Source organism: Mongoliitalea sp., assembly GCF_054166905.1.
This window is the reverse complement of the sequence record NZ_JBSZCK010000027.1, coordinates 115,344-173,014: the sequence shown is the minus strand read 5'-3', so window position 1 is coordinate 173,014 and position 57,671 is coordinate 115,344. Positions and strand designations below refer to the sequence as shown.

Below are 57,671 nucleotides of genomic sequence, written 5' to 3'. Positions count from 1 at the left end.
AGGAAGACAAGGTCCTGGTGCCCGTACGCTGTTGGCAAGTCCCTTGACAGTTGCAGCAGTAGCAGTTACGGGAGTAATTGCCGATCCACGTGAAGTATTTTAAACACCTAAAGACAAAAACATGCCTTACGATAAATTTAATACCTTGACCAGTACGGTAGTTCCTTTACCTGCTGAAAATGTAGATACGGATCAAATCATCCCCGCCCGCTTTCTGAAAGCGACAGAACGGGAAGGTTTTGGAGATAACTTATTCCGTGATTGGAGATACGATGTGGAAGGTAACCCCAAGTCAGACTTTGTTCTCAATAACTCCACCTACTCGGGAAAAATCCTACTAGCGGGCAAAAACTTCGGTTCGGGTTCTAGCCGCGAACATGCGGTATGGGCACTGTATGATTATGGTTTCCGTTGCGTAGTTTCTTCCTTCTTTGCAGATATTTTCAAAAATAACTGCCTCAATATTGGTGTACTTCCTGTGACGATAAGTCCTGCTTTTGCTCAAACTTTATTTGATGCAGTAGAAGCAGACCCTACGGTAGAACTTACAGTCGACATAGACCAACAAACCATCACCTTAAACACCACTGGAGCTTCTGAGTCCTTTGACATCAATGTCTACAAAAAGGAAAACATGAAGAACGGATTTGATGATATCGACTATCTGTTGAATATGCAGGAAGAGATTAGGGAGTTTGAAGGGAAAGGATGAAGGAGGAGGGAGGAAGGATGAAAGGAGAAGCGAGATTCGAGAAGCGAGAAATTAGACTCAAGAAACAAGAACCAAGAAACAAGAGATAAGATTAGGGATGGGTAAATGACCTGCGTTTATCTTACTCATAACAGTCAGTCATTATTCCCCAATCACTCAACCAACTACTCACTAATCAACTAATCACTAAGATGTACCAAGTACCATGTACCAAGTACCAAGTAGGGATTCGGGTATTGATAAAAAGTATCGTAATTAACTACGAATAACTTAATTAACTAATCACTCAATCAACTAATCACTAAAATGTACCAAGTACCATGTACTAAGTACCAAGTAGGGATTCAGGTATTAATGATAAGTATCGTACTTCAACTACTAATAACTCAATCAACTAGTCACTAATCATCTAATCACTCAATCAACTACTCACTGTTCACTACTCACTGTCAACTACCAATGGGAAATCAACGAAAAATAGAAATCATGGACACCACCCTTCGGGATGGGGAACAGACCTCGGGGGTTTCCTTTTTACCCTCTGAAAAGCTACAGATTGCTAAACTTCTCCTGGAAGAGCTCAATGTGGATCGAATTGAGGTGGCTTCGGCAAAAGTGTCAGAAGGGGAGATGGAAGGAGTTAAAAAAATCACGCAATGGGCCAAGGATAAAGGATACTTGGACCGGGTGGAGGTATTGGGTTTTGTGGATACCCCCGCTTCAGTAGATTGGATAGAAGCTGCCGGTGGAAGGGTAATGAATTTGTTGACCAAAGGTTCCATGAATCATCTGGTGCATCAGCTGCGAAAAACTCCTGAGCAGCACTTTGAAGATATCTATCGCAGTGTGATGTATGCACGCTCCAAAGGGATAACGGTCAATGTGTATTTGGAAGATTGGTCTAACGGCATGCGCAACTCTATGGAGTACACCATGGATTTGATAGGAATGCTGGCTAAGTTGAACGTGCGAAGAGTGATGTTGCCAGACACCTTGGGATTGCTTTCACCGCGGGAAGTTTCACATTTCATTAAACTCATCACTTCCGAATTTCAGGATACCCACTTTGATTTCCATGCGCATAATGATTATGATTTATCCGTATCCAATGTTTTGGAGGCAATCTTCAGCGGAATTTCAGGAATTCATACTACGGTGAATGGTTTAGGTGAGCGTGCGGGAAATGCTCCGCTCGAGTCTGTGATAGCTGTTATCAAAGATTTTACAGATTTCAAATCCAATGTTCGGGAACATAAAATTTTTCGGGTAAGTAAATTGGTGGAACAGTTTTCTGGTCAACATATACCGGCAAATAAGCCAGTAGTAGGTGAGAATGTATTTACGCAAACAGCTGGGATTCATGCTGATGGGGATAATAAAAAGAATCTCTATTTCAATGACTTGATGCCGGAGCGGTTTGGTAGGCAGCGAAAGTATGCCTTAGGAAAGACTTCTGGCAAAGCCAATATTTTGAAGAATTTACAGGAATTGGGAATTTCTTTGGAACAGGAAGACTTGGCAAAAGTAACCCAACGAATCATTGAATTGGGGGACAAAAAAGAACGAGTTACAACAGAGGATTTGCCTTATATTATCTCAGATGTGTTGCAGCATACCTCTATTGCTCAGCATATTCATATAGCAAGTTACAATCTCAGCCATTCCAAAGGGTTAAGACCTTCTGCGCAAGTCAAATTGCAGGTATATGGAGAATCATACGAGGAATCAGCTTCAGGTGATGGTCAATTTGATGCCTTTATGAAAGCCATCAAGAAAATTTACAAGTCCCTCAATAAGGAATTACCCAAATTAGTCAACTATCAGGTGAGTATTCCTCCCGGTGGTAAAACAGATGCATTTGTGGAGACCATCATTACTTGGGAGATGGGTAGAATTTTTAAAACTAAAGGATTGGACCCTGATCAGACGGTAGCTGCGTTGAAAGCTACGGAGAAAATGCTCAATATTATCGAGCAATTGGCGCAGTCCAAGCCCTCAATTAAATCAACAGCACATAAAAACTTAGAAAATACAAGCGACTATGGAAATGAAAATCGCATTGCTGCCGGGTGACGGCATCGGACCCGAAGTCATTGCTCAGGCAGTAAAAGTAGTGGAGGCAGTAGCCAAAAAGTTTGGTCATCAGGTAAGTTTTGAAGAAGCGGCCGTTGGTGCTGCTGCTATTGACCTAGTAGGCGATCCTTATCCAGAGGCTACCCATGAGGTATGTCTGCGGGCAGACGCGGTCTTGTTTGGAGCTATCGGGGACCCCAAGTACGACAATGACCCGAAAGCCAAAGTGAGGCCAGAGCAGGGCTTACTTCGCATGCGACAAAAACTCGGATTGTTTGCCAATATTAGACCAACCTTTACATTTCCTTCCCTCATTCATAAGTCTCCTTTAAAACTGGAACGAGTAGAAGGAGTAGACTTTGTCTTTTTTAGAGAATTGACTGGAGGGATTTATTTTGGTGAGCCTAGGGGAAGAAATGAGCAGGGAACGAAGGCTTTTGATACCAATGTTTATACCAAGGATGAAATCGCAAGACTTGCCCGTATGGGTTTTGAGGCTGCTCAGAAGCGTAGAAAGCATTTGACATGTGTAGATAAAGCGAATGTATTAGCTACTTCCCGCTTGTGGAGGGAAACAGTGCAGGAGATAGCTCCTGAATACCCAGATGTAAAGGTTGAGTATGAATTTGTAGATGCTGTTGCCATGCGCTTGATTCAGTGGCCAAAAGCATACGATGTATTGATCACAGAAAATCTCTTTGGAGACATCTTAACGGATGAGGCTTCCGTGATTTCTGGGTCCATGGGTTTGATGCCCTCAGCATCTGTGGGAACGGAAAATAAATTGTTTGAACCCATTCATGGGTCCTATCCGCAAGCAGCCGGTAAAGACATCGCCAATCCATTAGCTACAGTGTTGTCTGCGGCAATGATGTTTGAATATGCATTTGGATTGAAGACAGAAGCGGATGCAATAGCCGCGGTGGTGAATGCTTCCCTAGAGGCCGGAGTAGTAACGGAAGATATTGCAGATGGAGGCAAAGCTTTCAAAACCTCAGAAGTGGGAGATTGGTTGGCGGCTAATCTCTAAAGGATGTGGATGACTTTTCCAAAGTTAAAAACTTTGGAAAAGTTTCCTCAATCCAACCATCCATTCCGACTTTTTCAAATTTGGAGCAAGGATTCAAATCTAGTACTTTTGATTGATCCGAATTTTCTTCCTTTATGCAAAACCGTCCCTTCATCTACCTCTTTTCCATTCAATATTTAGGACTTCGCTATTCAGGATGGGCCAAGCAAAACAATGCCAAAACTGTCCAAGGTACACTGGAGCGTAGTATTCGCTATGTATTAGGACATGAAAACTTTCGGACTTTGGGAGCGAGTAGGACAGATGCTGGAGTTTCAGCCAATCAGGCCTTTTTTTGTTTGTATGTTGAAGTGGAAATAGAGGATTTGGATTCTGTTCACCATGAATTTAACCGAAACCTGCCACCGGATATTCGAGTTGGAGAGGGGAAAAAAGTAGATACTTCTTTCAATATTATTCAGGATGTGGCCTTCAAAGAATATCACTATCACCTAGCCTATGGAGATAAGTTTCACCCGTTTTATGCAGGCACACTCAGCTTTTTTCCAGAGGAACTGTCTGTTGAAGACATGAAAGAGGCGGTCAACATTTTTCGTGGGAAGCATGATTTTAGGCGATTTTGTTCCGTGGACAAGGTTACTGATAATTATGAGCGAGAGATTTTGCATGCAGAAGTTTTGACTCATCCCAAGGCTGGAATTGGTGACTTTCCAGAAAAAGCCTTGGTCATCAAATTTTCTGGCCAAGGCTTTTTACGCTATCAAATCAGGATCATGGTACAAGCCTTGGTGGATTTGGGCGCGGGTAAAGTCAGTAAAGAAGGATTGGAGGAAGCCTTGAATAGTAAAGAAAAATCACCCATTGCTCTTACAGCGCCTGCGAATGGGTTGGTGTTGGAAAGTATAGCGTTTAAGGGTTAAAAAAAGAAAAAAGCCACCCTTTCGAGTAGCTTTTTCAATGTCTTAAATACTTACAGGCATCCGAACCCTGATCGTGTCCCAAGAAAGGGCAATTTCAACCTCTGATTCACCTGCCATCAAAATTTCGTAGGTTAGACGCTGCACTGGAGTAGCTAGTGTTTCAGGAGAAACTTTTACCCTTACCACATCCTCTGCTTCATCATATTCATCCGCCAAATGCTGATCGTAGACCTTGTTAAGGATCAAGGTCCACTCTTCTCTGCCTGGAATAGTAAAGAATCCATACATTCCAGCTGGAACTGTTACGCCATCAATGGTTACATCTTTGGAGAAGGTAACAGCGGTAGCCCAGTGCGAACCACTTACCCAAACCTGATCGTAAGAAACCAAGCCATTCCAAATCACACGACCGCGCATACCAGGTGAACCATAATTGATCGTGATATCGGTTCCTCCCATGCTAGCCTTTGCTTCCCTGCGGGCACTGCCTTTGAAGGTATCTTCAAGCAAACCTGCATTTACACTGTCTGCATAGGCTACACGCTCCAATAAGTGTTCTTTTTCAAGATTACTAAGCTCTTCTTCGACGATTGCCACTTCAACTTCTTTGCTTGTCTCTTGATTACCGCAAGCAAAAAGACCAGTTAAAGCGAGTGTTAAGGCTCCTACAACTACTTTTTTCATATTACAAGTCTTTAAATTGATCCATTAATTCTTCTGAAATCCCTGTGGTAGAATATCCTCCATCGTGGAAAAGATTCTGCATAGTCACATATTTTGTCAGATCGGAAAACATGGTGATGATGTAGTCTGCACAAGCTTCTGCGGATGCATTGCCAAGCGGAGACATTTTATCTGCAAAGTTGTAGAAGGTATCGAAACCTCCAATACCTGTTCCAGCAGTAGTTTTGGTAGGGGACTGAGAGATGGTATTCACACGGACTTTTTTCAACTTACCGTATCTGTATCCATATCCTCTTGCGATGCTTTCAAGCATGGCTTTGGCATCTGCCATATCGGTGTAAAAAGGATAGACCCGTTGAGCGGCGATGTAAGAAAGCCCCATGATAGAACCCCACTCATTCATCACATCCATTTTTTCAGACACTTGCATCATCTTATGGAAAGAGATAGCAGATACATCGTAAGATTTGATTGCCCAATCGTAGTTAAGGTCACCGTATGATCTGCCTTTTCGGATATTTGGGGACATCCCAATGGAGTGTAGTAAAAAGTCGAAGTTACCTCCCAAAAATTCTTTAGCTTCGGTATAAAGTTTTTCGATATCTTCCAAAGAAGTTGCATCTGCTGGAATCACGATGGTGTTACACTGTTCAGCTAATTCCTTGATAGCTCCCATTCTCATGGCAATGGGTGCATTGGTTAGTACAAATTTTGCTCCCTGTTCGTGGGCCTTGATAGCGGTTTTCCAAGCGATTGAATTCTCATCCAAGGCGCCTGTGATGATGCCTACTTTTCCTTTCAGTAAATTTTCAGCCATTGTATATGTATTTGGTTGGTTACGTAGATTAATCGGTAAAAATAGTCAAAAAATTTGGAAGCTAATCCATGTATGAAGGAGGCAATCCATCAATAGAATCACTTTGTGAATGTACTTGCCTAGTTTTTGAGAAGTTCACGGGCACTTTCAAAGGCTGATTCGGAAGGATTGGCACCAGCGATCATTTGTGCGATGGTGGCAATGCGTTCCTCTTTTTCAAGTAATTTCATTTTACTGATTGTTTTGGCAGCACTGTGATCTTTGTAGACAAAATAATGGTGTTCACCTTTCGCTGCCACTTGTGGTAAATGGGAAATGCAGATGACCTGATGCTTTTCTGCAATATTTTGCATCATCTTCACCATTTTGAGTGCCACTTCCCCCGAAACTCCTGTGTCAATTTCATCAAAAATCAGGGTAGGCAAGGCCATTTTATCGGCCATGATGTATTTGATGGCGAATATCAATCGGGAAAACTCTCCTCCGGAAGCTACTTGTTTCAAGGCCTGTGGTTTCACACCTTTATTAGCAGAGAATAAAATCTCCAATTGGTCTAAGCCAGTTTGGGCAGGAGTAATAGTAATAGCCTGAACTTGAATCACCGCATTTTCCATACCCAATTGATGAAGCAACTGTGTAAGTTCCTTCGCAAATGGATCAAATGCCTTGGCTCGTTTGTCAGAAAGTTTTTTACCCGCAGCTAACAATAGCTTTTCCTGCTCTTGAAGTTTCTTCTGAAGTTTTTCGAGGGATTCATCTAGATTTTCAACCTTGAATACTTTTTCAGAAAGGCTTTCTTCCAAAGCCATCAAGCCTTCAATGGAATCCAAACCATGCTTCTTCTGCAGGTGATAGATTTTACTTAATCTATCCCGTACTTGCTCTAGCTTATCAAAATCTATTTCAATCTTTTGATCTTCCGCTTCCAGACTAGCTGCAATATCTTTCAACTCTATCCAAACTGACTGTAAGCGTTCATGAAGAGGTTCAAATTTTGGCGTGAGCTTACTTAGATGTGAGAGTCCATTGGTTGCCACTGATAAGGTACGCACTGCTCCAAATTGTTCATCCTCCAGCTGATGCAGTACCTCCTGGATTTTACTTTTTATTTCCTCAGCATTTTCTAGGATTTCCTGCTCTTCTTCCAAACTTTCCTGTTCATCAACTTGCAATTGAAGGTTGGACAGTTCCTCCAACTGAAATCTATTAAAGTCTGCTTCCTTTTGTAAGTCTTGGGCTTCTTTCTGGAGGCTACGTAAGGCTTTTTTGGTTTGTTCAAAAGTTGCAAAAGCTTCCTGGTACTGTTGGAGCTCTACCTGAGTAGTAGCATAAGCATCGATCAGGGATAATTGATAGCTGCCATCGCCAAGCATGAGTGTATCGTGCTGGGAGTGTACATCCATCAGGAATTTCCCTAACTCTTTTAAGACATCTAGAATTACTGGTGTATCGTTGATAAAAGCTCTTGATTTACCTGCAGGGCTTATTTCTCTACGGATAATGCATTCTTTTTCGTAATCCAAATCATGATTTTCAAAGAAGCGTTGGAGTGCATAGGATCCGATTTCAAAGACGCCCTCTACTACGCATTTGCTTTCAGGGTCATGGAGTGTTTTGACATCTGCCCGATTGCCCAGCAATAGGCCCACAGCTCCAAGCATAATGGACTTACCAGCACCAGTCTCACCTGTAATCATATTAAGAGCAGGGCTTGGGGTCATTTCCAAGCTTTGAATCAATGCATAATTTTGAATACTGAGGGATGTGAGCATGTCAGAAACAGGGCTTTTGAAAAAACAAATCTAGTAAAATCGAGCCTAGCCTTTTAAGATATCGTTGTATCTTTTTGCATTGGTAGGATCAATTTTTAACAATAAGGCAACGGCTTCTGTTCGAACTTCCATAGGGGCTGTCCTCAAAATGTTGCTAATTTCTTCACTCTTTGCATCCATAAAAGCAATTGTCAGGATACTATTTGGCTGAATCTGATTGGCTTCGCCGATTAATTTCAGCGCAGCAATGATGTTTTTATATGCCTCATCTGGTTTGGTCAACAACAAATCCAGGCCTTTTCTATGATACAAATAGATAGATTCTCGGATAGGGGACATCACAGAGGAAGTGTATACATCAGTAATCAAAGCATGTCTGTTTCTCCTGTCATTATTGTTTGGTGTCCATCCTGGTCTATTAGAAGATTGGGCATTGTTCACAATGTTGTTAGCGATTTCAAAATATGGGTCTCCTCCTCTTAAGGAAAAACTGTCGTAATCAAAGCCTAGAGCAATGTAGGCGTAGTATGATAGCAAAGAACTGATATTATTCAAAAAAGAGAAACGATTGAATTCAATGGGTTGGGAAGCGATATATTCAAAAGACCAGTTTCGATCGATAAAGTTCAAAACCATGGTCTCATAATTGGTTCCAAAGACGGGCCGGATAGATTGAATTTGAACAGTCGCATTATAACTTCCAGCTTGAGTCATATCACCTATGGTTAGCAGCATATTGCCTTTGATACGCTCATTAGGACTGAATTGATCCGTGGTCCAAGATCTTCCATTCATGAATTGCTCAAAATTGGTCTTCATGTCTTGGAATACATTGGTTTCCATGGTTCTCGCGCGATCACTGTTGATGATTACAGTGAAATTGAGCTCCTGAGCATTGACAAGAGGCGACAATAAGAGGAGGGAAATGAAGATTCGTAGAAATTTCATGTTTTTCATTAGACTCATGAATTTAACGAAATTTTCTGAATCAAATTTCAATTGGTAGCTCTTTCACACATTTCACCAAAAGTTCTGCAACCTCTTTTTTGTGTAAAGTCTCGGTTGAGATACTTTTACCATCTTTAAAGAAAATGGAAACTTTATTGGTGTCATGCTGGAATCCTGCTCCCTGATCTCTCATGGAGTTTAACACGATCAAGTCAAAGTTTTTCTTGCTCAACTTGGCCTTGGCATGAAAGACCTCATTTTCAGTCTCCAATGCAAAGCCTACGTGAATTTGTCCAGCTGCTTTTTTTTCACCCAAAGCGTATGCGATATCGATATTTTTCTTCAAGGTGATTTGCATGTGATCATCTGATTTTTTGATTTTCTCAGATGCTACATCTTTTGGAGCATAGTCTGCTACTGCTGCTGCAAATACGCAGATATCTGCATGGCTGTGGATTGTTAAGGCCGCCTCATACATTTCTTGCGCACTTCTCACGGGGATAATGTCAATATTGGCATGATGTGGCTTTTTGGCTCCATGGCCCAATACTACATGTACTTCGGCGCCTCTACTGGCAAAAGCTTCAGCAATAGCAGCGCCCATTTTTCCAGAAGAGTGATTGGAGATAAAACGCACGGGATCTATTGCCTCTTGCGTAGGTCCCGAAGTAATGAGTACTTTTTTTCCTTTCAGGTCTTGCGAGCGTTCAAAAAAATGAATGACATGCTCCAAAATATGTTCTGGCTCCATCAATCTTCCTTGTCCATTTAATCCTGATGCCAGTTCACCGGACTCTGCCTCAAGAATGATATTTCCAAAAGAATCCAGTCTTTTGAGGTTTTCTTTCACGGAGGGATGCAGATACATGTCTAGGTCCATTGCAGGTGCCACCATGACAGGACACTTGGCGGATAAATAGGTTGCTGCTAATAAATTGTCACAGATGCCTTGGGCAAATTTTGCTAAAGTATTAGCAGAGATAGGTGCCACCAAAAATAAATCGGCCCACATCCCAAGTTCCACATGATTAGTCCAAACGCCCGTAGCAGTATCTGAAAACTGATGATGTACAGGTCCTTTGGATAGGGTGGCCAAGGTCAAAGGGGTAATAAAATCAAGAGCAGAAGTGCTCATAATGATCTGCACTTCTGCTCCTTCTTTGACTAGGAGTCTTGTAAGATGCGCTGCTTTGTAGGCTGCGATACTTCCTGTAACTCCCAATAAAATTTTCTTACCTTCTAATTGCATTAACCTTCAGTAGATTCTTCTGGCATACGGAAATGAATTTTATTCTCCAAGAACTCTTCCATCGCTAGGGTACTTGGCTTAGGCATTCTCTCATAGAAGCGAGAAATCTCGATTTGCTCCTTATTTTCAAACACCTCTTCCAAATTATCAACAGTAGAAGCAAACTCAGAAAGTTTGTTGTTCAATTCCTCTTTCATTGTAGAAGAAATTTGCTTTGCGCGCTGACCTATGATGTGGATAGATTCATAGATGTTGCCAGTTTGTCCAGCTAATTTATCCAGATCTCTGGTGATGATGGATGGATTGATTGCCATAGTATTCTTTTGTTAAAATTTTTCTAGTTATTGTTTATTGCAGGGCCGGAAGTGACGGTCTCAGGCTGGTTGGCTGCCTCTGCAGCAGCTGCTTCCGCCTTCGCTCTTCTTTCGTCAAAATCTTTCTTCAATTTTGCGTGAGCAATTAATTCCGCCTCGGATTTCTTTACGTGGTTGTCTACTACTGAAATATATTTGCTTTCAGGGTATTTTCTTTTAAACTGATCAGCAAATTTAGATACATCTTTCAAACGTTCCTCTTTTTTATCAAATGCAGAGTTTGTCCCGTATTTGTAAGCTACTTCTACCAATTTATAAGCAAGCTCCTCATTGTATTTACTGTCAGGGTAGTTTTTTGAAAAATTCTGAAAGCTGATGATGCAAGCTCTGAAGAAATCTCCCGGGAATAAGCCTTCTGTCATTCGAAGGTACAGCATGGACTCTTGGTAAGCTTTTTCCTCAAATCTAACCTGAAGGTCATTGATCATGGTCATCGCTCGTTCGTAAGAATCAGACTGTGGAAAACGGTTGATGAAAAGCTGAATAGCATTCACTGCATCCTTACTACTTTTTTGGTCCAAATTGTAATCTGGAGAATCCATGTACAAAGAATACGCGTTCATGAACAGGGCTTCTTCTGCTAATGGACTTCGATTGTACGTCTGATAGAAAGTGTTAAAGTATCCAGCAGCCTCAATGAATCGCTTGGTACGAAAATGGCTGTAAGCATAGTTGAAATCTGCTAACTCAGCTTTTTCACTCCCACGAATAACAGGCAATACCTTATCATACAAAATAATGGCTTTGTTGTACTCGCCTTCATTGTAATACTTATTGGCTGCTTCGTACAGTAGTTCCCAATCAGTGCTGCGTTCAAGTTTGTAAAACTTACCGCAAGAGCTGAATGCTAGAACACTGAACAAAAGGATACTATGGATGAGGTACTTATTCATAAATTTTGGAGGCGCAAATATAAGGCATTTTTATTTGGTATCAAACTGAAACTCTTGTAGTCAAGTCATCACTTCTTTACAACGAGTTTTTTGGTCACTATATTTTTGTTGTCAACAAAAAGTGTATAAAAATAGACACCAGGGTTAAGATTGGATACATTGATGGCTAATGACTTCTGCATTGGATCTAATTGATACTCCGCAACTGGGTTGCCAATGAAGCTGTTCAATACAATCTTTGCAGCAGCATTGGGGTTTTTAAACTCATAATCGATTTGTGCAATTCTATTGCTTGGATTAGGGTAAATCTCTCCAAGAGAAATGTCTTTGTGCATGGTGTCAGCAGGATTGGGAGCATACACATCATAAACGGCTTCTATGGTAAACATGTCACGACTGTTGGTTCCTTGAATGAACAGTAAGTCGAAGCTACCTTTTACCTCAGAGATTCCTAATTCTAATTCTAAATACAAATCAGTGTATATTTCACCCGGTCCCAAGTTAAATTTGATTTTGCCCGACTCTCTTTTTGGGTCAAAACATTTATCTCCCAAACAGACTTTTAGATTTTGAGAACTTCCTACATTGCCTTTTAATCCTCGAAGTGTATATTCTTTGGCTTGGGTGGATTCATTTTGAATGATAAGGGATTTTCTTTGGGTAGTACCGATTTTACCAGAAAAGTCAATATTTTCGGACAATACACGAACCTGACCCCAAGAATTCCAAGGTAGCATGAGCATGCAAGCTAATATCAGAAGGGTACGTTTCATGTAGAGTTGTTCTATAAGCGTAAGGAATTAAGTACTTTACTGGTTTAACGTTAAATTTAACAATAAGATTTGTACAAATAATAATTTGTGGGTTAATTTTTGTTAACCTTCGTGAAATATTTTTTCTGAATTGTCGTTCAAAAAATTGCCTCAAAAAACTGGCCAATTCTGATTATTTTTTCGAATTATAGATTCTTCTTTTCATCCAATGCATTTTGTATTTCATCATCAGATGGGAGCGGGATGTTTACATCCGGTCTATCAAATAAACTTGTGTTTTGTTGTTCTCTTCGCTTGGGTGTTCGCCAAATAAAAAACTCTTCCATGGATGGTTTTTCTTCCTCCCTCCATGTAAAGCCTTCCAAAAGTTTGTCTTCTTCTTTGATCATGTGTGGAGGTAGAAAAGATCCCTCAGGTTTTACCAACCAATTGATTTTTTGGATATTTCCATCGTCGAAAAACATCATGATGCTCGAACAAAGAATCTTGTTCATGCCTCTCAGGGTAGAATCTCCAACGAGGTCGAAATATAAAGATTCCCCATTGCCTTCAATATGAAAGCGGTTGATTTTCCCATCCATGAAATAGCCCGTCATTCTACGCCCCTTGATTTGATTGAAGTTTCCAATCGTGTCTTTGGTGATATTGAAAGCATTCCTTCTCAAAAACACCTTGTCAATGTCCTCATTTGCAATCAAAAAATGGATACTATCAGCGGTAATTTGAGATTTTTCATTCCAAAGGATAGGGTCACGATATAAATGCACTGTAGAGTCTGCGTAATTGTAAGAAAGGGAATCAGATTTGCCACGGAAGTCACCTTTGATCATTTGAACATTTCTAAATGCATTGAGGTAACGTTCTTCTGCCAATTCACTATCCTGAGAAATCAGGGTGTCTGCAATCATGTAAAGGGTATCTTTTTCAAAATAGCGCTGAACCATGGCATTGCCATACATGATGCTGTATTTGCGATCTTCCCAATACTTTCCCTCATCCCCAAAAATCTCTACATTTCGCTCTTTGTTTAGGACAGATACATTGTTGCGGCCCTCATAGTATTGTTGCACTTCATCATAATATAGGATATCCCCATACACTCTGCTTCGTTCATTTTCTACATCCCCTTCAAAGAACCTGAAAAGTTTATTTACAGTATCGTAAAAACTGCCCTTTTGTGCGTTTAAGCGGTCCCCTTCTTTGGATACAATATTGGTAATGCCTACTGTTTCCGTGGTTTTAGGGATGGTGCGATAAATCATGAAATTAGTCTTCAGGGTATAATCTGGATTGACTAGGACTACATCCTCTGTAAATGTGATTTTTTCTATAGTGGTCTCATAAGTGCCAAAGCGACTTGTTAATACATTGGTGCTGTCCACTACTTTGCCATCATTGAAATAGTTTGCGATACCTGTACTCCGGTCATAATCCAAAAATTCAGTATAGAGGGTAGTGCCTTCATTTTTCAATACTACGTTAGTCCGAAGTTTGGCAAGCTTGGTATTGCCATCATACTCTGCGTATCGACTCGTGGTAACTACTGGGTCTTTGGTGTCTACGATGCGGACATTTCCATAAAGCTTAGCCATGTTTTCTTCCCGGTAAAAATGGGCCGAATCACAGTAAATCAAGGAGTTTTGATGCTTCATGCGTACATTCAAAAGCAATCGTTCAAATCCATTGGCTCCCTGAAGCAACTCAGCCTGCTGAATTTCTAAGAGATTGTCGGATTGACTCCAGGAAACTTGGTAGCTGAGGAGAATCAAAAAGAAAAGGAGTAATCGGGAGAATTTTTGCATTTGATCTTGAATAGGGCGCAAAATTAACTAAAATTGGTATTTTTGGCTTATGCTTGAGGACTTTATCAGCCACATACGTTCAAAAAATCTTTTAGATTCCCAAAAAAGATACTTATTGGCCATTAGTGGTGGCGTAGACTCTGTTGCTTTGGGACATTTATTGCATCAGGCTGGCTATCATTTTGATCTAGCTACTGTTAATTTTAACCTGCGTGGAGAACATAGCAAGGCTGACTTCGCTTTTGTTGAAGCATTAGCCAAGGAGTGGAAAGTACAATTCCATGGAAAAACGATAGCTCCTGATCTATGGGAAAGCTTAACAGGTGAGAGCATCCAAATGAAAGCCCGATCGCTGAGGTATGAGTGGCTGGAGGAATTGAAGCTAGCACATGGATATGAGGGTATTTTGGTTGCGCATCATTTCGAGGACCAACTGGAGACTATTCTGTTGAATTTACTGAGAGGTTGTGGTATCGATGGAATTACCGGAATGGCAGAGAGAAGAGGAGTCATCATTCGTCCTTTGTTGAGTTTTAGGAAAGATGCATTGATTCAATTTATGAAAACCCAAGGATATCCTTGGAGAGAAGATATCAGCAACCAAAAAGATGTTTATCAGCGAAACTTTATTCGCCATCAGGTGCTATCAAAAATAGAGAATACTTTTCCAAGTGGTCTGGAAGTAATGGCAGAGAGTTTTGGTCGGATCAAGGATACTGGCAAAGCTTTTCATTACTTTTTTGAGCGATGGAAGGCCGATGCTGTAATTAGAGAAGGTGATTTTCAAATACTAAAAATCAATTCATTTCAATCAGTTCCCGGTAAACACAGTCTGTTATTTTATTGGTTGCGGGATTTTGGTTTTTCATCGGCAGTAGTGGAAGATATTCTTCAGGCGGTTGAGGATGCTCATGTGGGGAAGCTATTTCATTCATATAATCATACGCTTAATCTTGACAGGAATAGTTTGATTGTGGGGCCGAAGGAAAGGGAATTTTTAGCCAAAGAAGTAGTAGCAACCGATGTGGAACTCTATCTAGAAGACGAGATTTATGATATTTTGCGGATAGAAAAAGATAGCTTTGTAGACAAATCTCCCGAAAACGCTATGATGGATGCCTCCCGCTTACAATTTCCTCTAAAAGTCAGAAATTGGGAGTTAGGTGATAGGTTTATTCCTCTAGGGATGAACAAAGAGAAAAAGATTAGCGATTTTTTGGTAGATTTGAAGATACCCATGATTCAAAAGAGGCGTGTAAAAGTGATGCTCAGTGGAGAAAAAATCATTTGGGTTATTGGCTTTCGCATCAGCGATTCCGTTAAAATTCAAGAGCAAACGCAGGCAATAGTATATTTCAAGAAAAAATAGTCCTATGATCAATCCCTTTTCCCGTACCTTCTCCGTCTCCGAACTGGAAATCTTTGAATTCTTTTCGCAAGTGAATTTTTTTGAAAAATTGAAATATGTAGAAATGGCTAAGTTTCTTCCTGCTTTGCATTACCGATCTTACAATAAAGATGAAGTGGTTTTTTTTAGTGGAGATCCGAGTCAGGCTTTTTATATGGTGAGATCTGGGCTCATCAAACTTTCCATTGACATTAAGGAGAATTTTGAGACTATCCATGAAGTCAGAAAGTATGGAGCATTCGGAGAAAATGCACTGTTGGAAAACCAAAAAAGAATTTACACCGCAATTGTAGCTTCGGAACAGGCTGATTTATTAGTGATTCCTCATTTTGCACTGCAGGAGATTTTTGATAGCCATACCAAAATAAAAGCAAAGATGATGACCGCTTTGGCGGAATTTTATAACCAAAACAATCACAGGCTCTTCAAGTCTTACAAGAATTCCTTTGGCTTCTTCAACCTATCCGAAATGTTTACACCAAAGGAAAATCTATAGTATTTAGCAAATCCTTTTTTTTCTGAAACAAGTTAAAGTACCAAAAGCTTCCTAAAGTGTGCGCTCTTTGATAACTTTGGAACACTTTTGAAAATAAAATATTAACTTAAAATAAATCCATATATCATGACAAAAGTAACTGTAGTTGGAGCAGGTAACGTAGGTGCTACCTGTGCGGATGTTTTAGCTTACAGAGAAATAGCTGAAGAAATTGTTTTATTGGACATCAAAGAAGGTATGGCTGAGGGCAAAGCCCTTGACATCTGGCAAAAAGCTCCAATCAATCAGTATGACAGCAGAACTGTGGGTAGCACAAATGACTACTCTAAAACAGCAAATTCTGATGTAGTAGTCATCACTTCTGGTCTTCCAAGAAAGCCGGGGATGACCCGCGATGATTTGATCGAAACCAATGCTGGCATCGTGAAAACGGTTACAGAAAATGTGATTCAGCACTCTCCAAATGCGATCATCATTGTAGTTTCCAATCCTTTGGATGTAATGACCTATCAGGCCCACATCACTTCTCAATTACCAAGAACCAAGGTAATGGGTATGGCGGGTATTTTGGATACTGCCCGTTACAGAGCATTTTTGGCTGAAGAGCTAAATATTTCTGGTAAAGAAATCCAAGCAATCTTGATGGGTGGCCACGGTGATACCATGGTTCCACTTCCGCGTTACACTACTGTTGCGGGTATCCCTGTGACAGAAATGATTGCAAAAGATAAATTGGACGCAATTATCGAGCGTACAAAATTTGGTGGTGGTGAATTGGTGAAGTTGATGGGTACATCTGCTTGGTATGCACCAGGTTCTGCATCTGCTCAAATGGTGGAAGCTATCTTGAAAAATCAGCGTAGAGTATTCCCTGTATGTATCAAGTTGGATGGTGAGTACGGTATCGACGATTGCTACTTAGGTGTACCAGTAATTCTAGGTAGAAATGGTGTAGAAAAAGTGATCGAACTAGATCTAAATGATGAGGAAAAAGCCTTGTTGGAAGTGTCTAGAGGTCATGTGAAAGAAGTGATGAATGTATTGGATAACTTGTCTTCCAAGTAATCATTCTTCTATTATAGATAAGCAAGAATCCCGATAGTTATGTCGGGATTTTTGTTTTATTCGTATTTTTGAGCAGAAATCATCCATTTTCCCAATATTTATCGTTTACTGTTCTGTGAGAATATTAAAAGTCATTACCCTTAGTTTGTTTTTTGCCGGGCTCGGATATGGGCTCTATTATGTGTACCAAGAGATCATTGGTAAAAAGGGAATCGATGGGATGCATCTGATTTCTGCTGATGCCATTTTTGTATTGGAAACTTCGCAAGGCGATGAATTTTGGGAAAAACTAACAACACAGCCTTTTTGGTATACGCTTCAGGAAATTCCTTCTGTTAATGATGCTGATGTACAAGTGGCAGCATTTGCCTCGGTGCTGGAAGGTTATCAATCATTCTCAGGATTATTGAAAGGCAAAAAAGCCAGCATTTCCCTGCATCCGGTCGGAAGGGATGATTTTGATTTTTTGTTTACAATCCATTTGAAAAATGCAGACGAAAAAAGCTTTTTAAAATACTTGGAAGCCAACCTTCCCGAACTCTCCCAAATCAATGAGCGCATGTACTCAGGTGTAACCATTAAAGAGTTTCAATCATTAAATCTTGATAGAAACTTTTCTTTTACCTGGGTAGGGGATGTATTGGTTGGAAGTTTTACTTCTTTTTTGGTAGAAGAAGCTATTCGTCATTCTCAAAACACTTCCTTATCTAATTTCCGAGAAGTCAACAAAGCATTGTTTACAGCTTTACCAGAAAGCAGAGGGCTAGGGACTTTAAGAGTGTCTTCCAATGGCTTCGCTCGGCTGATAGAAGGAATTTCAAAAAGCCAAAGTCAAGCATTGGATCAGTTGTTCTCTAAAAATAAGCTGATAGGTAATTATGAGGTTGATTTTGAGGAAGGTGAGATCTTACTGAGAGGAACCACTATTTTCCCTGAAACATCCGTGAATCCAAAGGTAGGAATGGCGAATTTTGAGGTAGATGGATTTGTCACTAATCGGGTATCTTCTTGGGTAAGTTTTAATTTTGAAAATATTTCAGGAATCAACTTTTTTGAAAACGAGGCTTTCAATGAGAAAAGTACTGTAAAAGGAGATGTTGAGAAAAGACTTCTAGGAAATGGTTTTTTCGATCAGCTTGATGGACAAGTGCTACTATTGAATTTCGAAAAAGTAAGCAGCAATGCGCAGGATCGGGTATTAATTCTAAAGACGAAGGAACTACGAAGACAATTGGAGTTACTGAAAGCATTTAATCCAGCGACAACCCAACTTGATATGTCGAAGGGCAATGTGGATTTCTTTGGCACGAATGAAATCTTTGTGCTTTCTGTCGAGGAATTTCCCGCCCACATGTTTGGGGGTAAGTTTCTAGGTTTCCCAGATACTTACGTGACAGGATTGGATGGGCATTTGGTTTTTGCCAATAGCTCTAAGGCAATGAAGTTGTTTTTAGATGATTATGTTTCTAAAAGTTTCAGCAGACAGGTGTTTTACAAAAATCCAGAACAGCTTATGCAGTTTTACCTGGATATTCCACTTTCTTGGAGTACGCTTATGGATATCAGTTCTCCTTCATGGACATCTTTCTTCCAAAAGTATGCGCAGAACTTGCAGTCCTTTCAAAGCTTAAATGTGAGTTTACAGGATTTTTCAGCCAATAAGTTATCAACGACGATTAGATTGGGACATCAAGTTGCAGCTGTTAAGCCACAGGCTAGGCAGGATGTATTTTTGTCCGAAACCAAATCTATCCTTCTCCCCAACCAACTCCAGTATGGGCCAAAGAGAGTATTGAATTTCAATGACAAGAGTCCTGAATTTGTTGTGCAGGATGAAAGCAATGTCATGTATTTAATCACGAAAGACATGGAACAGGTTTTTTCAAGGATGTTGGAAGGACCCATTGTTTCTGATATTTTTCAGGTGGATTATTTGAAAAACGGTAAGTTGCAAATGCTCTTTGCTACCCCAAATCAAGTACATATCATCGATCGTTTGGGGAATTATATCCCAGGCTTTCCAGTGAGTCCAACACAGGAAGAGAGTATTACTCAACTCAATTTGGTTGATTACAACAATGATCGGGACTACCGGTATTTTTTGGGTACAGCGGATGGAAATTTATGGTTATTGGATCGTGCTGGAAAAACCTTGGATGGTTGGAATCCTAAAAATATCAGTGGAGAGCCTGTTGTCAAGCCAGCTCATCATCGTATAGCAGGGGTGGGCGATCGTATGGTAGCCCTATCAAAAAGGGGAGAATTGTACTTTTTTAACCGTCGGGGTGAACCTGAAGTAGGTAGTCCATTTAGATTGGGAGATGCTTTGGGGACGGATTACACCATCATAGAGAGAGGTAATGCCAAAGATACCCGTTTGGTAACTGTAACAGTGGGAGGGGAAATCGTGCAAGTGAATTTCAATGGAGAGCTTACTTACAGGAATCAGTTGGCGAAAGAAGATCGGGATACCCGTTTTGTCCTAGTCAAAGATCAAAAAGAAGACAGGTATCTAATAGCTACCCATAGTTACAATAAAGTAGGTTTTTACGATGAGACTTATCAGTTGATTTTCGAGAAGGAAGTAGTCTCAGAAAATTTGGATTTTCAGTTATATACTTTTGGAGGAGATAAAAATCTGATTGGTGTCTTAGATAGGGATCAGGAGTTTTTATACCTCTACGGATTAAGAGGTGAGTTGCTGAATGCGGTGCCGATTTCTTCCGCAGAAAAAATGGAATTAATCTATGCAGGAAGCCAAAATGAGTATTTAATTTATACCATTTCGGGTAATAAATTAGCGGAGTATCGATTGCCCTTTTGAGTAAGAAGAAGGGATGGGCAAAGCTGAAACAGTTTATTTTATTAATTTTGCGGCTTAATTACATGCATGGATGATGAAAAAATTGTTTTGGCTGATTGCTATTATTTCTCTGACTTGGGCTCCGGTAATGGGGCAAGTGATGGTTGACGGAAGTCCTGTTCCCGTAGATCCGGAAGATTATCACAATCTAAAATCACCTTATACTGCCTCCCTTACCTTCTTTCTTAATTTGAGGGAAGATAATTTTGATCCTGAGGCTGCTGCTTTGGCTTTGATGATAGATGACAAGGTAGAAGGAGCAGAGCCACGTGAGCTAGCAATTAAATTGAAGCAGATTTTTGATGGAAATGGGGTAGTCGTCAAGTTTGCAGAGATATCAAATGATCCCGATTACATCGATACACTGTATACCAATCAGTCCAAGTATTTTTTTGACAGTAAAGTGTTGCCACTGGTGTATCTTCAGCGATATGGGGATGAGTGGAAATTCAGTGCATTTACCATTAGTCAATTAGATGAATTGCATCGACAGACCTTCCCTTTTGGGACGGATAAGCTAATCAATCAGCTTCCCAAAATAGGAACTAATACCTACTTTGGGTTTCAGACTTGGCAGCTTGTCGGCCTTTTTGGTTTTATCCTGCTGCTTTTTTTAGCTCACAAACTATTCACTTTTATCTTTGATCGGGTCATTTTATACACTCTGAATCGCCTGGGCTACGGATATCTAGGAGAGCGGTATATTTTGCCAGTGGCCAAAGTGCTGAGCATCTACTTGATTGTATTGGTTTCTGCTTTAATTATCCGATTGCTTCAATTGCCGGTAGAAGTCGTTTCTTTCGTTTTAAAAATGTTGCATGCGGCCAAGCCGTTTGTATTGACCATCGTTTTTTACAAAATCGTAGACATCATTGCCTTGTATTTTGCAAAGCTGGCTGAGAAGACGGAATCGACTTTGGATGACCAATTGGTACCTCTCGTTCGCAAAACCTTAAAGTCTTTCGTCGTCGTCGTCGGTACGTTGTTTATTTTGAAGGAAGGCTTAGATGTTGATATTGTGCCTTTTTTGACGGGCTTATCAATCGGTGGTTTGGCCTTTGCTTTGGCTGCGCAGGATACCATCAAAAATTTCTTTGGCTCTGTGATGATCTTTATAGATAAGCCATTTCAGGTGGGGGATTGGATTACTTCCGGGGATGTGGATGGCACAGTGGAGGAAGTTGGCTTTCGTTCCACTCGAATTCGGACCTTCCGTAACTCCGTTACGTATATTCCTAATGGGAAAATTGCCGATGCCACCATTGATAATCACGGATTGAGGCAATATAGAAGGTTTTATACTACCTTGACTGTTACCTACGATACCCCACATGAGTTAATTGAGACCTTTGTGCAAGGACTTCGAAAGATTGTACTGAAGCATGCAGATACACGGAAAGATGCTTTCAATATTTACTTCAACAACCTCTCTTCCTATAGCAAGGATATTATGTTTTACATCTTTTTCGAAGTGCCAACCTGGCCCGAGGAATTACGATGTAGACATGAGGTACTGATTCAAATCGTCCAATTAGCAGAAGTCTTGGGCGTTCGCTTTGCATTCCCTACGCAGACACTACACATGGAAAGCTTTCCTGAGAAAAAGGACTTGATTCCAAGTTACCCATCCGATTCCTCGGTTTATAAGCAAAAATTAACACAATTTTTGAATCAGGAGCTTGGTAAAAAAGAATAAGGGTGGAAGTTTATGACAAAAAGCACAGTAATCAGGAACTTATAGCGTATTTTTGCACTTAATTAGCAAAAAATACGCTGATGAAGAAAAATTGGTGGAAAGTTCTCACGATTCTATTGCTCTTATACACTCTGACTGTTGGGTTAATCCAAGATGTGCCTCGTTTACCTATTTTAAATGAGACTATTCGAGCCTTGTACTTTCACGTGACTATGTGGTTTGGAATGATCATCTTGTTGGTAGTGGCGGTAGTGCAAAGTGTGAAGTATCTACGCACCAATGACCTCAAACATGATGATATGGCTGTTGAGTTTACCAACGCAGCCATCTTATTTGGCATATTAGGAATTGTGACGGGGATGTTGTGGGCTAAATATACATGGGGAGATTACTGGAGTGGAGATCCTAAGCAGAATGCAACTGCCATTGGACTTCTGATGTATTTTGCATATTCCATCTTGCGCAACTCACTTACGGACGTACATCAGCGCGCTCGCATAGGTGCTGTTTATAATATTTTTGCATTTGCTGCCTTTATTCCGTTGATTTTTGTTTTGCCAAGATTAACCGATAGTCTTCATCCTGGAAATGGTGGAAATCCAGGCTTCAATGCCTATGATCTCGATAGTAAATTGCGCATGGTGTTTTATCCAGCGATCATCGGATGGACACTTTTGGGAACTTGGATGAGCGTTGTACGTGTAAGGCTAAGAAGAGTAGAAAGAAAGTTAGAAGATAAATTGATCAACCAAGTTTCATGAAAAAGTACTTAATCATCCTTTTTCTGATGCTTACGCTTCAGGTGTCTGCTCAGGAAAAAATCGCAATCAATGAATCCGACTATCAAAATACCCGTGTAGAAATGGCGGATGTGATGCGCGCAGAAGGGAAAATTTATGTCTTGGTGGGCATTATAGTAATTGTCTTTGCAGGTATCGTTGTGTATACTATCAATACCGATAGAAAAGTGGCTCGTTTGGAGAAACTGTTAGAGGATCAGAAATTATAAAAAGTAACTATATGAAAAAGGGTCATTTGTTGGGTTTGGGGGTTATTGCAGTGGCAATCATCATCATCATTTCCATGATTGGTGACGCAAGTACCTATGAAAGTTTTTCGACTGCTAAGAAAATGATGCTTAGCGGCGATGAAAAGCCTATACATGTGGTAGGAGAGTTGAAGAAAGCAGATAACGGAAATGTAGAAGGTATTGAGGTGAATCCGAATAAAACATCCTTCTACTTTATGATGGTGGATAATGATGGGACAGAGCAAAAAGTTTTTTACAATGAACCAGTTCCGCCAGACTTTGCACGTGCAGAACAGGTTGTAGTCATCGGTTCTTACAAAACGGAGGATTTATTTGTCGCTGACAAAATCCTTATGAAGTGTCCATCTAAGTATCAGGAGAATGACCTTGCGCAAGCAGGTATGTAAGCTCCTTTAACAATCGAGAAAATGATTAATACCCTCATCGGTAATATCGGTCACTTTGCCGTCATCTTGGCATTTGTGACCTCTTTAATTACTGCATACGCATATTATCAGTACACCGTCGTTCCCGAATTGGAAAAGCCCAATTGGAGAAGATTTAGTCGGATAGCCTTTTATATCCACTCTATCGCCAGTTTTGCCATTGCTTTTGCGCTATTTGAAATTATTTATAATCATAGATTTGAATATTTCTATGCGTACTCGCATTCCTCCATGGCACTTCCTGTCCATTACATGATTTCCAGTTTCTGGGAAGGTCAGGAGGGATCTTTTATCCTTTGGATATTTTGGAATGTGGTACTTGGCTTAGTATTGATCCAGACAAATAAAAAGTGGGAAGGGCCAGTGATGGTTGTTTTCTCTTTGGTACAAGCTTTCCTCGTATCCATGATTTTGGGTGTAGTTATCGGTGAATTGAAAATAGGTAGTTCTCCATTTATCCTCTTAAGAGATGCAGTGAATGCTCCGATCTTCCAACTCAATCCTGATTTTATTCCGGAGGATGGTACGGGCTTGAATCCTTTGTTGCAGAATATTTGGATGGTGATTCACCCGCCTACTTTGTTCTTGGGATATGCTTCTACTTTGATTCCTTTTGCCTTCTTAATCGGTGGACTTGCGACTAGAAAATATACCGAGTGGGTAAGGCCTGCTTTGCCTTGGGCACAGTTTTCTGCCATGATCTTGGGAATGGGTATCATCATGGGGGCTTATTGGGCTTATGTGACGCTAAACTTTGGAGGTTATTGGAATTGGGACCCTGTTGAAAATGCTGTTTATGTGCCTTGGTTGATTCTGGTAGCGGGTATACATACCATGATTACCTTTAAGAAGAGTAGCACAGCTTTGAAATCCTCCATTGTATTGATTATAGCATCCTTCATCTTGGTGTTATATGCAACCTTCTTGGTACGTTCGGGGGTGTTGGGGGACTCTTCTGTACACTCTTTTACAGATTTAGGACTTTCTGGTCAGCTTTTGATTTATATGTTGTTTTTCCTTGCAGTAGCAATTTTCTTGGCAGCGAAGCATTGGAAACACATTCCTACATCCGAAAAAGAAGCAGATGTTTATTCCCGTGAATTTTGGATTTTCATAGGTGCCACGACCTTGGCATTGATGGCTTTTCAGGTGATTCTTCCAACTTCTATTCCTGTTTGGAATTCCATCGTGGAAAGTTTCGGCGGTATATCCAACATCGCTCCGCCTGTAGATCAGGTTGGCTTCTACACTAAATTCCAATTATGGTTTGCGGTCGTGGTAGCATTATTAACAGCTGTTGGACAGTATTTTTGGTGGAATAAGATGGATGCCAAAGCATTGAGAGAAGCTTTGGTATTGCCTTACATCATTTCTGTATTGGTTTCCGCCGTCATTATCATTGTTGGAAAAGTATTTGACATCACCTACATTATTGTTGTATTAGCTTCTGTATTCACCATTGTGGCGAATGCAACCATTCTGACACGCTTAATCAAGAGGGCTACATTCAAGCTTGCAGGAGGTTCCTTGGCACATATTGGTTTGGGCTTGATCTTGATAGGTACCATGTTCTCTTCCGGGTATTCTGAGGTGATTTCTCAAAATATGTCCGGGTTGGTCTATAGCAATTCTTGGGAAGATGAACTGAACAAGGAGCACGTATTGCTTTGGATCAATAAACCAACGCAGATTAAAGAATATACTGCGATTTACAGAGGGAGACAAAAGAAAGTAAGTGGTGTGCCTGAATTGGTTCCAGTAAAATACCTTCAAGAAACTGATCGCGTAAATGAGGCCATTGCCAAGGCGGATATTGTTGTGAGAGGAAAAACCTATTTCCAAAAAGGAGACATAGTGCCTATCGTTTTGGAAGAAAATGATTATTTCAGAATCGATTACTATAAAGAAGATGAGTTCCAGTTTTCACTAAATCCAATGTCTCAGTTTAATACGGCAATGGGACTGATCTCATCTCCTGACTCCAGAAGATTTGTCAACCGTGATTTGTATACCTTCGTTTCAGCCATCAATGACTTTGAAGATCCTGAGTGGAGGGATGATGAGGTGTATGAAATAGCTCCTGGTGACACTTTCTTTATTGCTGATTTTGTAACCAATTTTGAAGGTGGTGAGGTGTTGACCGAAGTAGAAGGAGTTCCTTTGTTTGATGGTGATGTCGCTGTCAAAGCTAAGCTTACAGTGCAGGATTATGATATAGAGAAACGTTTGGAGCCTATTTTCATTATCCGAGGCCAACAAGTTGGTAGAATACCTGTAGTGGACACGGAATTAGGAGTGAAAGTAGAATTGACAAATATCATCCCTGAGGAGAACAAATTTGTATTTACTGTCAATCGTTATCAAAAAGATTATGTGGTGTTGAAGGCAATCATTAAACCTCAGATCAACATCCTTTGGGCAGGCACCATCATTATGTTGATTGGTTTCTGCGTAGCGATTTATCGTAGATACGATGAGTTTAAGAAAATGAGAGATAAGGGATTAGAATATTAGGATGTCCTATAGAATAGCGATCATCGGGACGGGAAATGTGGCTTGGCATCTTGCAAGTGCTTTGGAAGATGCTGGCCATACCGTCACTGAAATTTATGGTCGGGATATTCAAAAAGCCACCAAACTCACAGCCAAACTTTACACGACTGAGCCAGTCGATTCCCTTGATTTTTCGGAATCTGAGGCAGAGATTTTTATTTTGGCAGTTTCTGATGATGCAGTAACAGAAGTAGCAGATGAGGTTATTCTTCCTGAAGAAAGCATATTGGTTCACACCTCCGGAACGCTTCCTATAGATGTCTTAGGGTATAGTTCTGCGACATATACCGGTATTTTTTATCCCTTACAGACCTTTACTAAGGGCAGGGAATTGGACTTTAGAGATGTTCCTATTCTTTTGGAAGCTGATGATGCAGTAGTCTTATCTAAATTAAAAAAATTAGCCAAAAGCTTGTCTGACCTTACTTATGTGATTAGGTCCAAAGATCGTAAAGCTCTTCATGTAGCAGCGGTTTTCGCTAGTAACTTTTCGAATCATATGCTGCGATTGTCCGAAGAAATTATGGCAAGGCAAGGCCTGGATTTCGAAATGTTGAAGCCGCTCATCATCGAAACCATCAGTAAAAGTCTAGAATTAGGCGCAAAAAAAGCTCAAACAGGTCCAGCGAAAAGAGAAGATTTTGATACGATGGAGGAGCACTACCGTTTTTTAAATTACAATGAACAAGTAGCAGAGATTTATCGCCTGATTTCTCAGGATATCATTGATTCGCACTAGCAATTAGATAAATCATTTGAGATTACTCTAATATCATGTACAATACGATTTTTTTTTAATTCTGACATGAACCTTTCATAATGGACCCTTTACGCTTAAAAATTATTTTTGGCGAAGATTAATATAGTTAATTGTAACTAAGTTTGCTGTGTATTATTATTGGGGGTTTATCCTTCGGTATTATAAATTTATCAACTATGAAATTTTGGACAATCGCTTTTTTATTCACTGCTCTAACCTTTGCTTGTTCTCAAAAAAAGCAAGTTGAGAAAAAGCTTGAAGCTTCGGGAGTCGTTATTTCTTTGGAAATTGACGAAAAAACTCCCAATGTAAGTCTAGGTTTTTCGGCTTTTGAAGGGTTGTTATTCAATATTATTTGGCAGCGAAATGAAATTCAAATTTATGATATTGCGAAGGGGGACTTAGTAAAAAACTTGAATTTTGAAATTGAAGGAGAGCAAGGAGTAGGAGATTTGTTTGGATTCCATGTCCACAACTTAGACAGTATATTTCTCTTTGGTCAAAGCGTTCGAATGATTTATTTGACAGATACTAGTGGTATTGTCAAACAGCGATTGAGCTATGTTGTACCCGATGGGTATTCATCAGCTTTTGTACATCCATCCTACTTTCTATCACCGCCTATAGTTTCTGGAGATGAATTACTAGTGAAAACACATGTCAATGGAAATTATCGAGAATTCACTAATGAACTTTTGAGTGCAAGTCATATGGTGTACTCCATTAATTTGACTAATGGAAATGTTAGATTTATCAATCACCTCTATCCCGGGGATTATTTAGTCGAAGGTTTGAAGCACTTTGAACCAAGTATGGCCAAGGGAAAAGATAAGATTGTCTATTCCTTATTTGGAGATCACAGGCTATTTTATGCATCTTCGTTTGAAGAAGACTTACAGTCAAAAGATGTTTCGAGTCAATATTTAGATGCCCGCTTAAAGCTATTTCCCTCAGGTGGTGAGCGATTGGAGACGATGCAATATATGAGCACCAGTTCCCGGTATGATAATTTGGTTTACGACCCCTACAGAAACCTTTATTATAGATTTGCTTATCCATCACTTGATATCTCGGATCTAAATGAAATCCAACGACTGAGAACTTCTCCAGGTCCTTTTGTAATCATGGTATTGGATGATGAATTAAACGTTCTTGGGGAAACTTACTTTGAGGCAGGTATATATTTGCCAAGCAATTTTTTTATCCATAAAGATGGCTTATATCTCTCAATTAATCATCCCGATAATCCCGAAAATGATGAGGATGCATTCAAGTTTGAGTTATTGACTATTACAGAAAAGCGATTTATCAAAAATTGACACTTTTATGCAACCAAAAACACCCCGAACAAACAGCTAAGGTTTATTTCGGGGTGTTCTGATTACAAAGGAAACCAATTATTCTAGGCAAGGGATTTTTAATCTTCCCAAGAGCCGAATTTACCTAACTGATAGTCTCTATAGGCTTCCATGATTTCTTGTTGTGTATTCATCACAAATGGGCCTTGGGCGACCATAGGCTCATTGAAAGGAACTGCATGGCCTAGGATAACCACTGCATCTTCCGATGCTTCAAACTTCAATAGTTCTCCATCATTGTTAAACTCCACGAGATTTCTGAAAGGGATTTGCTCTCCCAGCACACTTACTTTTCCCCTGACGATGTAGAAGAAGATATTTTCATTGCTTGGAATATTTTTTTCAACGACAGCTCCTTTGGAAAGATGAACCGTACTCAAAAAAATCGGTGTCAATGTTTCAAAAGAACCTTGCTGTCCATTCCAGTCTCCTGCAATTAATTGCACTTGTACTTTTCCATCGTTCAGTTCAAAATGCGTGATTTCATCTTTTTGGAGGCCAATGTAGCGTGGTTCTGTCATTTTATATTTGGCAGGGAGATTGAGCCATAGCTGTAAAATTTCCAAATCACCACCATTTTTTTTAAACTCACTAGAAGAAACCTCCGCATGAATCAAGCCTCTTCCTGCGGTCATCCATTGAATTCCCCCAGCCTGAATGACGGATTCATGACCTCCGGAGTCTTTGTGCATGATGTCTCCTTCCAAAATGAAGGTTACAGTTTCCATGCCTCTATGAGGGTGTGGACCAAATGGTAGTCCATTATTATTTTTTGGATAGGTTTGGAAACCATGGTGATTGAGGAAAATAAATGGATCAATCTGTCTCAGTCGAGGGGATGGCAAAGGGTTATAGGTGATAAGATCCGCTATAGGATGATAATCAGCTTGGTGTATATTTTTGATCGTTCTCATAAGCAAATATGTGTATATACATGTAATAAGCTTATTTCTGAAAAAATTGTTCCCCAAGTATAAAAAAAGCCCGGATTAACCGGGCTAGTGTACTTATTTCAACCAAGCGAGGGTGACTTCCTCTGGAGCTTTCATCCGGTCGGCTACTCGCATATATCTTTCGCTTAGGTTAGCGAGATAATCTTGAGCTTTTGCAGCCATCCCATTGAGCCCAGTAAGGTTTTCAATGTCCCATAGTTTGACCAAATGATCGATAATTCTAGCGTAATCCCATCCAGTGTAAACACCGATTTTCTGCGTGATGGCTGAAAATTGATCAAACAAGCTTGGATTGCTTCCTCCGGTTCCCATCAAAATAGCTGGCATCACAATTTGCTTCCGCATCATTTTTTCAAATGCAAGGATAGAACCATTGGGGTCAATTTCGAAAATTTGCGACATAAAGCTTTTGTAAGCTTTTTCATGTCTGGCTTCGTCTCCGGCGATTGTTTTACAAATTCTTGAAAGTACATCATCCCCTGCTTTATCAGCCAATTTCCCAGTATTGACATGAGAGATTTTGGTCGCTCTTTCTTGGAAAGAAGTGTAAATAATTGCCTGATATGGATCTCCCTCTGAGCGAGGATCAAATCCGTTATATATCAATCGGTGGATCGTTTGTTCCACCTTTTTCATATCGCATCTACCAGAGAGGTAGAGATATTTGTTGAGTAAGTCACCATGTCTATTTTCTTCGGCAGTCCAAGCCTTCGACCATCTAACCCAGCCTGAGTTACTCAAAAGGGAACCTTCTACATTGATGCCTTCGAGTAGATTGAAGTAGGTCTGGTAACTTGGCAATGCCTCCTCTGTAATCATGTTGCCTACGAGTGAGGTGATGATGGTATCTGGAATATTAGCAGAGCGCTCTTGGAGTTTTTTTAACTCATCAAAAGCATCTGGTTGAGACATATCTGGTAAAAAATCGGTAGGCTGCCAGCATTCATCTGGATCTACCAAGATGTTTTCCACTGCGTGAGTCACATAACCATCGAGCTGGGAAATCACTTCCAAGTTTTTTTCCAACTCATAATTAATTTTTTCTACTTTACTCATATTCTTTGGTTCGGCGTAACTTCTTGTAGTAGTATGACACAAGCCAATAGAGCCGATTTTTAATTATAATTTAAAATTAGCAACAATACTTGACATTGTGTACTAAAAAACCCGATTTGTATTTTGGGTTTCCATGAGTGCTTTAAATCGGATATGGTCGGTCCATCTAAATGACACTTTACCCATCAATCGAGCCGTTTATACAGAATGATAACGCAGAAATTCAGAATTTTATACTTTTAAACAAACTTATATGCTATGAAAAAATATTTACTTCCGATTCTCGGTTTGGTTTTTCTTTGGTCTTGCGAGTCCAAAGTTACCGAAGTTGATTATAGTACCCTTAGTGACGAGGAGCGCTTGGCAGCTGCCAAAGAACTTGCCTTAGAGACTATCATCGTGGATGGACATATGGATTTACCCTTCCGAATGTACAATTTGGGTAATCATATGAATGGTCCTGTCTATGATTTTATGACAAGAAGTACCGAAGGGAATATTGATTATCCTCGAGCCAAAGAGGGTGGAATGGATGCTCCTTTTATGGCCATTTATATCCCTGCTGCTTATCAAACCCGTGGTGGAGCAAAGGATTTAGCAGATACGCTCATCATGATGGTGGAGCGCATGGTTAATACCTGGCCTGATAAATTAGCACTCGCCCGTTCTCCTCAGGAAATTAAAGACAATTTCAGTAAGGGACTGATGTCTTTGCCCATGGGGATTGAGAATGCAGCTGCTATAGAAGATGATCTTTCCAATGTAGAGTACTTCTACAATAAGGGGATCCGTTATATGACTTTAACCCATGGTCGGGATAATTTGGTAGGAGACTCCTCTTACGATGATTCAGAAACCCATGGTGGACTGAGTGAATTTGGTAAAGACGTGGTGAAGGAAATGAATCGCCTAGGTATGATTATAGATGTTTCCCATATCACTGACAAAACTTTTTTAGATGTGGCTGAAGTGAGTGCAGCGCCCATAGTTGCAACGCATAGTTCTGCAAGACATTTTACACCAGGATTTGAGCGTAATGTATCGGATGAAATCATTCAAAAGATTGCCGAAAAGAATGGAATGGTGATGATTACCTTTGGTGGTAGTTTTATCGATCAAGCGTATTCTGAGAAAAATGCAGCTAACCGTACACATATTCAGGAGTGGTTAACTGAAAATAATCTTACAAGAAGAGATGAACAGGCGCAAGCTTACATAGCTTCTTATATGGAAGAAAATAAACCAATCGTGCATGTTTCCAAAGTGGTGGATCATATCGATCACGTGGTTAATTTGGTAGGGATAGATTATGTGGGCTTGGGGTCTGATTTTGACGGTGTGGGTGATACGCTTCCAGAGGGATTAAAAGATGCATCTATGTACCCCAATATCATTGCTGAACTGATGAAAAGAGGCTATAGTAAAAACGATATTATCAAAATCTGTCATGGTAACTTTTTCCGGGTTTGGGAAGAAGTCATGGCTGTGGCAGGCTAATTTAATTTAACTTCTCTCAGCTCAATTGATTCAATTCCTTGTCTATATTTTCTAAGATAAAATTGATTTCTTGGTTGAGAGAAGCTACTTTTTCAGTTGCCTCTTGTCCCAAATCAGTCACTTTTTCAACATTTGTGGCCAACAAAGTAAGATTTGGTAGGTCTAAATTTAAGCCCAAGCCTTTCAATGCATGACCTGTTTGTTTCAGAAGGTTCAAATCATTTTCTTTCAAATGTATGGATAAGTCACCCTGCAATTTGGTCAGATTTCCATAGCTAATTTCTAATAATTCTCTGAAAAACTCAGGATCTGCTTCTCTGAATTCTTCATAGCGTGAGAGTACTGGTTTGTCTTCGGTAGATTTCTTATCCGGTAGGCCTATGTATTTCTCAAGTACATTTTCTATATCGGCTACCAAAACAGGCTTGCTCAAATAAGCATCCATGCCAATTGCGAGACATTTTTCGTATTCACCCTTAACAGTACCTGCAGTAAGTGCGATAATCGGAACTCGCGAATCCTTGTTTTGTTCTATGTTTCTAATGACTGTTGTGGCTTCATACCCACTCATCTCTGGCATTTGGATGTCCATGAAAATCATGGAAGGATTATGAGCGTTGAATTGTTCTACTGCCTCTAATCCATTCTTTGCCTCTAGGATTTTAGCTTTGGGGATAATGTTTTTGACGATAGTTTTGGCAAGAAGCATATTTACTGGGTTATCGTCTACTAACAAAATCCGTAATTGATCGTCCGTGCTTGTTTTGGTAGTAGATTTTTTCTGAAGAGGCTTATTGGTCTCTGAGATTTTTTTCGGATCATTTGACTGCTGAGTATGTTCAAGTTCCAGTTCAAAAGAAAAAACGCTTCCCTTATTTAGCTCACTTTCAACAGAAAGTCCGCTTTCCATCAACTCAAGTAATTTATTACAGATGGTAAGACCTAAACCGGTGCCCCCATATTTCCGGGTGGTGGAGTTGTCTTCTTGAGCAAAAGCTTCAAAAATAATTTGCTTCTTTTCATCGGAAATCCCAATCCCTGTGTCTCTTACAGCAAATTCAATTCTACTTCTATTCGTTGACTTATTTTGTGACTTCAGATTGATTTTCAATTCAATTTCTCCCTGTGAGGTGAATTTTGCTGCGTTGCTCAATAGATTGATCAGGATTTGTTTGACACGCATCATATCAGCAATTACAAACTCTGGGACTTGGGGGTCAACAAATAAGATCAAGTTCAGATTTTTTTGATCAGCTGTTGGTGAAATGAGCTTTAAGCTTTCTTTAGCAATCTCATTAATATTGCATGGAGTTAAACTAAGTTCCAGTTTTCCAGCTTCTATTTTTGAGAAATCCAGGATGTCATTAATCAGGTTTAGGAGAAGCTTTCCTGATTGCATAATCGATCCTATATACTCTTTTTGTTCTTTTTTGAGATCCGTTTTGATGAGTAGGTCGGCAAATCCTATGACACCGTTGAGAGGAGTGCGGATTTCATGACTCATATTGGCTAAAAACTCAGATTTGGCAGTGGATGCTTCTCTAGCTTGTTCCATGGAAGTACGAAGACTTTCTTCCAGTTTTTTACGCTCCACAGCATTGGAAATGGAATCTGCGAAACTGATCAATAAAGCTGTTTCCGCTTCACTCCATTCTTTCTCCTCCGTGCAATCATCAAAGCCGACGAGTCCCCAAAATTCTTTTTCTACAAAAACCGGAATAAGTATAATGGTTTTAATGCCTTGAAATTGTAAGAACTCCCGAATAGTGTCTTCTTCAATTTTCTCTACTATGGAGTAGAAGTATTGGTTTTTGAGAAACTTGGTGAAAGCTTCTTCACCAAAAATGCCCAAAGGTATATTTTGTAAGTTAGGATTGTCAATCTCTGGCGGGACTCCATTGGCGCTCCATTCAAATCGTTGGGAAATGTAATAATCACCTTCCTCATCTTTACTCGCTTCGAATAAATAAGCTCTGTCAACACCGGCACCATCTCCCAATAAGGAGATCGCTTTTTGTGTAGCGAGTGTAAAGTTTGGGTTGGATAGCAATTCTTTTGTAGCAAAAGCGATAGAAGTGAGCATTTTCTCACTTCTTAACAAAGTTAAATTGATGTTTTGAAGCTTTTGCTCATTTCGCTTGATCCTGCTTTCTGCATTTTTTTGATCCGTGACATTTCTGATTGTCAAAAAGAAATAATTATTGGCAACTTTTTTATCGTCGTATATTTGGAATGATAATTCGAAATATTTTTCTCCCGAAGGATCGCTTATATAAATTGATTTTTCGGAACCATCTCTTAACTTATCTAACTCTTTGATGTACTTCCCAAGAGTAGAGAGGTCACCGAATTCTGTGATTTTTGTTGTTTGAAGAAATTTATCAGCTGACAAGTTATGCGCAACCATCTTTTGGGTTTGATCATAAATGATGACACCCTCATTGATGTTATTGAAAATCGTTTTGAATGCAATGGGTGCTGACTTGAAGAAGCCGTATTTATAAAGAGCCCAAAAGATAATCAATGCACTGAAAGCCAATGCAAATGGGATTAAATCTAGGTTATAAGGTGAATTTCCTGTGACAGCGATCCAGTGTGCTGACCATGGAACCAAGGTGCCTATGAGCATTACCCAAATCTGTTTTTGATAGATTTTAGGCGTCGATGAAAGCATCCTAATCAATATCACATTAGACATGATGATCAGTATGGAATTATAAATAGCATAAGCCCAGTGTAAAGGCCCATATTCCAGTTGAATAGCAAAGAATAAACCATTGTGTTTGCCCGAGATTTCTTTATAAAACAGGTGATGGATCTCATTGGTCCATATCATCATCAGAAAGAAAAAAGAGATGCCAAAAAAGAGCGTGGTGGACAGGGGATTTATGTATTTCGATTTATCTGAGTATTTTAATATAAAGAGAAGTAGGAAGGGGGCTATAAACACACCGGCCATGAATTCCAATTTGAAGAACAAAGTTAGTGTGTCTAGATTGACAGCAGATAATTCTAAACCATAGAGCAATCCATAAAAGAAACAGGTGATCATCAAAAACGAGAAGTATCGCTCGCCATGTTGATTTTCAGTCTTTACGGATAAAAAGTAAAGAATCAAAAACAATATGCCAGTTGCAAATACGGGTATTGATAGGGGGTTAAACGCTAGGGTTGGATTCATGGTTGGCTAAAACAAGCTATCAACTCGTAAATTATCAAATTCTTTAGTACAATCTAACAAAAAGTTGTAATTTTAATAGAACATTTGTTCGTGTAAGACGTTTCAATTAAATTTTCAAAAATATTTCAAATAAAAAGTCAAAATTTCAAAATAAAATGAGTGTAATAATGAAAAATATAGTTGTATTGTTTTTTTTACTAGTCATGTTTGTAGGTTCTGGTATCTCCGTGTATGCGCAGGAACTAAGCAAAGAAGAAATTGCTGAGCAAAAGCGAATGCAAAAGGAAGAAAAACAACGCTTAGCTCAGTTGAAAGCTGAGGAAAAAAAGCTTAAAGCTGAATTAAGACAGCAAGAAGCCATTCAAAAAGCAGAGCAAAAACGTATGGTGAATCTTGAAAAAGCTCAAAAAAATTACGATAAAGCATTGACAGCAAAAGGGAAGGCGGAGATCAAGCTCTCCAAGCAAACTTTAGCGCTAGAAAAAGCCATACAAAAAGGTAAAAAAACAGATGCAGACCTGGCAAAGATGGAGCTGAATATCAAAAAAACTGAAATTGCCATTCAGCAATCCGAAATGGAGATGCAGCGATACATGCGGGACGTCGAACGCCTAATGACAGAAGAAGAAAAGCAGCGCTTACGTCCAGCGAATGATAATTCAAATTAAGAATCTATAATTATTCGCAGTGATGCTAAAGTCAGCATGCTGTAAAATACTATTGCGGATAATCGATGATAGTCAATAGATGCTAAAAAACAAAATGAATCTATTCATTTGCATAGCTACTGGAGTGAAGACGGATTATCATATAAAATAAATGAAAAAACAGTCGTTTTACTGTCAAAACGACTGTTTTTTCATTTATTAAGGCTCAAATCAAGACATTATTTCCGATTTTTTCTGTTTTTATCTATTGGAGGATTTTTTGCGTGGGTGCTTTCATCAGGTAAGTAACTACAACCATTATGGATTTCAAAGAATATACAATCAAGTCTCAGGAGGCTATCCAAAAGGCAGCTGAACTTGCTATGGCAGCACAGCAACAAGCCATAGAGCCAGCACATATCTTAAAAGGAATTTTGGCAGATGATGAGCATGTGGTGGATTTTCTTTTTAAAAAATCCTCCATTAACAAGTCATTGTTGAACCAAAAGTTGGATGCTCTTTTGGCGAGTTTGCCAAAAGTAAGTGGACAGCAACCCTATCTATCTCATGCCTCTCAGCAAGTATTAACCAAATCAAAAGAACAGTTGAAAGGATTTGGAGATGAGTTTGTCGCAATCGAACATTTGCTTTTGGGGATTTTGGCTGGCTCGGATAAAGCAGCCCAGCTCTTAAAAGATCTTGGGCTGAATGAAAAAAGCCTAAAAGAATCAATCAAGGAACTAAGACAAGGAAATAAAGTGACAGATCAAAATGCAGAATCCAAGTACAGGGCTTTGGAGAAATATTCCAAAAATCTGAACGATTTAGCCAAGAAAGGGAAAATTGACCCCGTGATTGGCAGGGATGAAGAAATCAGGAGGGTATTGCAAATTTTGGCCCGTAGGACCAAAAACAACCCAATACTTTTGGGTGAACCAGGAGTAGGTAAAACTGCTATCGTAGAAGGCCTCGCTCAGCGAATCATCAGTGGTGACGTACCTGAAAACCTCAAATCTAAAACCATCATCTCCTTAGATATGGGCTTGTTGGTGGCAGGTGCCAAGTACAAAGGGGAGTTTGAGGAGCGTCTTAAAGCAGTTATCAAAGAAGTAACTGACTCCGATGGAGAGATTATCCTGTTTATTGACGAAATCCACACGCTCATCGGTGCAGGTGGTGGAGGGGAAGGAGCAATGGATGCAGCTAACCTATTGAAACCAGCTTTGGCAAGAGGTGAATTGCATGCGATTGGTGCCACAACCCTGAAGGAATATCAGAAATACATCGAGAAAGACAAAGCATTGGAGCGAAGATTCCAAGCAGTAATGGTAGATGAACCGGATGCTGCGGATGCTATTTCCATTTTGAGAGGTATTAAAGACAAGTATGAGCTCCACCACGGGGTGCGAATTAAGGATGATGCCGTAATTGCGGCGGTAGAATTATCTCAACGATACATCTCAGATCGATTCCTGCCAGATAAAGCCATTGACTTGATGGATGAGGCTGCGGCCAAATTGCGTATGGAAATCGACTCTCTTCCTCAGGAATTAGATGAGTTGAATCGACGAATCATGCAATTGGAAATTGAGCGAGAAGCTATCCGAAGAGAAAATAATAAAGACAAGGAAGCTGTGCTTAGTAAAGAAATTGCTGACTTGACCGAGAAGAGGCAAGCAGTAAAGGCTAAGTGGGAAGCGGAAAAGGCTGTTATCATGGGTATTCGTAGAGAAAAAGAAGCCATTGATAAATTTAAGCTGGAAGCCGAGCAGGCGGAGCGTGCAGGTGATTTTGGGAAAGTTGCTGAAATACGCTACGGGAAAATCATCGAAGCTGAGCAAAAGCTGGATTCATTCAAACAACAATTGGATGCGATGCAGCAGGGCTCTCCCTTATTGAAAGAAGAGGTCGATAATGAAGACATTGCTGCGGTAGTTTCCAAGTGGACAGGTATCCCACTTTCCAAAATGATCCAAAGTGAGCGTGAAAAACTCTTGCATTTGGAGGATGAGTTAGGGAAACGGGTTGCGGGTCAGACAGAAGCAATTGTTGCTTTATCTGATGCTGTACGAAGAAGTCGCGCAGGATTACAGGACCCCAAGCGACCCATTGGTTCCTTTATCTTCATGGGTACTACCGGTGTGGGTAAGACCGAACTTGCGAAAGCACTCGCAGAATACTTGTTCAACGATGAAAACGCCATGGTGAGAATCGATATGTCCGAGTATCAGGAGCGACATGCCGTATCACGATTAGTGGGAGCGCCTCCAGGATATGTGGGTTATGATGAAGGAGGGCAACTGACAGAGGCTGTTCGTCGAAAGCCTTATTCTGTGGTCTTGTTGGATGAGATCGAAAAAGCACACCCGGATGTGTTCAATATCTTACTCCAAGTACTGGATGATGGTCGATTGACAGATAATAAAGGTAGAATTGCCAACTTTAAAAACACCATCATCATCTTAACGACTAATATCGGATCGCATTTGATTCAGGAGCGATTTGCTGAAATGGAGGAGTGGAACAAGGAAGCAGTGATGGAGAAAACCAAACTTGAAGTTTATGAATTACTGAAAAAATCTGTTCGACCAGAATTCCTCAACCGAATTGATGAGACGATCATGTTTGAACCATTGACCAAGTCGGTAACCAGAAAGATCGTTGATATTCAGTGGAAGGAAATTCAGAAACGCTTGGCAGAAGCCAATATCGAAATTGAAGCTACACCAGAAGTGCTGGATTATCTGGGTGAAGTTGGTTTTGATCCGCAATTTGGTGCTAGGCCATTGAAACGAACCATGCAGCGTCTTATCTTGAATGAGCTTTCCAAGCAAATACTTGCGGGTTACATTAAAAATGACTCAGCTGTTTTGGTGGACCTAGATGCAGAAAATCAAGTGTATTTTAAAAATATCGTTGCCTTGGAAGTATAATCTCTAGGGGTTTATTTCACTATATTCAACCTGTTAGGTTTTCTATCGGCCTTTTTTTAAGACTGAGGAGGAATTCAACCTAACAGGTTTTTTTATTTAGCAATACAAATTTTACTAGCTAATTCGAGTTAGGGTGCTAGCACCGTCAAACTTTTTATTCAGCCCTGGGTTCTTTGGATGAATAGATTCATTAGATATGCTTATCAAGCCCGGTTCCACACTCGATGTAGTTTTTCAAGATGCTCAACAGGAAGTCCGAAGAGGAGTAGTGGATAAGAAGCATCCGTTTCGCTTTATTACACTTGCGACTGTGCAAGATAGCATCCCAGAGGCCCGTTATGTGGTCTTGCGCAAGGTAGATGAGCAATTTAATTTTTACGCTTACACAGATGTCAGGACAAGAAAGGTCCAAGCGATGCAATCCAATCCCATGGTTTCCATTCTCCTTTATCACCCACAAAAACGAGTTCAGGTTCGTATTCAAGCTGCTGCAACTATTCATCACAAGGATTCAATAGCTTCAGATCATTGGACAAGGGTACAGGGTGAAGCTCAAAAGGCATACAACTCCATCTTGGCTCCTGGTGAAGCTATTCAAACTCCTGAACAAGCCTATTTTTGGGAGGAAGAGCTTTCAAACTCTGAAAACTTTGCAGTTATTCTTCTCAAACCTTTTAAGTTAGAGGTGCTCCAACTGAATGGCTTGGAACATCTAAGAGCTGAATTCGATTTTACACCCGAAGGATGGCAAGGTAAATGGTTAGTTCCCTGAACTTATATTGTGACAATATGTGTCAATTAATTTTTTAATTGAATTTACTTCTGTACATTTAATCTGTCATCGAGTCAACATTCTTTAAACGGATTTCAGTAAGAATTTTTCAACAATTAGAATTTTGGCTCTTCAGTATTTCAGAAATAACAGTTAAAATTATGTGGATAGCCTCAACTGATGGATTTATTTCCATCGTGCAACATCGTGAGCTCCCGGACATGTTAATGGTCCGTGCGCGAGTTCAAAAGGATCTGATTAGCCTTTTCCCGGCAGCGGAAATCATCGAAACCTTGGATACGGACTACCGCTTCCGAGTATTGGTTCCAAAGAAAGATATGGCAATATTGATTGCCCAAAAAATCCTCGATTTGGATTATCCAAATTTCAAAAGCAAGATAGCTCGAAGCCCTTCCCAAAAGGATAAGTTAGCAGCCTATCATGAAATCTGGGGAGTGATGTGGGATTATGGTAAACAACAATCAACTAAATCATGAGAAAAATAATCTTTGTGCTTGGAATTCCTGGGTCTGGGAAAAGCACTTTTATCAAGACACAGTTTGGAGATTCAGAAAAATATCACGTGATGGATTTATTTCAAGAAAGCATCACTCGCTTTGGGACTGTTCAGCCAGTATTGGATGGATTTCGAGTGGAGGATAATGACGCTTACATTGAGTTGTACAACGAAGTTCCATGGGATGCTTTCATGGCTTTCGAGGATGGGAAAGAAGTAGTGGTTGAATGCCCGGTGCCGGATGAGGGAACCAGTCCATTTATGGAATGGATTTACCAAGCAACGGATGTGGGTGTGGAAACTGAGGTGATATTTCTTACGGTTGAGCCCGAGGAAGCTCAGCGCAGAGTCTTATTGGCTGGTTCTGATTATCACTCTTCTTCCAAGATTATGGAAGAGCAATTAGACGCTTTGGAGTTTTTGATTGATCATTGTAAGAGAAACAGGCAGTAAGTCTAAGAGGCGTTTTCCCATTAGAGGTTTCTTGCTCGGATAAGATACTTTTTCATAGATAGAGATCCCTAGTATTTGTGGGAATATTGAGGTGGGTTGATTTTCAGATATTTATAATTATCTTCACAAATTGATTTTGTTAAAAAATCTGAAAATGTCCAGCTAAAAAGCTTGACATGGGCTTTTGGTACATGAATTGCTGAGGTGTTTTTGATGAAAAATATTTTCTTGATTTTCTTCTTTATCTGTACAGGACCATTTTTTGCAAATGGAAATGATACCATTCCTGTGTTTGAAGAGCGCCTCAAGATTCAGGAGGGGGTGGCAAGTTTTTATGGGAAGAAATTTCACCTGAGGAAAACAGCCAATGGTGAAATTTATGACATGCGGGAATTAACGGCTGCACATAAATATTTACCTTTTGGTACCATGCTAAAAGTAACCAATCTCAAGAATGGACAAGAGGTTTGGGTACGAATCAATGATCGCTTGCCTCAATCATCCAAAAGAATCATTGATCTCTCCAGAGGAGCAGCCGAGCAATTGGACATGATTCGGGATGGAATAGTCAAGGTACGTGTAGAGGTGGAAGATGAAGAAATTGTCATGCAGCTACTAGAGCATTTTCAAGAAGATAAGCCTAATGATCTCCGTCTGAGGCTTTACGAAAATCCCGTGGATGTAGAATTGGAAAAACCAGTAATTTTCACTTTTCCTTTAAGAGTAGAACCATCTCTCATCTTGGCATCCGCTAGATAAAAAAAATCCTGAGCGGTCTGCCCAGGATCAATCCTATTTTTTACTTTCCAAATACGTATCGAATATTGAGACCGAAGCCTCCCGCTCGAAATGCTGTAGTCTCGAGAATATCTACCCTAGGTCTCCAGTCCAAGCCTAATGCTAAGGGAACAGAGTTGAATTTATATTCTAGGCCAATTTCTCCACTTGCACCGAGGACAAAAGGATCTCCCAACAAAACGGATGGTCCTACACCGGCATACCAGTAGAATGCTTCTCCTCCAAGAGGTCTGTACACAAAGTTCCAAAGCGCTTCAATTCCCACACCTCGATCTCCAAAAGCCACGTTACCATGGACTCGGCTAAACTGTCCCAATCCAAAAATCCCATCAATGGCTACATTGTTGCCCAAGACATCTCCAAAACGGAGACCGATTTCCTGAGCTTTGCTTTCATTCCAAGTAGCCATCATAAATAGCATCAAGGAAAACAAAATGAGTTTTTTCATAGCAAATGCATTTTAATGTTATAGTTTTTTTTGAAGATAGAAAGATTTTTTAACAAATGCGCTTTGAATTTTAGTTAAAAACTTAGTTATTTAATGCTCTCAAATGTATACGATCTTATGAAAGTCAAATTTCCACATATTCTTTGGATTTTATTTTTCCTTGCCATAGCATGTAAAGAAGAAAAGCAAAAGGGCGAAGAAATCCCCTTGGAGAGTTTTAGAGGAGAAGTTGCTGCAACACCCGTGCGGGTAGCTAAGGCCGAGCGAAAGTCTTTCGATTACTTGATCAATGCCTCAGGTAAAGTAGAGGCGAGCGAACAGGTTATGGTGGTGATTGAGCGAGCTGGTTATTTATTAGAACTGAATGCTAAAGAAGGGGAGTTGGTAGAAAAGGGAAAGATACTGGCAAGGTTGGACGACACAGAAGCCAGATTAAAGTTGGAGAAAGCAAAAATAGCCTTGAAAAATGCACAGTCGGCTTATCAATCGGATTTATTGAGCTTTGAGACAATCCTGAATTCAGGGGATCAACAGCGGATTACGCAAATAGAAGAGCAATTAAAAGCTAAAAGTGGTCTTTTTACAGCAGAGATTGATGTGAAAGAGGCAGAAATGGACTTGGAAAAAACGATTATTAAAGCTCCAATTAGCGGAAGAGTAGCTGATCTAAAAATTAAACGGGGAAGCTTGGTGAAATCAGGGGATGAATTGATGGAAATCATCAGTTCGAATCGATTGGAATTGAAAGTGAAAGTATTGGAATCAGATATCTCACTGATTAGTATAGGTCAAAAAGCTGAAATTTATCCGGTAGGAAGCGCAGATCAATTGACAGGAACAGTCCAGAGCATCAATCCAAAAGTGGATGAAAATGGCTTGGTCCAAGTAGGAATCTTATTGACTTCATCCAATAAATTGCTGCCAGGAATGAATGCCCGTGCTATCATCCGTGCACCTCAAAACAATTCCTTGGTGGTACCAAAACAAGCCTTGGTTTACCGTTCTCAACGAGCTGTAGTATTTACCATCGACAAAAATGAATCCAAGTGGAATTATGTGGAAGTGGGAAAAGACAATGGACAAGAAGTAGAGATTCTTTCGGGGATTGAAGACGGGGCAACAGTGATTACGACCAATAATCTGCAATTAGCCCATCAAGCACCCGTACAAATCGTAACTGAATAAGCAATGGTTAGATTTTTACTCCAAAGGCCCATTGCGGTCAGCATGATTTTTATAGCCCTGATGGTTTTTGCGGTGATTGTTTTCCGCAGCTTACCCATCAGCTTGTTACCTCCGATTGATGTTCCTCAAATCGTCATCAAGGTCAATTATCAAAATGCATCCCCTGAGGCTATTGAGCAAAATGTCCTATCACCGATTCGAGAGTCTTTGATGACACTGAACGGCCTGGAGGATATGGAAAGTAAAGCAGGTTCAGAAGTGGGGAATGTGCGTCTGACCTTTGACTATGGGACGCAGATGGAATTGGCCTACATTGAAGTCAATGAAAAAATTGACCGATTGACTAATAATCTACCCAGTGATCTTCCCCGACCTCAAGTCATACGAATCAATACGAATGATATTCCCATCATTCGGGTTCAAGTGGTTCCTAAACCTGGCTTTGATTTTACCGAAGTAAGTTTATTGACGGAAAATGTCCTTAAAAAGCGATTGGAGCAGTTAGAGGGTGTCTCTCTTGTGGATATCAATGGGCGCAAAGAACGTGTCATTGCAGTCACTCCCAATATTCCTGCCTTACGGGCCTTGGGTATGACTTCTCAGGAAGTAATCAGTGCCATCCGATTTGGAAATGAAGAATTACCGGGTATATCTGTAGAGGATGGACAGTTTCGTTATTACTTACGACTTGCGACTCGGGTCAATAATCCAGACGATATTGCTAAACTTCCAGTGACTTCTAAAGATGGGGTGACCATTCCATTGAATAGAGTGGCCGATGTGAGATATGAGATAGCAGATGTCTTGGGACATCATTTATCTGGCATGGAAGAAGGTTTGGTCATCACGGTTCATAAGCAAGCTGCGGCCAAAATGAATGAATTGGTACCCAAAGTATATGAGGCTGTTGATTTGTTCAAAGTAGATTATCCCCAAGTGGATTTTGAATTGACCCAGGATCAGTCTGTATTACTAAATGCAGGAATCAGCAATTTACAAACTTCCCTCTTGTTCGGTGGAATGTTTGCCTTTGGGGTCTTATTTATCTTTATGGGGAATTACCGCATGCCGATTATCATTGGTGTTTCCCTGCCTGTATCCTTGTTGATTAGCTTTTTGGTCTTCTACTTCTTTGAGGTGTCCATCAACGTGATTTCTTTGTCCGGTCTAGCCTTAGGCCTGGGGATGTTGATAGACAATTCCATTATTGTGCTTGATAACATTACTCGAAAACGTAAGCAAGGACTTACTCTTTTCGAGGCATGCGTAGCGGGGGTCAATGAAGTGATGTCTGCCTTGATCAGCTCTGTATTGACAACCCTTGCTGTTTTTGTTCCTTTGGTATTCTTAAGTGGTATTTCAGGTGCTTTATTTAAAGATCAAGCAATTTCAGTGGCTGCTATTTTGGGTGTTTCCTTGATGGTTGCATTTATTCTATTGCCAATGTTGTACCACTTGTTTTTCAAGAGTACCGAAAGCAAAGGTGTGCAGGGTGAGGATAGCAAGCTTTTTGTATGGGTTCTCAAGGGCTACAAGAGTTTGTATAAGCGGATTTTTGCCTTTAGAAAACTAAGTTTTGTTATTTTCTTGATATTAATCCCACTAGGCTTGGCGTTGTCCCAACTTTTGGAAGTCAGAGGACTGCCCCCTATAGAAAAGTTTGATGCAGTAGTTCAGATCAATTGGAATGAACCGATAGGAGTGGAGGAAAATAAAGATAGAGTACTCAAACTTTTGGGAATACTGGAAGGAGATTATGCACAAGCTGAAGCAGATGTGGGTGTCCGTCAGTTTTTACTCTTTGATGGGGAAAGCTCCCTACAGGAGGCAAGTGTTTACTTCTTGTTTGAAACTCAGGAATTGAAGGCACAGAAAATGGGAATGCTCCATCAGTATTTGAGCTCCCAATACCCCAATGCCTTCTTTGAAATCACGGATGCTCCCAATGCTTTCGATCAGTTATTCAATACCAATATTCCCTATTATGAGGTTCGTTGGAAGGATTTAGTCTCCAAAAGACCGGTGCCTGAAAGCAAAATGGATGGGTTGTTGGAACAGTTCCCTGTGAAGGAATTCAGTAGAGGCCCAGGTCTGCAAAAGGAGGCTTCTGTGGTATTCAGATTGGACGCTGGCAAATTGGCTCTTTATGGCATCCCAGCCAATGATCTGCAAGAAAAGGTGAAACAGCTTTTCGGCTCCTTTACGATTACGGACATTAAGCGATTCGGGGAAATTACCCCTATCAAATTGAAAACTGAGCGTGCTGACTTTGAGCGTTTACTCAGAGCCAATGCGCTGATAGGAAAAGATGGGAATGAATATGCCCTCAGCAATTTTATCAGCTTTGATTATGAAAATCATTACAAGTTTGTCACGGCAGATAAAGGAGGGATATACCAATCTGTACTTCTTGAGGACTCCAATCCAGAGCAATATACGAGTGAAATCATGGCGTGGGGAGTGGAAAATAATTTGGGGGTCAGCTTCTTTGGACAGTATTTCAAAGATAGGGAGACCATACAGGAGTTGATTGGAATCTTATTGATATCAGTACTCTTGCTCTATTTCATTTTGGCAGCCCAATTTGAAAATTTCCTTCAGCCATTGATTGTGATATTTACCTTGCCTCTTGGGATAGCAGGTGCATTTATTGTGTTGCTGATTACCGGAACAAGCTTGAATGTGATGTCAGCCATTGGTTTGGTCGTGATGTTAGGAATCATGGTGAATGATGCGATTCTTAAAATTGACACTATCAACCGTCTTCGAGTGAATTATCAGGAGCAGTTTTCTGTACAAGAAGCCTTAGAAAAAGCTTTGTACGAAGCTGGAGAAATTCGCTTAAAACCTATCTTGATGACTTCGGTGACCACAATCTTAGCGCTCTTACCGGTTGTCTTTAGTGCAGGTTTAGGAGCAGATTTACAACGGCCTTTGGTATTCTCAGTAATCGGAGGCTTGACCATAGGAACATTTACAGCTTTGTATTTCGTACCGTTGGCGTATTGGATCTTAAGTAGGAGGTAGAAAGTGGAGGGAATCAAGAATCAAGAAACAAGAAACAAGAAACAAGAATCAAGAAACAAGAATCAAGACTATACAATAAAAAAATAACAAAAAAATTAGTGCATACCATGTAAACCAATAATTGAGCAAAAGCGAAGTTGACTGTTACGAAGTATATCAATCCAGAGAAACAGAAGTAGCAAAGGGACAAAGTGAGTAAAAACCAAGGTTTTTAAACTCTTACATTCTGTGTCCGCCTAATGGCTCCTCTCTAATCTCTAGTCTCTAAATTCTCGCTTCTCGACTCTCGCTTCTAGCATCTAAAAAAATGTCTTCTTTCAGAATCATCATATCGTTTGTAGTCATCAGCATCATAGGTTTTGCCTTGGTGCCCCGTCTTTCGGTGGACCTCAATCCCCGGGACAGGGAACCTGTGCTTTCCATTTCCTATTTCGTTCCCCGTTCATCTCCTGAATTGGTGGAAAAGTTAGCCACATCCCCTCTAGAAGGTGCACTTTCACAATTAGCTGATCTGAAAAAAGTTAATTCTGTATCCAACTATGACCAAGGCTCCATTACCCTGCGTTTTGACAAAAATACCGATATGGAGTTCAAGAAATTTGAAGTTGCCTCCATTATCCGGCAGGTATATCCCAATCTGGACCCCAAAGTATCTTATCCTGTAATCAGGCAATCCGAAGAACGTAAGGCTAATGCCAAAACGCCTATTTTGACCTACTCCGTCAATGGTCCTTTTGCCTCTTTTGAAATCAAAAAAATAGCAGAAGATGTCATCAAGACTTCCCTCAACAAATTTGAGGAAATAGAAGAAGTAATTGTCAGGGGAGCCAATGACTTGCAATTATTTATCACCTATGATATCAAGCGCTTGCAACGCTATCAGCTGAATAAGTCAGATTTGGAGTCTGCTATTCGGGGATCCTTTGGAGTGAACTATCCGGGTGCGGTAGTGAATACCCGAAACGAAACGCTCTTCATCCAATTTAACCGATCCCTTACTTCTCTGAATCAACTGGAGCAATTGTTGATCACAACCAAGGAAGGCAAAGAGGTCTACTTAAAGGATTTGGCACAGCTGACGCTGGAAGAAGCGGAACCAACTACCTATTATCGGATTAATGGAAATAACTCCGTGACCGTGGCTGTCATCAACCGGGATGGAGTAAACAAGGTGTTATTGGCCAAGGCCATCAAATCTGCCGTAGAGGAAGCAAAGAATTTACTTCCGGCAGGCTTTGAAGTTCGTCTGGAAAGTGACGATACGGAGTTTTTGGAAAAGGAGCTGAACAAAATCTACAAGCGTTCTGGACTCTCCATCTTGATTTTGATTGTATTCATATTTTTGATCAATCGGAACCTCAAGTACCTCACCACTTTGTTTTTAGGGATTGTGGTCAATTTGAGCATTACAGCCTTGGTTTTATATGTGTTGGGAGTCGATATTCACTTATACACCATTGCAGGTCTGACGATTTCATTTGGGTTGATTGTAGATAATGCCATTATCATGATTGACCATTTACACAAGCATAAGAACAGGAAAGTGTTTTTGGCTTTATTGGCAGCTTCGCTTACGACAATTGCAGCTTTGATGATTGTGTTCTTTTTACCAGAAGAGGACCGAAAGAATTTGACAGAATTCTCTGTAGTCGTTGCAGTTATGTTAGCGGTATCCTTGCTCGTGGCATTGTTGTTTACGCCGGCTATGTACGAACTACTTTTTGGGGGCAAAGCTAAATCCGGGCGCAAACTTACTATCAAGCAATTGCGCAGCAGAGTGCGTTCCTTCAATGTATTTAGTAGAAGCATAGGTTTTGTAGCCAACTATAGAAAAACTTTTATTTTTCTCCTGCTCCTATTGTTTGGATTTCCTGTCTTTTTCTTACCCAACAAATGGGAAGGGCAAGAATGGTACAATAAAACCATTGGAAGTACGGTCTATCAGGAAGACATCCGACCTCATGTTGATAAATGGCTAGGTGGGTCACTGCGCATGTTTGTTAGAGGGGTATTTGAAAAGTCATCTTATAGAGAAGCTGAGAAAACCCGCTTATATGTCACTGCACGCTTACCTTTTGGCAATACCCTGGATCAGATGGATTTCATCATGAGGGAGTTTGAGAGCTTCCTGAAGGGGGTCACAGGAATCGATCAATTTGTGACATATGTACGGTCTGGTCAATCAGCTCAAATTATCATTACCTTCAAAGAAGAGTATGAGAAATCAGCCCTACCCTATCAATTGAAGGGAAGGCTATCTGTCAAATCAACGGATTGGTCAGGAGCCCGCTGGACAATTTATGGTGTTGGACAAGGCTTTTACACAGGTGCAGGTGGTGAAGGAATTCCTTCCTTCCGAGTCACCATGAAAGGCTATAATTACGATGAACTCGAGCGGCAATCAGAAATTTTAGCGGAGAAGCTCTTACGTCATAAACGCATTCAAGAAGTGAATACGAATGAGCGCTTGGGATGGGATGAGCAAAAAACGGAGGAATATGTACTTCGCTTGGATCAAAACTCCCTTGCCTTAGGTAGAACTAATCAATTTGAGGTTCTAAACGCCTTGCAAGATGTCACCAAGCCAACAGGTCCTGCAGCTTCACTTACATTGGTTGATAAAAATTATGGGGTTGTTGTGCAGGAAAAGGATTCAAAGCAATATTCACGATTTGATTTGCAGGAAAATAGCCTGATCAAAGATGCAGATAAGATTTTCAAAGTGAGTAATTTTGGTTCTTTGACCAAAGAGTTTACAACCAATGCTCTTCATAAAGAGGACAGGCAATACATCCGATTAGTAGCTTTTGAATACATGGGCTCTGCCAAATTTGGAAACGAATACCTGGATGAAGTACTTACAGAAATGAAGGCAACTATGCCTATTGGTTATTCAGCGTCCAAGCAGACATGGTCTTGGAATTGGGAAAAAGCCAAAAGGCAATATTCGTTGATTTTGGTCCTGATAGTAGGAATTTTCTTTATCACATCCATTCTTTTCGAAAATCTCAAACAGCCATTCTATATCATCGTGATTATTCCGATTGCATTCATTGGATTATTTTTGATTTTCTCGCTGTTTGATTTCTATTTTGATCAAGGGGGATATGCTGCTTTTGTCTTGCTGGGGGGCTTGGCAGTGAATGCTGCTATCTTTATCGTTAATGACCTGAATAACCGCAGAGAGGGTTTGTATAATCGAAATGTCATCAAGGCAGTCGCAGGAAAAGCTATTCCGATTATGCTCACCATCTTGTCTACCTGCTTCGGTTTGATTCCTTTTATCATGGAAGGCCAAAATGAAATTTTCTGGTTCTCTCTAGCTATAGGGACTATCGGAGGCTTGATTTTTAGTATTATCGGTGTATTTATTGCCCTTCCGGTATTTCTGTGGAAAAAAGTAAAGCCGTCCAAAAAGACGGCTTGATAGAAAAAATAGTTGGTTTAGCTTTGTCCAATCAAAACTTCAATTTCTGTGCCAAATTATGGTTAAAGTATCACAAAGAAGTTGGGGGGTAATCTTGTTGCAACAATAACCATTATGGACTTGAAAAGATTAAGGTGAAAAGGGAGAAAAGAGAAAAACTGATGATATTTTTTGGGATTAAGTCAGCAAATGTGGCTCTGATTGCAAATAGAAAGTCAGCAAAGGAAAGTTCACCCCTACAAGAATCATCGTAATAATCACCAAAAAAAGAACTTCATGGGAGCAGTGTGCCAACATTACAATTCTTGGACCAATGCATACAAATCCGAAGACTAAATTGTATCTTTTCATACTGAAATTGACACTGAATGATTGTCTTAAGGTCCCCAAAAAAAGCATAGCTTAGTTTTAGCTCTATTTCCTAATTGCGAAGGAATTTTTCCAAGAGGTCCTAAAAAGGTTATACAAATTTATTATCTGAATACTTTTAATTTTTTAATTTAAAAATAGCTACTAAATCTTCATAAAGTATTCCAATTTGCCCATCCTTAAACAAGAATCCTTCGTCAGGAGCAGTTTCGAATAATTTGGGCAAGAGATAGGATTTTTCATACTGCATGCTCATGATATCGTAAATGTCAAGAATTCTCTGCTCTGGAAATTTGCGTTCTCCAAAATTTGAAATGATCATTAACTTTTCTTTATAAATAAAACTATCCACAATCAATTCCACAGCGTCATCCAACATCACTCCATCGCCAATTTCTAATACTTTAGGTAAAGGGTAGTCGTGTATATATTTTCCAATGGATATTTCATCACTATTGATATTGTATTTAAACCAAAAATTTGCAAAGTAAGATGTGTATAAAACCTCATTTCCATTTAATAGCACTTTACCTTCATAAACCAAGGCCGAGTTGTCCGAATCAAAATAACTATTGATCTTGTTTATCGGATAGTATTGTTTTTTATTGAGGTCATAATAGTTAAATTCAATTCTTGATTTATTTGCTTTTGACCAAATTAAAAATCTCTGATCATCCAAATGAAATCCTCCATATAAGTTTTTAGAAAATTTGTGAAAAAAATAGACCGAGTCTTTAAAATCTTGTATTTTAAAGCTGTTTTTTTCAGAATCAAAGATTTCTAGTTTGTTTTCATGTATAACTTGGTAATTCCTGATCATTAGATTTTCCTTCGGCCCGTCGCCCCATCGTCCTAAACTGTCCAAAATTTCGAATTTATCATTCAATTTGTAGATGGATTTGTCTGGGAAATAATAGCCGAATACGTGTCCATGGTCAAACAAAATGCGGTATATTGGCAAATCTAAAAAAAGACTATCGATAAATTCAATTTGGTTAAAGATCCTGCCATACCTGCTTTCACTACTATTTCTTTTACAAGATGTGATTACACCGGCAATAACAATAACTATTGCCGGTCCCCAAAATAAATTTTTCATAGATATTACTCTATTACAATTACTTTTCCTTTACCCCTGTAAACTGTTCCAAGTTGATCGTGGGAATCCAAACAAATATATTTATCTCCTGATGGACATAATACAATTTTTTGTGCAGATAAATTACCTTTGGACATGGAAAGTAGCAATATTACAAAGACTAAAGTCTTCAATGTTATTAATAGTTTTTTCATAATTTAAATTTTAAGTTATTTAATTATTACCTCTGATCGTCCTTTCCCTTTTCTTACTTCCAACCCGTCTTTATTGCTATAGCAAATGTACTTATCACCTTCTGGGCAAATTACGATGGTTTCAGATTTGACCGTTGACACATTTAAAGAAGGACCACTTAAAAACAGTAATCCTAGAGAGATTGCAAAAATCAACTTTTTCATTTTTACTCAATTTTTGTTTAAGAATGGTTTAATTTTTTTGTAGAAAAGTTTTCCGGATAACTAATCCTTTCAAAGAAAAAAAAAAAAAAATTAAAACTCAAAGAAAATTTGACTATTATTTACTTTCAAAGTCAATGCTGTCCTAAATAATTTTTTAGCTTAGATAAATCTTTATTTCTATTGAGCTTTATGTGGTTCTAGGAATATTCTGGAAACAGAACCCACTGTAATATTACTCATGAGAGGTCTAAGGTTTTGGTGCAAACCCAAAGTAGCTATTTTGGGCAAAAAATAGGACCTCTCATTATTTACTTAGGACGGTATTGACTGCCAGTCAATTAAGAATTAAGCAAGAGGCCCTAATTCCAATCAGTATGGTGCTTTGTATCATCAAATCACTGAAATAATGCTATTTGGAAAGAAAACAATCCGGTAGAACAAGATTGGATAATACAGCGAGCGTTGATTGCGGAATGCAGTGTGAATTAATTCTCTGCATATATAGGAATTACCACCCCAAAACCCAATTGGAAGAGTTGAAAGGCTGATCGGGTAGGATGGTAATCAAAGGTCCGGGTAATAGGGTCAAATGATGTGTCCTGTCTGCGTAGGAAACTGACTGGTCCGGATTCGTGATACATCAATCGAATTTCGGAATATCCTTTTTGAGGATTCTTGAAAGGTATTTTTATCCCTCCTCCACCTCGGTAACCCAAAACCCAATCGCTGAAATCCCTGCCTTGTTCGAATGGTTCTGCTAGTCGTGTTTCACGAATCTTATAGCGTGTGTAAAAATAATTGGCCCCCATCTGCACTTCAATGAATGGGATAACCCTTGCGTCCATATCAAATGTATAGCGAAATACACCCATCAATGTTAAAAGGTTATTATTTCTTCGGATACGCAAGTCTTGATTACTTGAAGCGAATAGATCATTTCTTCGCTCCACTTGTGTTCCATAGATACTGTACCCGAGGTTAATCCCTACTTCAATGGGTTTGAATGGTGCTTGGTAATACCCTGCTAGATTCAACTCAGGGAAAAACAGTGTCCCCACTTTGTTTTGTAAGTCTCTGACGGGCATACCTCCATTGAACTGGAAGGAGTATAAAAAATCCTGTGCCTGAAGTTGAAAAGGCAAAAGCAACCATCCAATGAGGAGCACAGTAATAATACGCATGTTAATAGTTTTTCAAGGTGATGAGTTTGTCTTTGAATCGCTGTACGGGTAGAAAGTTTTTTTCCAAAGTTGGAGCAAAAGGTACAGGTGTATCTAAACTGCCTTCCCGCATGACAGGGCCATCTAAGTATTCGAAACAATTTTCTGAAATCCATGCACATATTTCAGCGCCTATTCCCCCCGTATTACAATCTTCTTGTAGGAAAATCACCTTTCCTGTTTTCGCTACGGTTTCTTTGACGGCCTCTTGGTCCCAAGGTAAGAGCGTTCTCAAATCCAGGATATCGGCGTGAATACCCAACTCTTCCACTGCTTGTAATGCCCAATGTACGCCCATGCCATAGGTGATGATACTTAATTCAGACCCTTTGGCGGCTAGTGCTGCTTTACCTATTGGGACTGTGTAATAATCTTCTGGAATAGCAGCATTGATGGAACGGTACATGCCTTTATGCTCAAAGTACAAGTATGGGTTAGGGTCCTCAATAGCTGCATTGAGCAAACCTTTGGCATCGTGAGGGTTGGAAGGGTAGACAATCTTTAATCCTGGAGTATGGAAAAACCAAGCCTCATTGGATTGGGAATGGAAAGGGCCCGCTGCAACTCCTGCACCCGTAGGCATTCGGACCACTACATCCGCATGCTGTCCCCAACGATAATGGATTTTTGCCAAATTATTGACAATCTGATTAAATCCACAGGTTACGAAATCGGCAAATTGCATTTCCACCATCGCCTTATAGCCTTTGACCGATAAGCCAAGGGCAGTTCCGATGATGGCACTTTCGCACAAAGGTGTATTTCGAACCCGCTCTTTTCCAAATTTCTGCACAAATCCATCGGTGATCTTAAATGCACCTCCGTACTCAGCAATATCTTGCCCCATCAATACCAAGTTTGGATAGCGCTCCATGGATTGGCTCAAGGCATCAGAAATCGCATCTATAAAGCGTTTTTCTTGCGTTTTGCCGCTGTTAGGTTCAATTACCGCTTGCTGAAAAGGTGCATAGACATCACTCAACTCTTCCTCGGTGTCAGGCTCGATGGCTTTTTCTCCAAAGGCAATATCCAACCCTTCATTAATAGCTGTTTTGATGGAGCTATTGATTGATTCTTTCAGTTCAGGGGTCAATATTCCGCTTTCTTCTAAAAAGCGCTCGTAGTTTTCCACAGGATCCTTTAAAGTCCAGGTTTCCATCAATTCTTTGGGAACATACTTGGTGCCTGAGGCTTCCTCATGTCCCCGCATTCGAAAAGTAATCGCTTCCACTAACACAGGTCGAGGGTTTTTCCGTAAATCTTCGGCTAAATTCAGGATGGCATCATAGACTTCCAAGACATTATTGCCATCTATTCGGATCGCTTCTATCCCATAGCCAAGCGCTTTGTCGGTGAAATACTCCATAGCAAATTGCTCATTGCTAGGAGTTGACAAGCCATAACCATTATGCTCAATCACAAAAATCACCGGTAATTTCCAAACAGCTGCTACATTTATTCCTTCATGGAAATCACCTTCAGAAGTAGCTCCATCTCCTGAAAAAACCAAGGCAACTTTGGGTTCACCTGCTAATTTATGCGCAAGCGCAATCCCGTCAGCAATGGCTAATTGAGGACCTAGATGGGAAATCATCCCTACAATATGATGTTCTTTGCTCCCAAAGTGGAAAGAGCGGTCTCTTCCTTTGGTAAACCCCGATTTTTTCCCTTGAAATTGTGCAAAGAGCTTTTCCAAGGGCATTTTTCGGCCCGTAAAAATACCCAAGTTTCTATGCATGGGTAAGATGAATTCGTCTGCATGCAAAGCATTGACCGCACCAATTGAAATCGCCTCTTGTCCCCATCCGCTAAACCATTTGGAGATTTTTCCCTGCCGAAGTAGGATCAACATTTTCTCTTCAATTCGTCGAGGCATCAACAAGGAGCGATACAAGTCCAGCAAGGTTTCATCGCTGTAAGATTTACGGTCAAAGACCATGGGAGTAAGGGCTAATGCTAGGTTGCTCATGGGGTTTATTTTCTCGAAATTTACGGATTAATCGGGTTATCAGTTTTCAAGCCTGTGCAATCTTTCCATCAAAGGTGGATGGGAATAATTGACAAAAACATACCAAGGGTGTGGGTTCAAGTTACTAAGTGAATTAACCGAAAGTGTTTTTAAAGCTTCTGCCAATGGTTGGCCATCATAAGTGGTCTTAGCATAGTGGTCCGCTTCAAATTCATGTTTTCGGCTCAACATGTTCATTCCAATTCCCAAAACCATGGAGATAGGAGAAAAGAGCATGGTGAATCCAATGATATTCAAGTGTATGGCCATTTCATTGCCTCCCAAAGCCAAACTCATATTGGTTGAAAAAATAAATTCCGAAAGGATAAAAAGTAGGAGTCCAACCTGAAGGATGGAAGTGCTTATACCCCAGATGATATGTTTCTTTTTGTAATGTCCGATTTCATGTGCTAGTACAGCGACCAATTCGTCCGGTGTATGTTGCTCAATTAGGGTATCATATAGCACCACTTTCTTTCTGTTGCCAAAACCGGAAAAAAAAGCGTTGGCTTTAGAAGAGCGCTTGCTACCATCAATAACAAAGATGTTGTTTAAAGGGAAGTTCACTGATTGGGCATAGGCAAAAATTTTGGATTTAAGCTCTCCTTCTTCCAAAGGTGTCAATTTATTGAATAAGGGTAGGATCCATGCAGTATAGAAAAGATTGACGCCAACCATAAAGATGATAGAAATCAGCCAAAATTGCCACCAAAAATCTTTACCAATCTGATGGATCAACCACAATAGCACAAACAACAGTCCTCCACCGATAAGGATGGAAAGCAGATAGCCTTTGGCCTTATCGGAAATGTAAGTTTTCAAACTGCTTTTGTTGAAGCCGAATTTTTCTTCGATAACAAAGGTCTGATAGTAATCAAAAGGAATGGATAATATATCTGAGCCTATGAAAATCACTCCAAAGTAAACTATGGATAGAAAAATAGGATCTGAAACAATTTCACGAAACCAGACATCAATTACTCCAAAAACTCCCCAATAAATCAATGCTAAGGTTACCAGAAAAGAAAACGTGCCCGTCACCAAGCCAAATTTGAAGTTAGCTTGTTGATAGGATTTACTTTCTGCGATTTTGTCCGAACTTATATATTCGATCAAACTTGCGGGAATAGTGGGGATGGGTTGCCGGATATTCAAAAAGCTTAAGAACTTTTCGAAAACAAAGCTAAGCGAAAGTACCCCTACGAGTAGGTATTTAATCCAATCGGCATCCATAAGAGTTTCTTAGAATTTCGGACAAGGGAGCATGGTATCCCTGCTTCTTAGCTTGGTTCGGTTTCGGTCTGCCAGGAGTACGGAAACACTGATTTCGTGTGCACCTCCCGACTGTATGCCCAGTTGGGATACAGTGTAGTCAAAGCTGTAACCAACATTCAGGCCTGAGGGCAAATTGACACCAAGCATCATGACGATGGCATCTCGGTTGCTTTGGTTTTCAATAGGTCTGTATGGTAGACCTCTGTACCACACCCCAAATACGATAGGTTCAGCAAACACATAAGCACCTACATCCAATTGTTCGAAAGGGCCTTGTCTTTTATAATTGACTGTTGGTACAAAGTAGCGCTCTTTGAAGGTGTGGGTAAAGTCAGAGCGGTATCCTCCTGTACCCAATGAAATCCTGTAGCCTGCATGCAAGGAATACTTGGCAGGCAATCGGCTTACTCCATCCAAAAAGGATTGATTGGGTTGATTCAAGTGGTCTGCAGAAAAACCAAACCAGAAATTTTCAGTAAAGAACAATCCTCCTGCTGACAAAGAAAGCATGTTGACAGGATCTCCAAGTCCATCTATGTCAGTGCCTCCCGGCTGCAAAGGACCAAAAGGGTCGTTTGGATTGATATTATTCGCAAAAATTAAATTCTCGAAAAAGCCTATTTCCCTTCGCATGTAACTCGCTCTAAAGCCAGGGCGGAAGTATGCCCGCTCCCCAAGACGGAGTTCGTAGGAGTAAAGTCCAGCTAACGTCGTGGATCTCAATCTTGCAGCCCCTTCAGTATCACTCATAACCAAGAAGCCAACTCCTGAGTTGTAGTCGTCTAGGAAGGTATCGATATAGGCTGAAAAGGTGGTAAATTGTGCATTTAATCCAGGCCATTGGTTTCTATAATTGAATCCGACCCTTGGTAAAAGCTCCGATCCGGCAAATGCAGGGTTTAAATATAAAGGTGCTGCGTAGTATTGACTATATTGTGGATCTTGTGCTGACGACTCGAAATAACTCAAGCCAAAAGCAATAATGAAAAAAAGACGATATATTTGAGACCTAAGCAAGGAAAACTTCGTTTATTGTTAAACTCAAAACAAAAGGTTAACGATGAAACTTGGCCCTTGTTTTGATTGCAGCGTGTAAATTATGAAAAGGCAACTGAATTCCATACATTTTAAGTTATTTTTTAGTGGCATGCTCGCAGTTTTCTGCTTTTTGTCTCCAGAATTTAGTTATTCACAAGGATTCAATGGCAATGAATGGATCTTTGGATACTGTCCAACTGCTGCAACTAATAGCTACCTATCATTCGGTAGAGGGGAAGATCCTATCGTTCGGGATTTGCCGGGTACGATTGTCATTGGTTCAGAAACTGGGAATGTTGACAACAATGCTGTAATGATTGACCCCATTACAGGACAAGTTTTGTTTTTTACCAACGGGGTTGCAGTTTATAATAATATAAATGAAAATATTCAAGGAGTTGGATCGGGGCTTAATGGTTTGCGGGATCAAAGACAGGCCGTTGCTATTTCGGCATTAAGTTACGACCCAGAGGGAGATCGCTTATTTTATATTTTTTACCGTACCCCCACAGGGCAATTGCAATATTCAGTGGTAGATATGAATGCGCCGGGAGGACCTGTCGGCAATCAGCCGCCATTAGGAGCGGTAACTGCTCTCAATCAACCGCTAGGAACGGCATCAGGTGCTATCGCAGTAGTGAAAACTCCCAATAGCCCTAATTACTTGATAAACTACGATGGGGGCAATTTGATTGTACGCAGGATTGAAGATACTCAGGGAGATTTTACAGAGACTGCGAGTATTCCACTAGGTTTTACCCCAAAGGCAATCATCTTTAAAGAAAGTACCAATCAGTTGATTTTAATTCCTTCTAATCCCAATGAAGATATGGTATTGATTGAATTGGATACGGCTGATGGCTCTCTTGGGTCTATCAGCACCGTGGAGCAATCGGGTGGAGCGGATGAGATAGAAGGTGCTGACCTTTCCCCGGATGGGGGATTTCTGTATTTTTCTAGAGGGAATCAACTATTGAGAGTTCCTACCAGTGATCTGACAGCCACTCCTGAAGTAGTACCCATACCAAATACGCCCCATCAAATTTATGATATTCGCGTAGGTCCTGATGGGCGGCTGTACTATATCTATCAAGAGGAAGCGGGCGGACCATTTTTAATAGGGAGAGTGAATAATCCGGACGAAGAAGAGCTGGACGAATTAGAAATAGAAGAGGATCCATTCAATGGAGTTGATTTTTGTGGTACGGTCTTTCCTCAATTTGCACCGAATCAGGATATCAATCCTACCGTAGATTTTGATTGGGAACCTGAGATTCCTTGTGCCAATAACCCTATTCAGCTGACTTCTGAGATTACACCAACGAATTATCGCCCCATCAGTTTTGAATGGACCTTTGATCCCCCTTTGACCAATGAAGATGGGCAACCGGTAGAGATTGATTTTAATCAAGAGCATTTATTGATTCCAGAGGAGGCAACAGCTGGAGAGAGTATCAATGTGACCTTGACGGTGACTTTTGCGGATGGCTCTACTTTGGATGTAGAAAAGCTAATAACGCTACGAGAGAATAACTTAGAGGCTAATTTCACTCCGCAGGACACTACTATCTGTGCGCCGAATTGTATCAATTTGATGCCATTGTTGCAAGCGCAGCAAGGTGGAGGAGAAGGGCCTGGCGGTCCTGGT

At 40.1% G+C, this 57,671-nt stretch carries 47 protein-coding genes (2 of these 47 cut by a window edge); 27 read left to right on the top strand and 20 right to left on the bottom strand.

What is annotated here, in order from left to right; genetic code table 11:
- From leuC to truA, 5 genes are all read left to right on the top strand, one after another.
- A protein-coding gene (gene leuC, locus ACXIUD_RS10265) for a 3-isopropylmalate dehydratase large subunit (RefSeq protein ID WP_458052545.1) crosses the window boundary here: on the top strand, positions 1 to 103 show its end. The gene continues 1,298 nt to the left of window position 1, outside the view; the window shows 103 of its 1,401 coding nt (coding positions 1,299-1,401); its start codon lies off the left edge, out of view; it ends in the stop codon at positions 101 to 103.
- An 18-nt stretch (positions 104 to 121) separates the two neighbouring features.
- Entirely contained in the window at positions 122 to 712 is a 591-nt protein-coding gene (gene leuD / locus ACXIUD_RS10260; RefSeq protein WP_458052544.1) for a 3-isopropylmalate dehydratase small subunit, read from the top strand.
- A gap of 459 nt (positions 713 to 1,171) precedes the next feature.
- On the top strand, positions 1,172 to 2,785 hold the full coding sequence (locus tag ACXIUD_RS10255) for an alpha-isopropylmalate synthase regulatory domain-containing protein (RefSeq protein WP_458052543.1): 1,614 nt from the start codon (positions 1,172 to 1,174) through the stop codon (positions 2,783 to 2,785).
- Positions 2,754 to 3,815, top strand: coding sequence for a 3-isopropylmalate dehydrogenase (leuB, locus tag ACXIUD_RS10250; RefSeq protein WP_458052542.1), 1,062 nt, complete (start codon positions 2,754 to 2,756; stop codon positions 3,813 to 3,815). Before ACXIUD_RS10255 ends, leuB begins: the two co-directional genes overlap by 32 nt.
- Before the next feature lie 134 nt (positions 3,816 to 3,949).
- Positions 3,950 to 4,735 carry a tRNA pseudouridine(38-40) synthase TruA gene (truA, locus tag ACXIUD_RS10245; protein WP_458052541.1) on the top strand — a complete coding sequence of 262 codons (786 nt, stop codon included), beginning with the start codon at positions 3,950 to 3,952 and terminating at the stop codon, positions 4,733 to 4,735.
- Positions 4,736 to 4,777: 42 nt separating this feature from the next.
- On the opposite strand, the gene ACXIUD_RS10240 is transcribed toward truA, so the two are convergent.
- The 9 genes from ACXIUD_RS10240 to ACXIUD_RS10200 form a co-directional block, all read right to left on the bottom strand.
- A complete protein-coding gene (locus tag ACXIUD_RS10240) occupies positions 4,778 to 5,419 on the bottom strand; it encodes a DUF2911 domain-containing protein (protein ID WP_458052540.1) in 642 nt (213 codons plus the stop codon).
- Between the two features lies 1 nt (position 5,420).
- Entirely contained in the window at positions 5,421 to 6,236 is an 816-nt protein-coding gene (locus ACXIUD_RS10235; protein ID WP_458052539.1) for an enoyl-ACP reductase FabI, read from the bottom strand.
- Between the two features lie 119 nt (positions 6,237 to 6,355).
- Positions 6,356 to 8,008: a DNA repair protein RecN gene (gene recN, locus ACXIUD_RS10230; protein WP_458052538.1), complete on the bottom strand. Its 1,653-nt coding sequence runs from the start codon at positions 8,006 to 8,008 to the stop codon at positions 6,356 to 6,358.
- 45 nt (positions 8,009 to 8,053) lie between these two features.
- On the bottom strand, positions 8,054 to 8,956 hold the full coding sequence (gene porD, locus ACXIUD_RS10225; protein ID WP_458052537.1) for a type IX secretion system protein PorD: 903 nt from the start codon (positions 8,954 to 8,956) through the stop codon (positions 8,054 to 8,056).
- Positions 8,957 to 8,996: 40 nt separating this feature from the next.
- Positions 8,997 to 10,205 carry a bifunctional phosphopantothenoylcysteine decarboxylase/phosphopantothenate--cysteine ligase CoaBC gene (gene coaBC, locus ACXIUD_RS10220; protein WP_458052536.1) on the bottom strand — a complete coding sequence of 403 codons (1,209 nt, stop codon included), beginning with the start codon at positions 10,203 to 10,205 and terminating at the stop codon, positions 8,997 to 8,999.
- On the bottom strand, positions 10,205 to 10,519 hold the full coding sequence (locus ACXIUD_RS10215; RefSeq protein ID WP_458052535.1) for a DNA-directed RNA polymerase subunit omega: 315 nt from the start codon (positions 10,517 to 10,519) through the stop codon (positions 10,205 to 10,207). Before ACXIUD_RS10215 ends, coaBC begins: the two co-directional genes overlap by 1 nt.
- 23 nt (positions 10,520 to 10,542) lie before the next feature.
- A complete protein-coding gene (locus tag ACXIUD_RS10210) occupies positions 10,543 to 11,472 on the bottom strand; it encodes an outer membrane protein assembly factor BamD (RefSeq protein WP_458052534.1) in 930 nt (309 codons plus the stop codon).
- A 68-nt stretch (positions 11,473 to 11,540) separates the two neighbouring features.
- Positions 11,541 to 12,245 carry a T9SS type A sorting domain-containing protein gene (locus ACXIUD_RS10205; RefSeq protein ID WP_458052533.1) on the bottom strand — a complete coding sequence of 235 codons (705 nt, stop codon included), beginning with the start codon at positions 12,243 to 12,245 and terminating at the stop codon, positions 11,541 to 11,543.
- 185 nt (positions 12,246 to 12,430) lie between these two features.
- On the bottom strand, positions 12,431 to 14,047 hold the full coding sequence (locus ACXIUD_RS10200; protein ID WP_458052532.1) for an OstA-like protein: 1,617 nt from the start codon (positions 14,045 to 14,047) through the stop codon (positions 12,431 to 12,433).
- A gap of 49 nt (positions 14,048 to 14,096) precedes the next feature.
- Here ACXIUD_RS10200 and tilS point away from each other — a divergent pair, with 49 nt between their 5' ends.
- The 11 genes from tilS to ACXIUD_RS10145 all read left to right on the top strand — a co-directional run bounded on the left by tilS (position 14,097) and on the right by ACXIUD_RS10145 (position 27,683).
- Positions 14,097 to 15,416, top strand: coding sequence for a tRNA lysidine(34) synthetase TilS (tilS, locus tag ACXIUD_RS10195; RefSeq protein WP_458052531.1), 1,320 nt, complete (start codon positions 14,097 to 14,099; stop codon positions 15,414 to 15,416).
- Between the two features lie 4 nt (positions 15,417 to 15,420).
- A complete protein-coding gene (locus ACXIUD_RS10190) occupies positions 15,421 to 15,951 on the top strand; it encodes a Crp/Fnr family transcriptional regulator (protein ID WP_458052530.1) in 531 nt (176 codons plus the stop codon).
- A 126-nt stretch (positions 15,952 to 16,077) separates the two neighbouring features.
- Positions 16,078 to 17,016: a malate dehydrogenase gene (mdh, locus tag ACXIUD_RS10185; RefSeq protein ID WP_458052529.1), complete on the top strand. Its 939-nt coding sequence runs from the start codon at positions 16,078 to 16,080 to the stop codon at positions 17,014 to 17,016.
- 115 nt (positions 17,017 to 17,131) lie between these two features.
- Positions 17,132 to 19,840 (top strand): hypothetical protein, encoded by a 2,709-nt coding sequence (locus ACXIUD_RS10180; RefSeq protein ID WP_458052528.1) that lies wholly within the window; start codon positions 17,132 to 17,134, stop codon positions 19,838 to 19,840.
- A gap of 70 nt (positions 19,841 to 19,910) precedes the next feature.
- Positions 19,911 to 21,575 carry a mechanosensitive ion channel family protein gene (locus ACXIUD_RS10175; protein ID WP_458052527.1) on the top strand — a complete coding sequence of 555 codons (1,665 nt, stop codon included), beginning with the start codon at positions 19,911 to 19,913 and terminating at the stop codon, positions 21,573 to 21,575.
- A gap of 80 nt (positions 21,576 to 21,655) precedes the next feature.
- Positions 21,656 to 22,336, top strand: a complete 681-nt coding sequence (ccsA, locus tag ACXIUD_RS10170; RefSeq protein WP_458052526.1) for a cytochrome c biogenesis protein CcsA — start codon at positions 21,656 to 21,658, stop codon at positions 22,334 to 22,336.
- On the top strand, positions 22,333 to 22,584 hold the full coding sequence (locus ACXIUD_RS10165) for a CcmD family protein (RefSeq protein ID WP_458052525.1): 252 nt from the start codon (positions 22,333 to 22,335) through the stop codon (positions 22,582 to 22,584). The genes ccsA (ACXIUD_RS10170) and ACXIUD_RS10165 overlap by 4 nt, the downstream gene beginning before the upstream one ends.
- Positions 22,585 to 22,595: 11 nt before the next feature.
- Positions 22,596 to 23,012, top strand: a complete 417-nt coding sequence (locus ACXIUD_RS10160) for a cytochrome c maturation protein CcmE domain-containing protein (protein ID WP_189579595.1) — start codon at positions 22,596 to 22,598, stop codon at positions 23,010 to 23,012.
- Between the two features lie 21 nt (positions 23,013 to 23,033).
- Complete coding sequence (gene ccsA, locus ACXIUD_RS10155) at positions 23,034 to 25,565, top strand: cytochrome c biogenesis protein CcsA (protein ID WP_458052524.1); 2,532 nt, start codon at positions 23,034 to 23,036, stop codon at positions 25,563 to 25,565.
- Position 25,566: 1 nt separating this feature from the next.
- Positions 25,567 to 26,343, top strand: a complete 777-nt coding sequence (locus ACXIUD_RS10150) for a Rossmann-like and DUF2520 domain-containing protein (RefSeq protein ID WP_458052523.1) — start codon at positions 25,567 to 25,569, stop codon at positions 26,341 to 26,343.
- A 197-nt stretch (positions 26,344 to 26,540) separates the two neighbouring features.
- The gene (locus ACXIUD_RS10145) at positions 26,541 to 27,683 is read left to right on the top strand and encodes a DUF4221 family protein (protein WP_458052522.1); all 1,143 of its coding nucleotides are present in this window, start codon (positions 26,541 to 26,543) and stop codon (positions 27,681 to 27,683) included.
- Positions 27,684 to 27,781: 98 nt separating this feature from the next.
- Here ACXIUD_RS10145 and ACXIUD_RS10140 read toward each other — a convergent pair whose 3' ends face one another.
- Positions 27,782 to 28,636 (bottom strand): pirin family protein, encoded by an 855-nt coding sequence (locus ACXIUD_RS10140; protein WP_458052521.1) that lies wholly within the window; start codon positions 28,634 to 28,636, stop codon positions 27,782 to 27,784.
- Between the two features lie 93 nt (positions 28,637 to 28,729).
- Positions 28,730 to 29,731, bottom strand: a complete 1,002-nt coding sequence (locus ACXIUD_RS10135) for an acyl-ACP desaturase (RefSeq protein WP_458052520.1) — start codon at positions 29,729 to 29,731, stop codon at positions 28,730 to 28,732.
- 258 nt (positions 29,732 to 29,989) lie between these two features.
- Here ACXIUD_RS10135 and ACXIUD_RS10130 point away from each other — a divergent pair, with 258 nt between their 5' ends.
- Positions 29,990 to 31,228, top strand: a complete 1,239-nt coding sequence (locus tag ACXIUD_RS10130) for a dipeptidase (RefSeq protein ID WP_458052519.1) — start codon at positions 29,990 to 29,992, stop codon at positions 31,226 to 31,228.
- A 16-nt stretch (positions 31,229 to 31,244) separates the two neighbouring features.
- On the opposite strand, the gene ACXIUD_RS10125 is transcribed toward ACXIUD_RS10130, so the two are convergent.
- Positions 31,245 to 34,409 (bottom strand): histidine kinase N-terminal 7TM domain-containing protein, encoded by a 3,165-nt coding sequence (locus ACXIUD_RS10125; protein WP_458052518.1) that lies wholly within the window; start codon positions 34,407 to 34,409, stop codon positions 31,245 to 31,247.
- Between the two features lie 167 nt (positions 34,410 to 34,576).
- On the opposite strand from ACXIUD_RS10125, the gene ACXIUD_RS10120 reads away from it, so the two are divergent.
- From ACXIUD_RS10120 to ACXIUD_RS10095, 6 genes are all read left to right on the top strand, one after another.
- Positions 34,577 to 35,077, top strand: coding sequence for a hypothetical protein (locus ACXIUD_RS10120; protein ID WP_458052517.1), 501 nt, complete (start codon positions 34,577 to 34,579; stop codon positions 35,075 to 35,077).
- A gap of 299 nt (positions 35,078 to 35,376) precedes the next feature.
- A complete protein-coding gene (gene clpB / locus ACXIUD_RS10115) occupies positions 35,377 to 37,989 on the top strand; it encodes an ATP-dependent chaperone ClpB (RefSeq protein WP_458052516.1) in 2,613 nt (870 codons plus the stop codon).
- A 196-nt stretch (positions 37,990 to 38,185) separates the two neighbouring features.
- On the top strand, positions 38,186 to 38,761 hold the full coding sequence (locus tag ACXIUD_RS10110) for a pyridoxamine 5'-phosphate oxidase family protein (protein WP_458052515.1): 576 nt from the start codon (positions 38,186 to 38,188) through the stop codon (positions 38,759 to 38,761).
- A gap of 161 nt (positions 38,762 to 38,922) precedes the next feature.
- Positions 38,923 to 39,258, top strand: a complete 336-nt coding sequence (locus tag ACXIUD_RS10105; protein ID WP_458052514.1) for a hypothetical protein — start codon at positions 38,923 to 38,925, stop codon at positions 39,256 to 39,258.
- Entirely contained in the window at positions 39,255 to 39,731 is a 477-nt protein-coding gene (locus ACXIUD_RS10100; protein ID WP_458052513.1) for a hypothetical protein, read from the top strand. Before ACXIUD_RS10105 ends, ACXIUD_RS10100 begins: the two co-directional genes overlap by 4 nt.
- 213 nt (positions 39,732 to 39,944) lie before the next feature.
- Complete coding sequence (locus tag ACXIUD_RS10095; protein ID WP_458052512.1) at positions 39,945 to 40,490, top strand: septal ring lytic transglycosylase RlpA family protein; 546 nt, start codon at positions 39,945 to 39,947, stop codon at positions 40,488 to 40,490.
- A gap of 40 nt (positions 40,491 to 40,530) precedes the next feature.
- Here ACXIUD_RS10095 and ACXIUD_RS10090 read toward each other — a convergent pair whose 3' ends face one another.
- Positions 40,531 to 40,977 (bottom strand): outer membrane insertion C- signal, encoded by a 447-nt coding sequence (locus tag ACXIUD_RS10090; RefSeq protein WP_458052511.1) that lies wholly within the window; start codon positions 40,975 to 40,977, stop codon positions 40,531 to 40,533.
- Positions 40,978 to 41,094: 117 nt separating this feature from the next.
- Here ACXIUD_RS10090 and ACXIUD_RS10085 point away from each other — a divergent pair, with 117 nt between their 5' ends.
- From ACXIUD_RS10085 to ACXIUD_RS10075, 3 genes are all read left to right on the top strand, one after another.
- Positions 41,095 to 42,162, top strand: a complete 1,068-nt coding sequence (locus ACXIUD_RS10085) for an efflux RND transporter periplasmic adaptor subunit (RefSeq protein ID WP_458052510.1) — start codon at positions 41,095 to 41,097, stop codon at positions 42,160 to 42,162.
- 3 nt (positions 42,163 to 42,165) lie between these two features.
- Positions 42,166 to 45,189: an efflux RND transporter permease subunit gene (locus ACXIUD_RS10080; RefSeq protein ID WP_458052509.1), complete on the top strand. Its 3,024-nt coding sequence runs from the start codon at positions 42,166 to 42,168 to the stop codon at positions 45,187 to 45,189.
- 307 nt (positions 45,190 to 45,496) lie between these two features.
- Positions 45,497 to 48,616, top strand: coding sequence for an efflux RND transporter permease subunit (locus ACXIUD_RS10075; protein WP_458052508.1), 3,120 nt, complete (start codon positions 45,497 to 45,499; stop codon positions 48,614 to 48,616).
- Between the two features lie 487 nt (positions 48,617 to 49,103).
- Here the strand turns inward: ACXIUD_RS10075 and ACXIUD_RS10070 are convergent, their stop codons facing one another.
- The 7 genes from ACXIUD_RS10070 to ACXIUD_RS10040 all read right to left on the bottom strand — a co-directional run bounded on the left by ACXIUD_RS10070 (position 49,104) and on the right by ACXIUD_RS10040 (position 56,002).
- A complete protein-coding gene (locus tag ACXIUD_RS10070; RefSeq protein WP_458052507.1) occupies positions 49,104 to 50,084 on the bottom strand; it encodes a hypothetical protein in 981 nt (326 codons plus the stop codon).
- 5 nt (positions 50,085 to 50,089) lie between these two features.
- Positions 50,090 to 50,278 carry a hypothetical protein gene (locus ACXIUD_RS10065; protein WP_458052506.1) on the bottom strand — a complete coding sequence of 63 codons (189 nt, stop codon included), beginning with the start codon at positions 50,276 to 50,278 and terminating at the stop codon, positions 50,090 to 50,092.
- 15 nt (positions 50,279 to 50,293) lie between these two features.
- Entirely contained in the window at positions 50,294 to 50,482 is a 189-nt protein-coding gene (locus ACXIUD_RS10060) for a hypothetical protein (RefSeq protein ID WP_458052505.1), read from the bottom strand.
- Between the two features lie 485 nt (positions 50,483 to 50,967).
- Positions 50,968 to 51,663 carry a hypothetical protein gene (locus ACXIUD_RS10055; RefSeq protein ID WP_458052504.1) on the bottom strand — a complete coding sequence of 232 codons (696 nt, stop codon included), beginning with the start codon at positions 51,661 to 51,663 and terminating at the stop codon, positions 50,968 to 50,970.
- 1 nt (position 51,664) lies between these two features.
- Entirely contained in the window at positions 51,665 to 53,671 is a 2,007-nt protein-coding gene (locus ACXIUD_RS10050) for an alpha-ketoacid dehydrogenase subunit alpha/beta (protein WP_458052503.1), read from the bottom strand.
- A 39-nt stretch (positions 53,672 to 53,710) separates the two neighbouring features.
- The gene (locus ACXIUD_RS10045) at positions 53,711 to 54,943 is read right to left on the bottom strand and encodes a M48 family metallopeptidase (RefSeq protein WP_458052502.1); all 1,233 of its coding nucleotides are present in this window, start codon (positions 54,941 to 54,943) and stop codon (positions 53,711 to 53,713) included.
- A gap of 9 nt (positions 54,944 to 54,952) precedes the next feature.
- Complete coding sequence (locus ACXIUD_RS10040) at positions 54,953 to 56,002, bottom strand: PorP/SprF family type IX secretion system membrane protein (RefSeq protein WP_458052501.1); 1,050 nt, start codon at positions 56,000 to 56,002, stop codon at positions 54,953 to 54,955.
- Between the two features lie 82 nt (positions 56,003 to 56,084).
- On the opposite strand from ACXIUD_RS10040, the gene ACXIUD_RS10035 reads away from it, so the two are divergent.
- Positions 56,085 to 57,671: the 5' end (the start) of a T9SS type B sorting domain-containing protein gene (locus ACXIUD_RS10035; protein ID WP_458052500.1), read on the top strand. Its footprint extends 4,017 nt past the window's final position; the window shows 1,587 of its 5,604 coding nt (coding positions 1-1,587); the start codon lies at positions 56,085 to 56,087; its stop codon lies beyond the right edge, outside the window.

Bases quoted from the DNA above. Each gene is read 5' to 3' on its own strand.
- ACXIUD_RS10050 (WP_458052503.1), bottom strand. From the start codon at position 53,671: ATGAGCAACCTAGCATTAGCCCTTACTCCCATGGTCTTTGACCGTAAA.
- tilS (WP_458052531.1), top strand. From the start codon at position 14,097: ATGCTTGAGGACTTTATCAGCCACATACGTTCAAAAAATCTTTTAGAT.
- ACXIUD_RS10165 (WP_458052525.1), top strand. From the start codon at position 22,333: ATGAAAAAGTACTTAATCATCCTTTTTCTGATGCTTACGCTTCAGGTG.
- ACXIUD_RS10095 (WP_458052512.1), top strand. From the start codon at position 39,945: ATGAAAAATATTTTCTTGATTTTCTTCTTTATCTGTACAGGACCATTT.
- ACXIUD_RS10210 (WP_458052534.1), bottom strand. From the start codon at position 11,472: ATGAATAAGTACCTCATCCATAGTATCCTTTTGTTCAGTGTTCTAGCA.
- ACXIUD_RS10045 (WP_458052502.1), bottom strand. From the start codon at position 54,943: ATGGATGCCGATTGGATTAAATACCTACTCGTAGGGGTACTTTCGCTT.
- ACXIUD_RS10255 (WP_458052543.1), top strand. From the start codon at position 1,172: ATGGGAAATCAACGAAAAATAGAAATCATGGACACCACCCTTCGGGAT.
- ACXIUD_RS10175 (WP_458052527.1), top strand. From the start codon at position 19,911: ATGATGAAAAAATTGTTTTGGCTGATTGCTATTATTTCTCTGACTTGG.
- ACXIUD_RS10130 (WP_458052519.1), top strand. From the start codon at position 29,990: ATGAAAAAATATTTACTTCCGATTCTCGGTTTGGTTTTTCTTTGGTCT.
- ACXIUD_RS10065 (WP_458052506.1), bottom strand. From the start codon at position 50,278: ATGAAAAAACTATTAATAACATTGAAGACTTTAGTCTTTGTAATATTG.
- ACXIUD_RS10110 (WP_458052515.1), top strand. From the start codon at position 38,186: ATGCTTATCAAGCCCGGTTCCACACTCGATGTAGTTTTTCAAGATGCT.
- leuD (WP_458052544.1), top strand. From the start codon at position 122: ATGCCTTACGATAAATTTAATACCTTGACCAGTACGGTAGTTCCTTTA.
- ACXIUD_RS10060 (WP_458052505.1), bottom strand. From the start codon at position 50,482: ATGAAAAAGTTGATTTTTGCAATCTCTCTAGGATTACTGTTTTTAAGT.
- ccsA (WP_458052524.1), top strand. From the start codon at position 23,034: ATGATTAATACCCTCATCGGTAATATCGGTCACTTTGCCGTCATCTTG.
- ACXIUD_RS10145 (WP_458052522.1), top strand. From the start codon at position 26,541: ATGAAATTTTGGACAATCGCTTTTTTATTCACTGCTCTAACCTTTGCT.
- ACXIUD_RS10120 (WP_458052517.1), top strand. From the start codon at position 34,577: ATGAAAAATATAGTTGTATTGTTTTTTTTACTAGTCATGTTTGTAGGT.
- clpB (WP_458052516.1), top strand. From the start codon at position 35,377: ATGGATTTCAAAGAATATACAATCAAGTCTCAGGAGGCTATCCAAAAG.
- ACXIUD_RS10135 (WP_458052520.1), bottom strand. From the start codon at position 29,731: ATGAGTAAAGTAGAAAAAATTAATTATGAGTTGGAAAAAAACTTGGAA.
- truA (WP_458052541.1), top strand. From the start codon at position 3,950: ATGCAAAACCGTCCCTTCATCTACCTCTTTTCCATTCAATATTTAGGA.
- ACXIUD_RS10240 (WP_458052540.1), bottom strand. From the start codon at position 5,419: ATGAAAAAAGTAGTTGTAGGAGCCTTAACACTCGCTTTAACTGGTCTT.
- ACXIUD_RS10140 (WP_458052521.1), bottom strand. From the start codon at position 28,636: ATGAGAACGATCAAAAATATACACCAAGCTGATTATCATCCTATAGCG.
- ACXIUD_RS10205 (WP_458052533.1), bottom strand. From the start codon at position 12,245: ATGAAACGTACCCTTCTGATATTAGCTTGCATGCTCATGCTACCTTGG.
- ACXIUD_RS10200 (WP_458052532.1), bottom strand. From the start codon at position 14,047: ATGCAAAAATTCTCCCGATTACTCCTTTTCTTTTTGATTCTCCTCAGC.
- ACXIUD_RS10215 (WP_458052535.1), bottom strand. From the start codon at position 10,519: ATGGCAATCAATCCATCCATCATCACCAGAGATCTGGATAAATTAGCT.
- ACXIUD_RS10090 (WP_458052511.1), bottom strand. From the start codon at position 40,977: ATGAAAAAACTCATTTTGTTTTCCTTGATGCTATTTATGATGGCTACT.
- coaBC (WP_458052536.1), bottom strand. From the start codon at position 10,205: ATGCAATTAGAAGGTAAGAAAATTTTATTGGGAGTTACAGGAAGTATC.
- ACXIUD_RS10125 (WP_458052518.1), bottom strand. From the start codon at position 34,409: ATGAATCCAACCCTAGCGTTTAACCCCCTATCAATACCCGTATTTGCA.
- porD (WP_458052537.1), bottom strand. From the start codon at position 8,956: ATGAAATTTCTACGAATCTTCATTTCCCTCCTCTTATTGTCGCCTCTT.
- ACXIUD_RS10070 (WP_458052507.1), bottom strand. From the start codon at position 50,084: ATGAAAAATTTATTTTGGGGACCGGCAATAGTTATTGTTATTGCCGGT.
- ACXIUD_RS10075 (WP_458052508.1), top strand. From the start codon at position 45,497: ATGTCTTCTTTCAGAATCATCATATCGTTTGTAGTCATCAGCATCATA.
- ACXIUD_RS10190 (WP_458052530.1), top strand. From the start codon at position 15,421: ATGATCAATCCCTTTTCCCGTACCTTCTCCGTCTCCGAACTGGAAATC.
- ACXIUD_RS10235 (WP_458052539.1), bottom strand. From the start codon at position 6,236: ATGGCTGAAAATTTACTGAAAGGAAAAGTAGGCATCATCACAGGCGCC.
- recN (WP_458052538.1), bottom strand. From the start codon at position 8,008: ATGCTCACATCCCTCAGTATTCAAAATTATGCATTGATTCAAAGCTTG.
- leuB (WP_458052542.1), top strand. From the start codon at position 2,754: ATGGAAATGAAAATCGCATTGCTGCCGGGTGACGGCATCGGACCCGAA.
- ACXIUD_RS10150 (WP_458052523.1), top strand. From the start codon at position 25,567: ATGTCCTATAGAATAGCGATCATCGGGACGGGAAATGTGGCTTGGCAT.
- ACXIUD_RS10080 (WP_458052509.1), top strand. From the start codon at position 42,166: ATGGTTAGATTTTTACTCCAAAGGCCCATTGCGGTCAGCATGATTTTT.
- ACXIUD_RS10085 (WP_458052510.1), top strand. From the start codon at position 41,095: ATGAAAGTCAAATTTCCACATATTCTTTGGATTTTATTTTTCCTTGCC.
- ACXIUD_RS10160 (WP_189579595.1), top strand. From the start codon at position 22,596: ATGAAAAAGGGTCATTTGTTGGGTTTGGGGGTTATTGCAGTGGCAATC.
- ACXIUD_RS10105 (WP_458052514.1), top strand. From the start codon at position 38,923: ATGTGGATAGCCTCAACTGATGGATTTATTTCCATCGTGCAACATCGT.
- ACXIUD_RS10100 (WP_458052513.1), top strand. From the start codon at position 39,255: ATGAGAAAAATAATCTTTGTGCTTGGAATTCCTGGGTCTGGGAAAAGC.
- ccsA (WP_458052526.1), top strand. From the start codon at position 21,656: ATGAAGAAAAATTGGTGGAAAGTTCTCACGATTCTATTGCTCTTATAC.
- mdh (WP_458052529.1), top strand. From the start codon at position 16,078: ATGACAAAAGTAACTGTAGTTGGAGCAGGTAACGTAGGTGCTACCTGT.
- ACXIUD_RS10055 (WP_458052504.1), bottom strand. From the start codon at position 51,663: ATGCGTATTATTACTGTGCTCCTCATTGGATGGTTGCTTTTGCCTTTT.